45 protein-coding genes and 1 pseudogene are annotated in these 51687 nt (G+C 61.4%); 29 read left to right on the forward strand and 17 right to left on the reverse strand.

The window, feature by feature from the left end; all coding sequences use genetic code 11:
- Positions 1-185: 185 nt before the first annotated feature.
- The 3 genes from proX (at position 186) to QIW53_RS25215 (ending at position 3691) form a co-directional block, all read left to right on the forward strand.
- Positions 186-1223 (forward strand): glycine betaine/L-proline ABC transporter substrate-binding protein ProX, encoded by a 1038-nt coding sequence (proX, locus tag QIW53_RS25205; protein WP_371052274.1) that lies wholly within the window; start codon positions 186-188, stop codon positions 1221-1223.
- Between the two features lie 77 nt (positions 1224-1300).
- Positions 1301-2632, forward strand: coding sequence for a dimethylsulfonioproprionate lyase DddP (gene dddP / locus QIW53_RS25210; RefSeq protein WP_371052275.1), 1332 nt, complete (start codon positions 1301-1303; stop codon positions 2630-2632).
- A 177-nt stretch (positions 2633-2809) separates the two neighbouring features.
- Positions 2810-3691 (forward strand): DMT family transporter, encoded by an 882-nt coding sequence (locus QIW53_RS25215; protein ID WP_371052276.1) that lies wholly within the window; start codon positions 2810-2812, stop codon positions 3689-3691.
- Between the two features lie 100 nt (positions 3692-3791).
- On the opposite strand, the gene QIW53_RS25220 is transcribed toward QIW53_RS25215, so the two are convergent.
- From QIW53_RS25220 to QIW53_RS25250, 7 genes are all read right to left on the reverse strand, one after another.
- Entirely contained in the window at positions 3792-4280 is a 489-nt protein-coding gene (locus QIW53_RS25220; protein WP_371052326.1) for a proline racemase family protein, read from the reverse strand.
- Entirely contained in the window at positions 4277-5896 is a 1620-nt protein-coding gene (locus QIW53_RS25225; protein WP_371052278.1) for a BCCT family transporter, read from the reverse strand. Before QIW53_RS25225 ends, QIW53_RS25220 begins: the two co-directional genes overlap by 4 nt.
- Positions 5897-6098: 202 nt before the next feature.
- The gene (locus tag QIW53_RS25230; protein ID WP_371052280.1) at positions 6099-7226 is read right to left on the reverse strand and encodes an FAD-binding oxidoreductase; all 1128 of its coding nucleotides are present in this window, start codon (positions 7224-7226) and stop codon (positions 6099-6101) included.
- 4 nt (positions 7227-7230) lie between these two features.
- Positions 7231-8487, reverse strand: a complete 1257-nt coding sequence (locus QIW53_RS25235) for an aromatic ring-hydroxylating oxygenase subunit alpha (RefSeq protein WP_371052281.1) — start codon at positions 8485-8487, stop codon at positions 7231-7233.
- Positions 8488-8608: 121 nt separating this feature from the next.
- Complete coding sequence (locus tag QIW53_RS25240) at positions 8609-9565, reverse strand: LysR substrate-binding domain-containing protein (RefSeq protein WP_371052283.1); 957 nt, start codon at positions 9563-9565, stop codon at positions 8609-8611.
- 158 nt (positions 9566-9723) lie between these two features.
- Entirely contained in the window at positions 9724-11367 is a 1644-nt protein-coding gene (locus tag QIW53_RS25245) for an acetolactate synthase large subunit (RefSeq protein ID WP_371052284.1), read from the reverse strand.
- 121 nt (positions 11368-11488) lie between these two features.
- Positions 11489-12937, reverse strand: a complete 1449-nt coding sequence (locus QIW53_RS25250) for an aldehyde dehydrogenase family protein (protein WP_371052285.1) — start codon at positions 12935-12937, stop codon at positions 11489-11491.
- Between the two features lie 218 nt (positions 12938-13155).
- Here QIW53_RS25250 and QIW53_RS25255 point away from each other — a divergent pair, with 218 nt between their 5' ends.
- On the forward strand, positions 13156-14181 hold the full coding sequence (locus QIW53_RS25255) for a GlxA family transcriptional regulator (protein WP_371052287.1): 1026 nt from the start codon (positions 13156-13158) through the stop codon (positions 14179-14181).
- On the opposite strand, the gene QIW53_RS25260 is transcribed toward QIW53_RS25255, so the two are convergent.
- Both QIW53_RS25260 and QIW53_RS25265 read right to left on the reverse strand, forming a co-directional pair.
- A complete protein-coding gene (locus QIW53_RS25260; RefSeq protein ID WP_371052288.1) occupies positions 14178-14951 on the reverse strand; it encodes an NAD(P)-binding domain-containing protein in 774 nt (257 codons plus the stop codon). The genes QIW53_RS25255 and QIW53_RS25260 overlap by 4 nt on opposite strands.
- 9 nt (positions 14952-14960) lie before the next feature.
- Positions 14961-16280, reverse strand: a complete 1320-nt coding sequence (locus QIW53_RS25265) for an NAD(P)/FAD-dependent oxidoreductase (RefSeq protein ID WP_371052289.1) — start codon at positions 16278-16280, stop codon at positions 14961-14963.
- 192 nt (positions 16281-16472) lie between these two features.
- Here QIW53_RS25265 and QIW53_RS25270 point away from each other — a divergent pair, with 192 nt between their 5' ends.
- Both QIW53_RS25270 and QIW53_RS25275 read left to right on the forward strand, forming a co-directional pair.
- Complete coding sequence (locus QIW53_RS25270) at positions 16473-17360, forward strand: dihydrodipicolinate synthase family protein (RefSeq protein ID WP_371052290.1); 888 nt, start codon at positions 16473-16475, stop codon at positions 17358-17360.
- 348 nt (positions 17361-17708) lie between these two features.
- Positions 17709-18821, forward strand: a complete 1113-nt coding sequence (locus tag QIW53_RS25275; RefSeq protein WP_371052292.1) for an alkene reductase — start codon at positions 17709-17711, stop codon at positions 18819-18821.
- 82 nt (positions 18822-18903) lie between these two features.
- Here the strand turns inward: QIW53_RS25275 and QIW53_RS25280 are convergent, their stop codons facing one another.
- The 3 genes from QIW53_RS25280 to QIW53_RS25290 all read right to left on the reverse strand — a co-directional run bounded on the left by QIW53_RS25280 (position 18904) and on the right by QIW53_RS25290 (position 22611).
- Entirely contained in the window at positions 18904-20319 is a 1416-nt protein-coding gene (locus tag QIW53_RS25280) for an amino acid permease (RefSeq protein ID WP_371052327.1), read from the reverse strand.
- A gap of 154 nt (positions 20320-20473) precedes the next feature.
- Positions 20474-21526 carry an ornithine cyclodeaminase gene (locus QIW53_RS25285; RefSeq protein ID WP_371052294.1) on the reverse strand — a complete coding sequence of 351 codons (1053 nt, stop codon included), beginning with the start codon at positions 21524-21526 and terminating at the stop codon, positions 20474-20476.
- A gap of 50 nt (positions 21527-21576) precedes the next feature.
- The gene (locus QIW53_RS25290; RefSeq protein WP_371052296.1) at positions 21577-22611 is read right to left on the reverse strand and encodes a histone deacetylase family protein; all 1035 of its coding nucleotides are present in this window, start codon (positions 22609-22611) and stop codon (positions 21577-21579) included.
- Between the two features lie 119 nt (positions 22612-22730).
- On the opposite strand from QIW53_RS25290, the gene QIW53_RS25295 reads away from it, so the two are divergent.
- The 5 genes from QIW53_RS25295 to QIW53_RS25315 all read left to right on the forward strand — a co-directional run bounded on the left by QIW53_RS25295 (position 22731) and on the right by QIW53_RS25315 (position 27876).
- Positions 22731-23231, forward strand: coding sequence for an Lrp/AsnC family transcriptional regulator (locus QIW53_RS25295; protein ID WP_371052297.1), 501 nt, complete (start codon positions 22731-22733; stop codon positions 23229-23231).
- A 177-nt stretch (positions 23232-23408) separates the two neighbouring features.
- On the forward strand, positions 23409-24140 hold the full coding sequence (locus tag QIW53_RS25300; RefSeq protein ID WP_371052298.1) for a GntR family transcriptional regulator: 732 nt from the start codon (positions 23409-23411) through the stop codon (positions 24138-24140).
- 132 nt (positions 24141-24272) lie between these two features.
- Positions 24273-25562: an MFS transporter gene (locus QIW53_RS25305; protein ID WP_371052299.1), complete on the forward strand. Its 1290-nt coding sequence runs from the start codon at positions 24273-24275 to the stop codon at positions 25560-25562.
- Positions 25563-25590: 28 nt separating this feature from the next.
- Positions 25591-26436, forward strand: a complete 846-nt coding sequence (locus QIW53_RS25310) for an amidohydrolase family protein (RefSeq protein ID WP_371052300.1) — start codon at positions 25591-25593, stop codon at positions 26434-26436.
- A 54-nt stretch (positions 26437-26490) separates the two neighbouring features.
- The gene (locus QIW53_RS25315) at positions 26491-27876 is read left to right on the forward strand and encodes a GntP family permease (RefSeq protein WP_371052301.1); all 1386 of its coding nucleotides are present in this window, start codon (positions 26491-26493) and stop codon (positions 27874-27876) included.
- A 54-nt stretch (positions 27877-27930) separates the two neighbouring features.
- Here the strand turns inward: QIW53_RS25315 and QIW53_RS25320 are convergent, their stop codons facing one another.
- Complete coding sequence (locus QIW53_RS25320; RefSeq protein WP_371052302.1) at positions 27931-28539, reverse strand: LysE family translocator; 609 nt, start codon at positions 28537-28539, stop codon at positions 27931-27933.
- Between the two features lie 112 nt (positions 28540-28651).
- Here QIW53_RS25320 and QIW53_RS25325 point away from each other — a divergent pair, with 112 nt between their 5' ends.
- Positions 28652-29515, forward strand: a complete 864-nt coding sequence (locus QIW53_RS25325; RefSeq protein ID WP_371052303.1) for a LysR family transcriptional regulator — start codon at positions 28652-28654, stop codon at positions 29513-29515.
- A gap of 393 nt (positions 29516-29908) precedes the next feature.
- Here QIW53_RS25325 and QIW53_RS25330 read toward each other — a convergent pair whose 3' ends face one another.
- A complete protein-coding gene (locus tag QIW53_RS25330; protein ID WP_371052304.1) occupies positions 29909-30358 on the reverse strand; it encodes a hypothetical protein in 450 nt (149 codons plus the stop codon).
- A 79-nt stretch (positions 30359-30437) separates the two neighbouring features.
- Positions 30438-31352 (reverse strand): helix-turn-helix domain-containing protein, encoded by a 915-nt coding sequence (locus QIW53_RS25335; RefSeq protein WP_371052305.1) that lies wholly within the window; start codon positions 31350-31352, stop codon positions 30438-30440.
- A gap of 161 nt (positions 31353-31513) precedes the next feature.
- On the opposite strand from QIW53_RS25335, the gene QIW53_RS25340 reads away from it, so the two are divergent.
- The 12 genes from QIW53_RS25340 (at position 31514) to QIW53_RS25395 (ending at position 43580) form a co-directional block, all read left to right on the forward strand.
- Positions 31514-32872, forward strand: a complete 1359-nt coding sequence (locus tag QIW53_RS25340) for a glutamine synthetase family protein (RefSeq protein ID WP_371052306.1) — start codon at positions 31514-31516, stop codon at positions 32870-32872.
- A gap of 150 nt (positions 32873-33022) precedes the next feature.
- The gene (locus tag QIW53_RS25345; RefSeq protein ID WP_371052307.1) at positions 33023-34111 is read left to right on the forward strand and encodes a polyamine ABC transporter substrate-binding protein; all 1089 of its coding nucleotides are present in this window, start codon (positions 33023-33025) and stop codon (positions 34109-34111) included.
- Positions 34108-35409 carry an NAD(P)/FAD-dependent oxidoreductase gene (locus QIW53_RS25350; protein WP_371052308.1) on the forward strand — a complete coding sequence of 434 codons (1302 nt, stop codon included), beginning with the start codon at positions 34108-34110 and terminating at the stop codon, positions 35407-35409. Before QIW53_RS25345 ends, QIW53_RS25350 begins: the two co-directional genes overlap by 4 nt.
- Positions 35410-35666: 257 nt before the next feature.
- Positions 35667-35858: a type II toxin-antitoxin system RelB family antitoxin gene (relB, locus tag QIW53_RS25355; RefSeq protein ID WP_371052309.1), complete on the forward strand. Its 192-nt coding sequence runs from the start codon at positions 35667-35669 to the stop codon at positions 35856-35858.
- Complete coding sequence (locus tag QIW53_RS25360; RefSeq protein ID WP_371052310.1) at positions 35848-36117, forward strand: type II toxin-antitoxin system RelE/ParE family toxin; 270 nt, start codon at positions 35848-35850, stop codon at positions 36115-36117. The genes relB and QIW53_RS25360 overlap by 11 nt, the downstream gene beginning before the upstream one ends.
- A 118-nt stretch (positions 36118-36235) precedes the next feature.
- Entirely contained in the window at positions 36236-36832 is a 597-nt protein-coding gene (locus QIW53_RS25365) for a paraquat-inducible protein A (protein ID WP_371052311.1), read from the forward strand.
- Entirely contained in the window at positions 36829-37479 is a 651-nt protein-coding gene (locus QIW53_RS25370) for a paraquat-inducible protein A (protein WP_371052312.1), read from the forward strand. The genes QIW53_RS25365 and QIW53_RS25370 overlap by 4 nt, the downstream gene beginning before the upstream one ends.
- Positions 37460-39115, forward strand: a complete 1656-nt coding sequence (locus tag QIW53_RS25375) for a PqiB family protein (RefSeq protein ID WP_371052313.1) — start codon at positions 37460-37462, stop codon at positions 39113-39115. Before QIW53_RS25370 ends, QIW53_RS25375 begins: the two co-directional genes overlap by 20 nt.
- Before the next feature lie 17 nt (positions 39116-39132).
- Positions 39133-39690, forward strand: coding sequence for a PqiC family protein (locus QIW53_RS25380; protein WP_371052315.1), 558 nt, complete (start codon positions 39133-39135; stop codon positions 39688-39690).
- Positions 39691-39885: 195 nt separating this feature from the next.
- Complete coding sequence (locus tag QIW53_RS25385; protein WP_371052316.1) at positions 39886-40911, forward strand: iron ABC transporter substrate-binding protein; 1026 nt, start codon at positions 39886-39888, stop codon at positions 40909-40911.
- Positions 40912-40914: 3 nt separating this feature from the next.
- On the forward strand, positions 40915-42513 hold the full coding sequence (locus QIW53_RS25390) for an ABC transporter permease (RefSeq protein WP_371052317.1): 1599 nt from the start codon (positions 40915-40917) through the stop codon (positions 42511-42513).
- The gene (locus QIW53_RS25395) at positions 42510-43580 is read left to right on the forward strand and encodes an ABC transporter ATP-binding protein (RefSeq protein ID WP_371052318.1); all 1071 of its coding nucleotides are present in this window, start codon (positions 42510-42512) and stop codon (positions 43578-43580) included. The genes QIW53_RS25390 and QIW53_RS25395 overlap by 4 nt, the downstream gene beginning before the upstream one ends.
- A gap of 19 nt (positions 43581-43599) precedes the next feature.
- On the opposite strand, the pseudogene QIW53_RS25400 reads toward QIW53_RS25395, so the two are convergent.
- Positions 43600-44457, reverse strand: a pseudogene (locus QIW53_RS25400) (site-specific integrase); the annotation flags it as partial.
- A gap of 291 nt (positions 44458-44748) precedes the next feature.
- Here QIW53_RS25400 and QIW53_RS25405 point away from each other — a divergent pair.
- Positions 44749-46128: a UDP-glucose dehydrogenase family protein gene (locus QIW53_RS25405; RefSeq protein ID WP_371052319.1), complete on the forward strand. Its 1380-nt coding sequence runs from the start codon at positions 44749-44751 to the stop codon at positions 46126-46128.
- Between the two features lie 3 nt (positions 46129-46131).
- Here QIW53_RS25405 and QIW53_RS25410 read toward each other — a convergent pair whose 3' ends face one another.
- Entirely contained in the window at positions 46132-47097 is a 966-nt protein-coding gene (locus tag QIW53_RS25410) for a LysR family transcriptional regulator (RefSeq protein ID WP_371052320.1), read from the reverse strand.
- Between the two features lie 317 nt (positions 47098-47414).
- Here QIW53_RS25410 and argH point away from each other — a divergent pair, with 317 nt between their 5' ends.
- The 4 genes from argH (at position 47415) to QIW53_RS25430 (ending at position 51530) form a co-directional block, all read left to right on the forward strand.
- The gene (gene argH, locus QIW53_RS25415) at positions 47415-48842 is read left to right on the forward strand and encodes an argininosuccinate lyase (protein ID WP_371052321.1); all 1428 of its coding nucleotides are present in this window, start codon (positions 47415-47417) and stop codon (positions 48840-48842) included.
- Positions 48843-48998: 156 nt separating this feature from the next.
- Positions 48999-49877, forward strand: a complete 879-nt coding sequence (locus QIW53_RS25420) for an amino acid ABC transporter permease (RefSeq protein WP_371052322.1) — start codon at positions 48999-49001, stop codon at positions 49875-49877.
- A gap of 10 nt (positions 49878-49887) precedes the next feature.
- Entirely contained in the window at positions 49888-50652 is a 765-nt protein-coding gene (locus QIW53_RS25425; protein WP_371052323.1) for an amino acid ABC transporter ATP-binding protein, read from the forward strand.
- Positions 50653-50705: 53 nt separating this feature from the next.
- Positions 50706-51530: an ABC transporter substrate-binding protein gene (locus QIW53_RS25430; RefSeq protein ID WP_371052324.1), complete on the forward strand. Its 825-nt coding sequence runs from the start codon at positions 50706-50708 to the stop codon at positions 51528-51530.
- Positions 51531-51687 lie beyond the last annotated feature (157 nt).

Raw genomic sequence — 51687 nt, forward strand, 5'->3', positions numbered from 1 at the left:
CCTGACCCAGGCGATGGGCGCACGAACCAACGCCGACCCGAGCCGGCGCTGGTACCACACCGGCCCCGTGGGCGTGGTGCTGCGCCTGTTCGGCTCAACGCAACCCGCAGGGCAACGCGAAACCGCCTGAGATTCACCGCTCTATCTGCCGCAATCCACACAACAATCACAAAAGGTAAGCGAAGATGTACGAGTCCACATTCACCCGCCGTATTCTCCAATGCGCCTCGGCCGTGGCGTTCAGCGTCGCCTGCCTGGGCGCCAGCGCCTCGCTGGACAAACCGGGGGACGGGGTGAAGATCACCCCGGCGTTCCCGACCGTCGATGAGGAGCGTTTCCGTGGCGAAGTGGCCTTGGCCGGCCTGCGCGAACTGGGCTACAAGGTGCAGAAACCCAAGGAAACCGAATACGCCACCATGGTCCTGGCGGTCGGTTTCGGCGACGCGGACTTCACCGTCAACGCCTGGGACAAGCTGCATGCCTCGTTCTACGAAAAGGCCGGCGGTGACGAAAACATGATCAAGGTCGGCAATGTCCTGCCCGGCGTGCTGCAGGGTTACCTGATCGACAAGAAAACCGCTGATCAATACAACATCAAATACATCACCGACATGAAAAAACCGGAGATCGCCAAGCTGTTCGACACCGACGGTGACGGCAAGGCCGACATGACCGGCTGCAACCCGGGCTGGGGCTGCGAACTGGTGATCGCTCACCAGATGAAAGCCTATGATCTGGAGAAGTCCATTCACGTCAACCAGGGGTCGTACTTCGCGCTGATGGCCGACACCATCACCCGCTTCAAGGAAGGCAAGCCGGTGTTCTATTACACCTGGATTCCACAATGGGTGGCCGGCGTGATGGTGGAAGGGCGTGACGTGGTCTGGCTGCAGGTGCCTAAAACCGACCTGCCGGGCGGCGACAACACCCTGGACACCACCTACGAAGGTCAGAACCTGGGCTTCGCCCTGGACAAGGTGCAGGCGCTGGTCAATCGCAAGTTTGCCGAGAAAAACCCGGCGGCGGTGAAGTTCCTGTCGCTGATGCAGATTCCGGCAGCGGACGAGAGCGCCGAGAACCTGAAGATGCAGCAGGGCGAGAAATCCATGGCCGATATCCAGCGCCACGCCAAGGAATGGATCGCCGCGCACCAGGAACAGTTCGATGGCTGGGTGAAAGCCGCGCGCGAAGTGGGCACCCAGGCCGCTCAAGCCAGCAATTGATGTGAGGGCCTGCCCCTGATCGCGGCGCCACGCCGCGATCAGGGTTACAAGAACAATACCGTGAGGACCGCCTGACCATGATGACCTCGCCATTCTCGATTCCTGCCGACGCCCGCCGTATCGACCCCGCCCGACGTCGCGCCGATGGATCACTGGATGACAACGACCGCACCGAAATCGGCCCGACGCCGCTGGCGTTTGCCGAATGGGCGCAACTGGGCCTGCAAGCGCCGCAGTTGGCAACGATGCGCGAATACCGTCTGCAACGACTCACGCAACAACTGGTTGCCCGCGACCTGGCGGGCATTCTGCTGTTCGACCCGTTGAACATTCGCTACGCCACCGACACCACCAACATGCAGCTGTGGACCACCCACAACCCGGCCCGGGCCTGCTTCGTCGCCGCCAGCGGCCACGTGGTGCTCTGGGACTTCCATGGCTGCGATCACCTCTCGGCACACCTGCCTTTGATCAGCGAACTGCGCAGTGGCGCGTCGTTTTTCTACTTCGAAACCGGCGACCGCACCGAGCAGCACGCCAAGCGCTTTGCCGCGCAGGTGGACGATCTGCTGCGCACCCACGGCGGCGGCAATCGGCGGCTGGCGGTGGACCGCATCGAATTTGCCGGGTTACGGGCACTCGAAGCCCTGGGGGTGCAGGTCAGCAGCGGCCAGGAAGTCACCGAACACGCCCGGGTGATCAAGGGCCCGGACGAGATCAAGGCCATGCGCTGCGCCGTGGCCTCCTGCGAAGCCTCAATTGGCGAAATGCGCCAGGCCATGCGCGCCGGTGCCACCGAAAACGACGTGTGGTCGGCGCTGCACGCCGGCAATATCCGCCGGGGTGGCGAATGGATCGAAACCCGCATCCTCAGCTCCGGCCCGCGCACCAATCCCTGGTATCAGGAGTCCGGGCCACGGGTGCTCAGCGACGGTGACCTGCTGTCCTTCGACACCGACCTGATCGGTGTCTACGGCAACTGCGTAGACATGTCGCGCAGCTGGATCTGCGGCGATCTGGAACCCAGCGCCGAGCAGAAACGCCTGTACCGCATCGCCCATGAGCACATCAGCTACAACACCGAACTGGTGCGCCCGGGCGTGGGTTTCACCGAACTGACCCGCCTGGCCCACCGCCTGCCCGAATCCTGCCGCGCCCAGCGCTATGGCGTGATGTTCCATGGCGTCGGGCTGTGCGACGAATACCCGTGCATTCGCTACCCGGAAGATGTCGATTCCTATGGTTACGAAGGTGTGCTGGAGCCGGGCATGGCGCTGTGCGTCGAGGCGTACATCGGCGAAGTCGGCGGGCGTGACGGGATCAAGCTGGAGAATCAGTTGCTGGTAACGGAGGACGGCTGCGAGGTGCTGACCCGTTATCCGTTCGAGCAGAGCTTCCTGCTGGACTGAGTGTTGGTTTGTTGCCAAGGTCGCGGAGGGTTGTGACCGCGTCGCAGTCAATCCCGGGCAAGCCCGCTCTGACAGGTACGCTGTTGAATGCAAATTTTGTGTTCACGACAAACCCTGTGGGAGCGGGCTTGCCCGCGATGACGTCGGCACAAAAATCCGCAGGATGAGTGATCGAGCATGAGCACAGTGGCTGAGTCGATGAGTGAAGCGGGGCGCCTGAAGAGTACGCGGTTGGGCATTGTGTTGTGCCTGATGTCGATGTTCGTGTTTGCCGCCCAGGACGGGATCACCAAAATCCTGGTCAAGGACCTGCCGGTGTCGCAGCTGATCATGGTGCGCTACTGGTTTTTCCTGCTGTTTGCCCTGTGTTTCGTGCACCTGAAGGGCGGGGTGCGTCCGGCGCTGAAAAGCGCCCATCCCTGGCTGCAACTGAGCCGTTCGCTGATTGCCGTGTTCGACATCATGGTGTTCGGCCTGGCGCTGCGCTTTCTTGGCCTGGCCGAGACCCACGCCATCTACGCGATCTTTCCGTTGCTGACCATGGGGTTGGCGGCGCTGATGCTCGGTGAGCGCATCACGCCACGCCAATGCGTGGCAGGCGTGATCGGTTTCGCCGGCACGCTGATCATTCTTCAGCCGGGCATGGGCGTGTTCAGCCTGACGTCGCTGATCCCCCTGGCGGGCGCCGTGATGTTTGCGTTTTTCAGTGTACTGACGCGCAAGATCAGCGCGGTCGACAGTTTTGGCACCAACATGCTGTACATGGCGTTCTGGGGCGCACTGGCCTCGACCCTGATGGCCACACCGCAATGGGTGAACCCTTCATCGACCGAGTGGGGCCTGTTGCTGGTGCTGTCGATCAGCGGCGTGATGGCCCAGCTGTTGCTGTTGCAGGCACTCAAGCATGCGGCGGCCGTCACCCTGCAGCCGTTCAACTATTCGCTGCTGGTGTTCGCGTCGGTGTTCGGCGTGACCTGGTTTGGCGAAACCCTGCAGACCTCCCTGGTGATCGGGGCGGTGCTGGTGGTGTTGGGCGGGATTTACGCGTTTCGGCGGTGAGTGAGATTTTCCTCTGTAGGAGCGAGTTGGCTCCTACAGGGGGTGTGTCGTTTGATTGATCGTTCCCACGCAGAGCGTGGGAACGATCAGCCCAGGGGCCTCAGGCCCAGATATCCCCAATGGTGAAGCCTTCGGTGAACGGGTCATCATGGTCGAGCACGTAGGTGTTCAGGCCATAGATCCAGCTGCGGCCAGTCACCGTCGGCACCACGGCCTGGTGGGGACCGATGGTGGTTTCCTTGATCAACCGGCCGGTGTAGATGTTGCCGATGATGCCCTGATGACGGAAGTCCTGGTTCAGCGGCAGTTCGCCCTTGGCGTGCAGGGTGGCCATCTTGGCGCTGGCGCCCGTGCCGCAGGGGCAGCGGTCGAGGGCACCGGTCCAGGTGGCCGGGTTGTTCCAGGAGAACTCGCCACTGGCCATGGTCACCACGTTCTTCCAGTCGGCATTCGGGTCTTCGCTGGGGCCGGAGAGCTGGGAAATGGTGATGCCCACCCCTGGGTACTCAGGATGCGCGACCGGCAGTTGTTCGATGGCCGCCTCACGAACCATCGACAACACCCGGGCAATCTCGTGCAGGAACGTCAGGTCGGTTCGACGATGCGCGGTTGCGCGGCCAGTGGTTCGGGGGCGGGGATCAGGGCGGCGTTCGAGTTCAGGGCGCGGATCAGCCCGTAGCTGGTCACCAGCATGTACACGGCGATCGGAAGGCCGATCACGATACTGGCCATCTGTATCGCCACCAGTCCCCCCGCGATGATCAGGCTGGCGGCAATTGCGCCTTCCAGCACGCACCACAACACCCTCAGCCAGTTCGGCGGGTTGAGGCTGCCGAGCGAGTTGAGCATGCACAGCACCTGGGTCCCGGCATCGGCGGCGGTGACGAAATGCACCGCCAGCAACAGGCAGACGATGACGCTGAGGATGGCGCCCAGGGTTTTGCCGTCCAGGCGTTCGAGCAAGGTGAACATCGCGGTGGTGGTCTCCGTGCGGGTGGCCTCGAGGATCGGGCCGCCGGTGAACGGGCCGGCTTCAACCTGTTGCGCCACGGGCAGGCTGTTGTAGGCCTGACGGGTTTTCTGCTCGTCCTTGAGCGCCGTGCCGCCGAACACGGCCATCCACAGAATGGTCACCAGCGTCGGCACCAGCAGGGCGCCGACCACCAGTTCGCGGACGGTGCGCCCACGGGAAATTCGGGCAATGAACAGCCCCACGAACGGCCCCCAGGTCATCCACCAGGGCAGGTAGAACGCGGTCCAGCTTTTCTGCCAACTGGTGTCGTTCTGGGTGTCGGTCCACAGGCTCAGGCCGATGATGTTCTGCAGGTAGTCGCCGGTCGATTCGAACAACAGGTTCATGATGTAGTGGGTCGGACCGAGGGCCAATACCACCAGCATCAGCCCCAGGGAGATGAACATGTTGAGGGTGGACAGGCGTTTCATGCCCCGGGAGACCCCGGCCACCAGGGAAATCGAAGCGATCACCGTCACCACCGCGATCAATCCCAGTTTGAACGACAGGCTCACCGGCACGCCGAACACCTGGTTGAGGCCGGTGTTGATCTGCTCCACGCCCATGCCCAGCGACTGCGACACGCCAAACGCGGTCACCGCCGCGCCGATGATGTCGACGGTGTGGCCGATCGGGCCATAGATGCGCTGGCCGATCAGCGGGTAGAGCACCGAACGCAGCGCCAGCGGCAGGCCTTCGCGGTAGGCGAAATAGGCCAGGCCCAGGCCGATGATGGTGAAGATCGCCCAGGGGTGCAGGCCCCAGTGGAACAGGGTAATGCGCATCGCCATCGACGCCGCCTGATCGGTCAGGCCGGGGCTGAAGGGGTTGCTGGCGTAATGCAAAACGGGTTCGGCCACCGACCAGAAGATCAGCCCGACGCCCATGCCGGCACTGAACAACATGGAAATCCACGCGGCGAAGGTGAACTCGGGTTTTTCATCGGGGCGGCCCAATTTGAGCGTGCCGTGGCGGCTGAAGGCGACGAACAGCAGCACGCAGAGCACGCCGCTGACCAGGGCGATGTAGAACCATTTGAGGTTATCGAGAATAGCGTCCGAAGCACGCTTGAACACGCCCGCAGCCTGGTCGCCCTGGGAGGCGCACAGGATCACGAAGGCGATCACGATCAGCAGCGACCCGACGGTCACCACGGGATTCAGGCCCTTGAACAGGCCAGTTTTTGCACGCATCGGCTTTCCTTATTGTTTTTACAAGGCCGTATGGCGGGGGGGGAGTTGGCTGGTTAGCCAGATGTCGAGAACACATACGGCCCCTGTGGGAGCGGGCTTGCTCGCGAAAGCAATGTGTCGGCCAGCACTGTTCTGACTGACACACCGCTTTCGTGAGCAAGCCCGCTCCCACAGGGGGGGGCGAGGTGTTCTCAGATTTTACTCAGAGGTCAATCACCAGATCCGAAGTGGGCCGGCTGCAGCACAGCAGTCGCAGGCCCTTGTCGATTTCGCGCTGACGAATGCCGCCGTTGTGTTTCATGTCCACGCTGCCTTCGAGCAGGGCGGTCTTGCAGGTGCCGCACACGCCTTGGCTGCAGGAGGAGGGGACCACGGCGCCGGCTTTTTTCGCCGCCGACAGTACCGTCTGATCGGCGTTCATGGTGAACACCTTGCCCGAGCGGGCCAGGCGTACGGTGAAAGTGTCCTGGGCCTGGCCGGGTTCGACGCTCGGCGCGGGCTCGACCACCACTTCGGCATTGATGTCGAAACTTTCCTGGTGGTAGCGCGCCAGGTCGAAACCGGCGGTTTCCAGCAGGCCCCTGGCCGCATCCATGTAGCCTTTCGGGCCGCAGGTAAACACGGAGCGCTCAAGGAAATCCGGGATACGCTGTTGCAGTTCGGCAATCGACAGGCGTCCAATCGGCCCGCTCCAGTCCGGCTCGTCCCCCAGTCCTTCGCAAAAGAACAGGGTGCGCAGGCGCGGCATCTGGCGTTCGAGGCGGGCCAGCTCCTCGCGGAAAATGATGTCCTTGGGTGTACGGGCGCTGTGCACGAACACGATGTCGAGGTCGGCATGCAGGTCGGCCGCCGCGCGAGTCATCGCCATCAAGGGCGTGATTCCAGAACCGGCGGACAGGTACAACAGCTTGCGCGAAGGACCTGCCACGGGGGTGAAGATGCCGGCGGGACCGGAGGCGCTCAACGCAGCGCCGGCCTTGAGGTTGTCGTGCAGCCAGTTGGACACGGCGCCGCCAGGCACTCGCTTGACGGTGATCGAGAAGGTGAATGGCCGGGTCGGTGTCGACGACAGGGTGTAGCAGCGCGAAATGCTCTGTTGGTCGATCACCGGGGAGATGGTCAGGAACTGCCCCGGTTCATAGGCCAGGGCAGGGTAGTCCGGGCTGTGAAAGGTGAAGGTCTTGACGTCGTGGGTTTCGGCCACGACGCTCAGGCATTCGATGCGTTTGGTGTCGCCACTGGCCCATTGGGCGCCGTGGGCGGCCCAGTGGTCGGTGTCGGCGAAACGCTGGTCGGCCCGCAGGCTGGCGATATTTTCAAAGACGGTCATCACCTTAAACCCCATGAACGGCGAGGCGATCGCTGTACCAGCGCAGGAACTGGTCAACGTACGGCTCGGTGAATTCGGAGTACGGCCCTGGAATGTAGGCCGGGTCCTGGGTACCGCTGTGGGTGATGGCCACCAGGTCAGCGTCCTGCTGGGTGGTGGCGACCCAGACTTCGGTCAGGCGTTGCAGGTCATAGTCGACGCCTTCCACGGCGTCCTTGTGCACCAGCCACTTGGTACGCACCAGTGTGCGGTCCGGCGACAGCGGAATGATCCAGCTGATCATCGCGTGGTCGCTCATGACGTGGGCCCAGGAGTTGTTGCCCCACAGGTGAGTGTCGCCCAGGTCCTTGCGCGTCAGGTTGCCCAGCAGTTTGGTGCACGCGACCTTGGTGTCCAGGGTCTGGGACTCGCCGCTGCCGGCGATGATCATGCGCTGGGTGCGGAACTGCGTGGCGGCATCACCGTCCAGGTATTCGAAGGTTTCATAGAGGTGCCCTTCGCGGGCCCAGTCGGCTTCGATACCGGCCTTGCGAATCTGATAGGCATCATAAGAAGCACGCGCTTCTTCGCTCATTTCTTCGAAACTGACACCCAGGTCTTCGGAGTGATAGGAAACCAGCAGTTCCGGATGAGTGCCCGCGCAGTGATAACACTCACGGTTATTCTCCATCACCAACTTCCAGTTACCGTTTTCGATATAGTCAAGTTCATAAGCGATGCGGGTATTGGTCAAGTCATAGGGTGCAAAACGTGCGCCCATGACTTCCTCTTGCACGGCAATGTCCTCGGGGGCTTCTTCAGCCAGGCAAACGAAGACGTGGGTACCGATCACTTTGCAATGAACAGGAATCAGGCTGCGGCACTTGGGGTCGAAACCCTTGCCCATATGGGCGGCGTGCTTGAGGCTGCCGTCCAGGTCGTAAGTCCATTGGTGATAAGGACAGACCAGCATGCCGACCGTGGATTTGCCGGGCTCCTTGAGACGGGCGCCGCGGTGGCGGCAGACATTGCGATAGGCGCGAACCTGCTCGTCATCATCGCGCAACACCATGATCGACGACTTGCCGATGTCGGTGGTGAACACGTCGCCAGGCTCGGCGACATCCGCCGTCACGGCCACCAATATCCAGTGTTTGGTGAAAAAGACATCAACGTCTGTTTCGAAGATATCCTGGCGACTGAACACTTCGCCAGGCATGCCAAAACCGGGTTGCCGGGAAGTGATGACTTCGCGGTGAGACTTGGTAGACGCAATGCTCATTGTTATTCCTCAGGCACTATTCTTGTAATGTCGTATTTATTGATACGAGTGCTGTAAGGATTATCTGAGTGGCTAAAAATACCGTCAATGCGCCTATTTTTACCGGTCGCATTACATCAAGTTATAAGTTGTTTTTGGTCAACTCCGACAAAGGTGCACGGTCCTGCAACCAGCGAATGATCGCCCAGGCTTCCGGTGTTGCGGGGCGCCCATAAGGGATGACCGCGTAATACGCGTCAGTGGGGCGCACCGCAAACGGTTCCAGACGCACCAGTTCACCGCTGTCCAGGAGATGTTCCACCACCCGGCCCCAGCCCAGCCCGATGCCGTGACCATGCAGCGCCGCGTGCACGACGTCGGCGTGCAGGTTGCCGCGCAAGGTGAAATGCAGTTTTGGCGAGCTCAAGCCCAGTTGCTTGAACCAGCCTTGCCAGGTCAACCAGCCTTCAGTGGTCGAGTCGGAATCCAGCAGGCCCATGGCGGCCAGCTCCTCCAGCGTGGCGGGCGCGTGATTGCGTGCCAGCCAGGCGGGTGAACACACCGGGAAGATCTCTTCTTCGAACAGCAGGATCGCCTCGCCATCCTCCCAATGGCCATTGCCATAGCGGATGGACAGGTCGGATTGCTGGGTGCGCAGGTCACCGGTGAACATCTGCGTCGCCAGGCGCAGTTGGATGTCGGGCAGGGTTTCGCGCAGCGCCGCCAGCCGGGGCATGATCTGGAACTGCGAGAACGAGGCGGTGACCCCCAGGGTCAATTCCCGGTGGCCGCCCGCCTGGTTGATCTGGTCGAACACCGTGGCGATTTTCTGCAAGGATTCGGAAATGATCGCGAACAGCGCCTGGCCTTCGTGGGTCAGGTCGATGCTGCGGTGCAGGCGATGAAACAGCTGGGCGCCGACGTTCTCTTCGAGCATCTTGACCTGCTTGCTGACCGCCGCCTGGGTGACGCCCAATTCGCTCGCGGCCTGGGTAAAGCTTTTCAGGCGCGCCACGGATTCGAACTGCAGCAGGGCAGTCATCGAGGGGATGATGCGTCGGTAACCCTTGTGGCGGGTGCCGGCTTCCGGGGTTTTCATTGTTGTTGTTCTCGAAGGGTACTGAAAACAAACGCCGCCCCTGTAGGAGCGAGCATGCTCGCGATGATCGTCAACGATTACGCTGGGTGCCTGACACCCCGCGGCGTTCTTGAGACCATCGCGAGCATGCTCGCTCCTACAGAGAATGTGGGCTGGGATTACACCGCCAAACTCCGCTCACGCAACTCGCTATTGAGGATGCGGTCGTTTTCGCTGTAGTCCACCGGGCAGTCGATGACGTGCACACCGGGGGTCTTGATGCAGTGCTCGAGCAGCGGCAGGAAACCCTCGGCGCTTTCCACGCGATGGCCGTTGGCGCCATACGCCTGCGCGTATTTGACGAAATCCGGATTGCCGTAATCCAGGCCAAAATCGGTAAAGCCCATGTTGGCCTGCTTCCAGCGGATCATGCCGTACCCGTCATCGCGCAGGATCACCACGGTCAAATGCATGCCCAGCCTCACCGCCGTTTCCAGCTCCTGGCTGTTCATCATGAAACCACCGTCGCCACACACCGAGACCACCGGGCGATCCGGGTAGACCAGATGCGCCGCCATCGCCGACGGCAGGCCGGCCCCCATGGTCGCCAGGGCGTTGTCGAGCAGCACGGTATTGGGTTTGTGCGCCTTGTAGTTGCGGGCGAACCAGATCTTGTAGATGCCGTTGTCCAGGGCCACGATGCCCTCGGACGGCAGGGCACGACGCACGTCGGCGACCAGGCGCTGTGGATAGACCGGGAAGCGGTCGTCATCGGCCCCTTCGGCGATCTGCGTTTCGTTGGCCTCGCGGATCGCCAGCAAACGGGTGAAGTCCCAGTGCGAGGTGTCGCGCAGGGCTTCGCCGATCTGCCACACCGCATTGGCGATGTCGCCGATCACTTCGATCTGCGGAAAGTACACCGCATCCACTTCGGCGGAACGGAAGTTGATGTGGATGACTTCAGTGCCACCACGCACCATGAAGAAGGGCGGTTTCTCGATGACGTCGTGGCCGATGTTGACGATCAGGTCGGCGGCCTCGACGGCCCGGTGCACGAAATCACCGGCCGACAGTGCGGCGTTGCCGAGGAAGCAGGGGTGACGCTCATCGACCACGCCCTTGCCCATCTGGGTGGTGATGAACGGGATGCCGGTCTGGTCGATCAGTTGCTTGAGCACCTTGGCGGTCATCTTGCGGTTGGCGCCGGCGCCGATCACCAGGATCGGGCTGCGTGCGTTGCGCAATTTATCGACGGCCGCTTCGACAGCCTTGTGCTCCGCCAATGGGCGGCGGCTCAGGCTCGGCGGGATGGGCGTGCTGTCGGTCTGTTCGGCGGCGATGTCTTCCGGCAGCTCCAGGTGCACGGCGCCGGGTTTTTCTTCTTCGGCGAGGCGGAACGCTTCGCGCATGCGCGCCGGGATGTTATCGGCGGAGGCGAACTGGTGCGTGTATTTGGTGATGGGCGCCATCATGCCGCACACGTCGATGATCTGGAATCGACCCTGCTTGGACTTCTTGATCGGTTTTTGCCCGGTGATCATCATCATGGGCATGCCGCCCAGATAGGCATAGGCACTGGCCGTCACCAGGTTGGTGGCACCGGGGCCGAGGGTCGACAGGCTGACGCCGGTCTTGCCGGTCAGGCGCCCATAGGTGGCGGCCATGAAACCGGCGGACTGCTCGTGACGGGTCAGCACCAGCCGGATCTTCGACTTGCGCAGCGATTCCAGCAGGTCGAGGTTTTCCTCGCCGGGAATGCCGAACACGTACTCGACACCTTCGTTTTCCAGGCATTGCACAACGACATCGGCAGCCTTGGCCATTTCGTCACCTTCATCGGGTTATTCGGGGGAGGATCGCTGCCCGGCAGCTTATCGCGACGCGAGCGTTCGCGGGCATCAAAAAACGACACCCGGAATGAGCGCAACGGCGTTGCGACCCGCCTCAGGCCAACTGGTAAGTGGTCTTGACCCGGGTAAAGAACTGCCGCGCATGGGTCCCTTGCTCTCGCGAGCCCAGGCTGGAAGCCCCGTTACCGCCGAACGGAACGTGGTAGTCGACCCCGGCCGTGGGCAGGTTGACCATGACCATGCCCGCCGAACTGTTGCGCTTGAAGTGTTCGGCATGGCGCAGCGAGGTGGTGACGATGCCGGCCGACAAGCCAAACGCGGTGTCTTCGGCGGCGGCAAAGGCCTGCTCGTAATCACGCACCTTGAGCACGCTCAACACCGGGCCGAAGATCTCTTCGCGGTAGATGCGCATGTCGGGCTGTACGTTGCTGAACAAGGCCGGGGTGAACAAGTACGCCCCCGCCGGGTTGTCGATCCGTTCGCCGCCGCAGACCAGGGTCGCGCCTTGCTCGACACCACTGGCGACGTAGGACAGGTTCTGCTCCAACTGTCGGGCATCGACCACCGGCCCGATATCGGTCGAGGCCTGGAGCGCATCGCCAACCTTCAGTGCACGGGTCCGTTCGGCCAGGCGCGCCACGAACGCGTCATGGATGCCCTCGGTGACGATCACCCTGGAACTGGCGGTGCAACGCTGGCCGGTGCTGTAGAACGAACCATTGAGCGCCACCTCGACCGCCTGTTCCAGATTGGCATCATCGAGCACGATCAGGGGATTCTTGCCGCCCATTTCCAGCTGCACCTTTTTCATGCCCTCGGCGGCGAGGCGGGCAATCTGCCGACCGGTCTGCTCGGAGCCGGTGAAGCTGATGCCATCGACCTGTGGCGAGCGAATCAGCGTATCGCCGACGCTGCGGCCGGGACCGATCAGCAGGTTGAACACGCCCGCCGGCAAGCCTGCGCGGGAAATGATCTCCGCCAGCGCCCAGGCCGACGACGGCACCAGCTCGGCCGGTTTGAACACCACGCAGTTGCCGAAGCACAGCGCCGGGGCGATCTTCCAGGCGGGAATGGCGATCGGGAAATTCCACGGCGCAATGATGCCGATCACCCCCAGGGGTTGGGTGAACACGTCGATGCCGACGTCCTGGCGCACCGACTGGTATTTCTCGCCCTCGGCACGCAGGGCTTCCTGGGCGTAGAACTTGAAAGAGCGCCCGGCACGCTCGACTTCGCCCATGGCTTCGCGGACCACTTTGCCTTCTTCACGGGCGAGCAGGGTGGCCAGTTCTTCGCGACGTGCCAGAATCTCGCTGCCAATGAAGTCCAGCGCATCGGCGCGGTGCTGCGGGTTGCTGCGCGCCCAGCCCGGTTGGGCGCGGCGGGCAGCGGCGATCGCCTGTTCGGTCAGCGCCTGGTCGGCACGCACGAAACGTTCGATCACGTCCTGCGGGTTGGAGGGATTGCGGTTGTCCAGCAGGTCGCTGCCGTCCGTGGGGAGGAAGGCGCCATCGACGTAGCTGCTCTTGGTGACGGGGTTCATGCGCTGCAAATCCTTTGTTGTTGGTCTGCCGGCCATGATGCTCAGCGCCGCACGCTGCCCGCTATTACGGGCATGACAATTGATAGAACGCCGGAGTCGGGAAACGCCCGGATTGTCCTTCACATACGAAATAGCGGTCTTTATATGATAGGCCGGACGCCTGACCGGGCATAGAATGAGCCCATGCCGGAGTGACCCGGCGGTTCTGGAGAGCCACCTTGAACGCACTGCCCGCAGAGGTAAAACCGGACCTTCGAGTCGGTTTCGTGCTGTTGAACCAGTTCACCCTGGTGCCGGTCGCCGGGTTGGTCGATTCCCTGCGCTTTGCCGCCGACAAGTCGTTCCGCAGCCAGCAGGTGTATTGCCAATGGGACTGGATGACCTGCAATGACCAACCCATCAGCGCCAGCTGCGGCATGCCGATTTCACCCACGCGACCGTTGAACTTGTGGGCCCAGTACGACTACGTCGTGATTGCCGGCGGTCTGCTGGGCGAGACGCGCAATCCTCCCGAATGGCTGCTCGACGCCCTGCGCGACGTGCACGCGGCGAACATCCCGATCATCGCGCTGTGTTCGGCGTCTTTCGTGCTGGGCAAGGCCGGGCTGCTGGACGGTCGTCGCTGCGCGGTGCATTTCACCATCCGCGAAGAATTCGAGGAGCTGTTCCCCAAGGCAACGGCGGTGATCGACAAGAGCTATGTCGACGATCGCGGCATCATCACCTGCCCGGGCGGTACGGCCATCGACCTCGCTGCCAGCCTGATTCGCCGTCATTGCGGTGAAGTGCGCGCGCAGAAAGGCCTGGAATACCTGCTGGTGGAAGAACGGGCGGATGAAGAGGAGCAGGCGGGCAAGGTCTACCAGAATGATCGGGTGGAACGCGCGATTGCCTTCATGCGTGACAACCTGGACGTGTCGCTGTCGCTCAAGGCGGTGGCTGAAGCGGTCGGTACGCACCCGCGCCAACTGCACCGTGAATTCGTCGCCAATACTCAGGAGCCGCCGGCCAACTATTGGCGCAAGTTGCGTCTGGACCACGCCCGGCGATTGCTGGTGAACACCAGCCAGAACATCACCACCATCGCCCTGGCCAGCGGCTTCTCCGACGCGTCGCACTTCATCCTGTGGTTCCGCAAGCAGTTCGGCGAAACCCCGTACAGCTTCCGCAAGCGCCGCCATGAAGTGGAACGCTTCAATGGCGAACGTCTGGCGGAGCGGGTGGGGCTGGACCCCGAGCTTTAACGCGGGGCGCGGTTGAGCAGGGCGTCGAACACCACTTCACAGGCGGCCGCCCAGGTTGCGCTGCCCGGTTGGTGGTGAAGCACGTCGAGGCCGGTGGCCGTGAACGTGCCGGGCGTGGCGATGGCCTCGCCCATGGCTTTGAGGGTTTGATCGGGCCGGGCGCGGGCACTGGCGACACAATCCTGCAGGTTGCCCAGCACCAGGGTCCGCGCCTGCTCTGCGGGCAGGCCCTTGTCCACCAGCCAGTGCTGCAGATCGTGCAGCAGGAAATAGAACCAGCCGTTCATGCACGCGGCCACGGTCGCCAGTTCGAACGCCGCTTCGTCGTCCATCACCACCAGTGAACCGAGCGGGCCAAGCCGCGACTGGGTGGCCGGGTCAGGCGGATAGACGACCACGGTGGTCTGGTTGAATTGCGCGGCGCAGGACAGCATGACCCGCACGCAACGGGCGCCGGGGAAGGTTTCCTGCAACGTACGCAAATGCAGGCCGGCGACCAGTGACAACAGGCGCTGGTCGTCTTTCAAACGGATTTCGCGGGCCAGCTCCGGCACTTTGTCGGGGCGCACCCCCAGCAGCAGCATGTCGGCGTTGTCGACCACCGCCTGATTGTCCGGCATCACTTCGCAGGCCAGCTCGGCCGCCAGCGCCCGGGCTTTGGCGGCGTTGCGCGGTGACAGCCTGATCGGCCCGTCGAAGCCGCTGCGGCGCAAACCACGGACGATGGTTTCGGTCAGTTCGCCAACGCCCAGAATGCCCAGACTCTGCATGTTGCCTCCTCAGGCCTCAAGGCCGGCGCGGCGCTGGCCCCAGTTCAAATTCAGATTGACGCCTACGCTCAGCAACGGTTCCGGCGGGTTGCGGTTGGGGCCGGGAGAGGAGAGCAGAAAGTCGGTCAGCTCGCTGCGCTCGCCGCTCAGCCAGTTGGCCAGCAAGGTGCCCGTGGCGGTGCCCCGGGTGATGCCCAGGCCATTGCAGCACAACGCCCCGTGAACCCGTGGCGCCAGGCTGCCGAAGTAGGAAAGATGGTTGCGCGACAGGCACATCGCGCCGCCCCAGGTGTAGTCGAACGCCATATCCGGCAACATCGGGAAACGACGCTCGAACGAGGCGCGGTGCTGACGCGCAGCACGGTCCAGATACTTTTGCCGGGCCTGGCCGCTGGCGTTGAAACTGAAACTGTTGCGCACCAGCAGGCGCTGGTCCGGCGTACGGCGCAACGTGGTGCCAAAAGGGTCGGCGGGGATGATCCCCCAGGTGTCCTTGCCGCCCAGGCGTGCCTGTTCAGCTTCGGTCATCGGCCGGGTCATGCTGGCGTAGGTGAAGATCGGCAACAGGCGCCCCGGCAGAAAGCCGAAGTGGGACGCGAAGGCGTTGTTGCACAGCAACAGGTCGTCGGCGACGATTGCGCCGTTGGCGTGGTGCAGGGTGATCTTGTCACCCTGTTCCAGGCGGGTGATGACGGTGTGCTCGTACAGGCTGACGTTGGCCGGCAGGCTGTCGGCCAGGCCGCGGGCCAGGGCGGCCGGTTGCAGCAGCAGGGTGCCCGGGGTGTAAAGTGCCTGACGATAGAACGAGGTGCCCAGATGCCCGGGCAGGTCACGGGCGTCGATCATTTCGTAGGGTTGATCGAGTTTGTCCAGGCCGCTGCGGTAGGCGGCCAGCACGGCCAGGCCCTTGTCTTCGACCGCCGCCTGGTATTTGCCGTCCGGGCGAATCTGGCAGTCGATGCCATGCTCGGCCACCAGGGCGCGGATCTGCGCCTGGGCGAAGTGGTTCATCTTCAGGTTCATGCGCGCCGTCGCCAGATCGCCGATGTAGTCCGGCGCGCCGATGTCGTGGGGCAGGTCGATGGCAAAGCCCGAGTTGCGCCCTGAAGCGCCGAAGCCGACTTCCTGGCCCTCGATCAGCACGACTTCATCGTCGGGGAATCTCAATGCCAGCTGGCGCGCGGCGGCCAGGCCGGTAAACCCGGCGCCGAGCACTGCCCAGCGCGCCTGAGTGCGGCCGCTGTGAGCAGGGCGCGGTGTGCGCGCCGGGCTCAAGTGGAACCAGGCACAACCGTTGTCGTCTGCTGGGGTGGAAGTGTTTCTGTACATGCGGCCGGTTCCCTGTTTTTTCAGCACTATCGCATCGGCGCAGGGCCGGCAATATAACGATCGGGACAACTCATGGAAGGTTTGGACGCCAGCGCAAGATAGCGCGGGACAGCGGCCATTTTCGCGTCTAGGCTGCGCTTGCCTACCCACTCGGTTGCTCTGCTGAACCGACCCCGCATGAGGTTTGAAGCGATGTCCGATTTCCCGTTTGCCGGCCTGAACCTTGCCATCACTACGCCGTTCGACCACCAGGGCAAAATTGATCTCGTGCGTTTTGGTCAATTGATCGAGCGCTATCTGGAGGCCGGTGTCGACGGCTTCGTGCTGAGCTCGGGGACGGGCATGCATGTGTATCTGTCGAAGGAGGAATCAAGCGAGCTGATTGCCTGCGGTGCGAACATTATTGGCGGTCGGGCGCGGATCATTGCACAGACTTCGGCGCTGCTGGTCGACGACGTGATCGAGCGCACCCAACGCGCTGCGGATGCAGGCGCCGATGGGGTGATGGTCTTGCCGCCGTTTTTCGAGGGGCCGACCGATGATCAGGGCATCCTCGATTTCTATACCGCCGTGGCGAGCGCAGGCCTGCCGGTGATCGGCTACAACGTGCCGCAGGCGGTGGGCGTTGAGGTCACGCCGGGGTTGCTGCGACAGCTTTGCGAGATCGGCAATATGGTGGCGGTGAAGGACAGCAGCGGCGACCTCGCCGCGCAGGCGTCGTTGATTCGTACCGGGTTACCGGTGATCAATGGGGCTGATCCACTGGTGCCGTATGCGTTGTTTGCCGGTTGTGCGGGCTTGATCTGGGGCGGTGCCAACCTGGCACCGAAAACCTGCGTGGCGCTGGTCCGCGCCGCCCGTGAGAAGCGCTGGGACCAAACGCGGGAAATCTGGAAGCAGCTGGAACCGTTGATGTCATTGATCTGGCAGGGCAATTACGTGCAATCGGTTTACGCCGGCGCCCAATTGACCGGTTACGACGCCGGCCAGCCCCGGCGCCCGCTGGCGCGTTTGTCCGAGGAGAAAACCCGGGTGTTGCGCGAGGCCCTGGGTTCGCTGGTTGAAATCGAAGGCCGATAAATCCAGTGGTGCGGGGTGTCTGAAGGCGAGCGGTGGCTGGGTTTCCATCGCGAGCATGCTCGCTCCTACAGAATTATGGGGCGTTCGAACCATTCGGTAACACCTCGATACCTGTGGGAGCTGGCTTGCCAGCGAAGAGGCCAGCAGCTTCAACATCATTGTCGACTGACCCACCGCCATCGCTGGCAAGCCAGCTCCCACAGGGATCTCGGCCAGACGTGCACATTGAGGGATCGAAGATCCGTAAGCGTTGCGTTTCGCGAAAAGCACCGTTGCGCAGCCGGTGGATTCTCTGACAAGAGATGAATGCCTACCTTTGTGAGCAGACACTCAACCACGGAATTCATCATGCCCCAGCACTTGTTCAGCCCAATCAAGCTCGGCCCGTTCAGCCTCGCGCATCGCGTTGCCATGGCTCCTCTGACTCGCTCACGTGCGGGTCAGCCGGGCAACGTTCCGACCTCGATGAACGTCGAGTACTACCGCCAGCGTGCCAGTGCTGCATTGATCATCACCGAAGCGACGCAGATTTCGCAGCAGGGCCAGGGTTACGCCTGGACCCCCGGCATCCATAGCGACGAGCAGATTCAGGGCTGGAAAGCTGTCAGCAAAGCCGTGCACGAGGAGGGCGGACGCATTTTCCTTCAACTGTGGCATGTGGGGAGGGTGTCGCACCCGGTGTTCCAACCCAACGGCGGCTTGCCGGTCGCCCCCACCGCGCAGGCGGTCCCTGGCAAGACCTTCATCCTCAACGAGAAAGGAGAGGGCGTCTGGGGCGATGTGCCCGTATCTCAAGAACTGGACATTGCCGGGATCGAAGCGATCGTCGCCGACTTCCGCAAGGCTGCGCGCAATGCGCTGCTGGCCGGCATGGACGGTGTAGAAATTCACGCCGGCAATGGTTATCTGCTCGACCAGTTCATCAACAGCGCGAGCAATCAGCGCAGTGATCGCTACGGTGGCAGTATCGAAAACCGCGCGCGGTTATTGCTGGAGGTGGTAGAGGCGATCACGGCAGAAGTGGGAGCCGAGCGCGTTGCGGTGCGTCTGACACCCATGGGACGTTTCATGGGCATGGGCGATGAAACTCCGGAACAAACCTTTGGCTATATTGCCTCCCGGCTCAATGACTGGAATCTCGCGTACCTGCACCTGGTCGAACCGATGATGGTCGGCACCGTACTCGACGAGTCCAATGACCCACGCTGGGACGCCATCATCCAGCAGCTGCGCGCAGACTTCCACGGTGTGCTGATGCTGGCAGGCGGTTACACCGGCGAAACCGCCGAACAGGCCATCGCCCAGGGCCGCGCCGACCTGATCGCTTTTGGTCGCCCGTTCATTGCCAACCCGGATTTGCCGGCGCGCCTGCGGGGTCGCCACGCGCTCAACGGAGCCGACGGCAACAGCTTTTTTGGCGGTGACGCCAAGGGGTACATCGACTATCCGCTGTTGGCTTGACGCCACATCGTATGGTTGTCAGCACCCCGGGCAATGACTCAACCCTTCGACCATTTTTCAATGTCTAAAGAAGCCAGGCGATTCAACTGAACTGACCCGCTGACTCCGTCGCCGATTTAGGCTTCCAGACGCGGGTCAGCTGGTAGGCAATCGCCAACCAGACGAACCACCCCGGCATGACCATCAAGGCGATACGGGTGTCGGGGCGCAATCCCAGCAGACACAGAACAAAGCCCAGGAAGGCCAGGGAAAACCAGGCCATCGGCACACCGCCCGGCATCTTGTAAACCGATGTCGCGTGCAGCTCAGGGCGCTTTTTACGATAGGCGATATAGGATGCCAGGATGGTCGACCAGGTGAAAATCACCAGGATCGCCGACACGGTCGAGACGATGGTGAACGCCGTCATGACTTCCGGAACGATAAACAGCACCAGTACACCGACCAGCATCAACAGCGTGGTGAACGCCAGGCTCAGCAGCGGCACGCTATTGCCCGAAAGTCGGCGGAATACGCCCGGAGCGTTGTCCTGGTTGGCCAGCCCGAACAGCATGCGGCTGGATGAGAACACGCCACTATTGGCCGACGAGGCGGCGGAGGTCAGTACCACGAAATTGACGATGCCGGCGGCTGCGGGAAAACCTGCCACCAGAAACAGTTCGACAAAAGGGCTTTTGACCGGAGAAACCTGCTGCCAGGACGTTACGGCAATAATGCAGGTCAAGGCCAGCACATAGAACAGGATGATTCGCAGGGGAATGGAGTTGATGGCCTTGGGCAGGGTCTTCTCCGGGGAGCGGGTCTCAGCGGCCGCAGTGCCGATCAGCTCGGTGCCGGCGAACGAGAAAATGGCCATCTGGAAACCGGCGAAGAAACCGAACAGGCCGTTAGGGAAGGCCGCCTGTTTATCCACCAGGTGACTCAAGGATGCCGTGACACCACTGGGGGAGACGAAGGAGCTGGCGATCAGTACCAGGCTGACACCAATCAGTGTGACGACGGCAATGATCTTGATGATCGCGAACCAGAATTCCACTTCACCGAAAAGCCTGACCGTCAGCACGTTCAGGGCGAACAGTGTCGCCAGCATACCGATTGCCGGTATCCAGGCAGGCACATCGGGAAACCAGTACTGGAAAAACCCGCCGACCACGACGGCATCGCCGATGACCGCGACGCTCCAGCTCAGCCAGTACGACCAGCCTAGAAAGAAGGCCGCGCGCGGGCCCAGGTAGGCGCCGGCAAAATCCGCGAAGGTTTTGAAGTTCAAGTTGGACAGCAGCATTTCGCCCATGGCACGCATGACGAAAAAAACGAACAGGCCAATGATCATGTAGATGAGGATGATCGACGTGCCGGAGAGGGCGATGATCTTGCCTGAGCCCATGAACAGGCCTGTACCGATCGCGCCTCCCATGGCCATCAACTGGATATGACGATTATTGAGCGTGCGCTGCAGCGCGGGCTGTTCAACCAGCCCCGTTGGGTTCGATTTCATTACAAAACCTCTTGATTTTATGTTTTTGAGTTTTGGCAGAAAGTGGGTGTCGAGCGTTCTTGTCAGGGATGCAACGGCTATTGACGGCGGTGGACCGACCTTGTTGACCGGGGAGCGGCCCGCCGGCGGGTGGCCGGCGGGCAGACTGCGTGGATCAGTTGGCTGCGCGCCGGTGCGCGGCTTGAGCCGGTTGCGGATCAAGCATCTGGTAGAGGTTTTTGATGTTCTGAGGGGTTGGCACGAGATGGATGTGCTCGCCGATTTGATACGCCTGTGCCAAGGCGTGCAGGTAGCGCAAGGAAGAAAAGTCCTCCAGCGCAAAGCCCACCGAATCGAACACCGTGACCTGTGCATCGTTCTCGCGCCCCGCATCCTCGCCCAGCACAATCCGGAAAAATTCGACCACGGGCGAATCGGCTTCCAGCTGCTGAATGTCGCCTTCAATCCGCGTTTGCGGCTCGAATTCGACGATGACCCGGGCGTTGCGCAGGATGTCGGCGTGCAGTTCGGTTTTGCCGGGGCAATCACCGCCGACGGCGTTGATGTGCATGCCGGGTTCGATCATCTCGGGTGTCAGGATCGTCGCGTAGGCCTTGTCGGCAGTGACGGTGGTGACGATGTGAGCGCCCTTGACCGCTTCCTGAATGGAGCTGGCCAGGATCACTTTGATCGCCGGGAAGGCGGCGAGGTTGTGCTTCAACTTGAGCGATGCGTCGTGATCGATATCGAAGATACGGATTTCACTGATGCCCAGCATTTCGTGAAAAGCGAGCGCCTGGAACTCACTCTGGGCGCCATTGCCAATGATTGCCATCGAGGTTGCACCCGGGCGCGCCAGGGACTTCGCCACCAGGGCGGAGGTGGCAGCCGTGCGCACGGCGGTGGTCAGCGTCAGTTCGCTGAGCAAGGTTGGATAGCCACTGTGGACATCGGCCAAAAGGCCGAACGCCATGACCGTCAGCAAACTCCTCTGGCCATTGTCCGGGTGGCCATTCACGTATTTGAACGAATACTGCTGGCCATCATCGGTGGGCATCAATTCGATCACACCGGCTGCGGAGTGATTGGCAGTGCGCGGCGACTTGTCGAACTGCGCCCAGCGGGCATAGTCCGCTTCGATGTAGGCCGCCATCTCGCGGATGGCCCGACGGATTCCGACCTGGTTGAACAGGCGCGCGGCATCATCGACATCGATAAAAAGAGTCATGTTGTTGTTCTCCGATTCAGTCATTGAAACCTTGTAGAGCGCTGGAAGGCTCAGGCGCGTTTGCTCTCGAAACCGTGCAGTACATTCACCGCATTGATCCCGATTTCATCGACCATGTAGCCGCCTTCCATCACGAACAGGGTGGGGCAGCCAACGCTCGCGATGAGCTCGCCGATCCCGATGAAGTCGTCACTTTCCAGCAGGAAGTGGCTGATGGGGTCGTCCTTGAACGTGTCGACACCCAGTGAAATCACCAGGACCTCAGGCGCAAACTGCTGGAGTTTCCGGCAGGCATCGAGCAGGGCGTTGCGGTAGGTTTCCCAGGTGGTGTTTTTCGGCAATGGGTAATTGAGGTTGTAGCCTTCGCCAACCCCGGCGCCGACTTCATGGCTGAACCCCGAGTAGTAGGGGTAAGACACCGTTGGCTCGCCGTGCAACGAGACGAACATCACGTCGTTGCGCGCATAAAAAATGTTCTGGGTGCCGTTGCCGTGATGAAAGTCGACGTCCAGTACCGCCACTCGTTTCGCGCCTCGAGTAATGGCCTGCTGGGCAGCAATGGCGGCGTTGTTGAGATAGCAATAACCGCCCATGTATTCACGCGCCGCGTGATGGCCGGGTGGGCGACAAAGGGCGAAGGCACTGTCGTGGCCCTCGTCGATCAGGGCCAGGCCTGTCAGGGCGATATCGGCACTGGTTTTCACCGCTTGCCAGGTGGTGGCGGTGATCGGTGAACCGGCGTCCATGGCATAGAAACCGAGCTTGCCGTCAATGAACGTCGGCACGTGCTCGTTGGCCAGATCACGCACTGGCCATACCAATGGCAAGGCATCGTGGGTGCGTCCGGTTGCGCACCATTCGGTCCAGGCGCTCTCCAGAAAGCTCACGTAGCGCTCGCTGTGCGCATTGACGTAGCACGACCGATCGAACACCCGCGGTTCGACTATCTGGCCAAGGCCGACCTGCTTGACGCGGTGATGCACGGTATCGGCCCGACTGGGTTGCTCGAACGACGGCTTGAGCACGCCGTCCTTCAATTCGGTGCCGTGGTGCAAACGGTGGGAATCACTGAAAACTGTAAACATTCTGCGCATCCGTTGATGTGAGCCGGTGGAAATATTCTGTTCCGGCTTGGTCGCGCTTTCTTTGCTTTGTTTTCGTGCTTTGTTAGATTAATCGGGCGTTTTTACCAAGGAATTGCTCCATGAAGAAAAAAACATCCAAACGCATCAGCCTGGACGAGACCGACCTGGCGATTCTTGAGTTGTTGCAGGAGGACGCGAGTATTTCCAACGCCGAACTCAGTGAGCGACTTTCGTTGAGCCTTACGCCTTGCTGGCGACGGCGCAAGAGAATGGAGGAGGCGGGGGTCATCAAGGGCTACCAAGCCAACCTGGACCGACGCATGCTCGGGCTGGATATCATGGCGTTCGTGCACATCCGCTTTTCCACCCACGCCGATCACGCCCCGGATGCGTTCGAGGCAGTGATCGCGCAATTGCCCGAGGTGCTGTCCTGCCACAAGATCACCGGAGACTCTGATTATGTGCTTCAGGTGTTGGCGGAGGATCTGGACAGCTACAGCGACTTCATCGAGCAGGTGCTCAGGCGTCAGGTCGGTATTGCGTCCATCCAGTCCAGCCTGGCGTTGCGCGAGGTCAAGACCAGCAGCCGTATCGCGATACCCAAACCGAGCAGGGACTGATCGGGCAGGGGCCCCGTAGGAAAACCTTTTCATGAACCTGTCGTGAGCCATACCTGCACTCGCCACGCAGCCCACCGCTGGTCAACCTGTCGTGACCTTGCTTGACAGATCCGTTGCCTGAGGAAATACTCGCCCCATATTCATATAGATGACTAGACAACAAGGTGAATAAAGTCGATGAATACACTGTCCAGTGATGTTCGCCTGCCGCTGTATCAGCGCCTGCGAGACCACCTGGTCGAGCAGATCGCCAATAACCGTTGGCGCCCGGGCGAGGCGATACCGACTGAAGCCGCATTGTCAGCGGAATACCAGCTCTCCACGGGTACGGTGCGCAAGGCTGTCGATTCGTTGGTGACCGAAGGTATTCTCGAGCGGCAGCAAGGCCGAGGCACCTTCATTCGCCGGCCACAGTTCCAATCCTCGCTGTTTCGATTTTTCCGTTTCCAGACCGCTGCCGGTGAACGCCAGGTGCCGGAAAGTCGCATCCTGTCCATTGAACCGGTGACTGCACCTTCGGCTGTGGCTCAAGCGTTAGGGTTGCCGGTCAACGCGCCAGTTATTCGAATAGTCCGTGTTCGACTGCTGGATGTTAAACCCGTGCTCGCCGAAGAGATCTGGTTGCCGCGGGACCGGTTTCAACCGCTGCTGGACATCGATCTGCGCGAGCAGGGGCCGCTGCTGTATCCGATCTACGAGCAAGTGTGTGGCCAGGTGGTCGCCAGTGCCGAAGAAACCCTGACCGCTGAATCGGTGAATGACGTGCATGCACGATTGCTGCACGTACCGGTTAACAGTCCGGTGGTGGTGATCGAGCGTCTGGCACGCGATTACGCCGGTGCGCCCCTGGAATGGAGGCGCTCTCGCGGGCACGCGCAGCACTTCCGGTACAGCGTGGACATTCGTTAAGCCATGCGCCTGTAACGATTGCCCGGCGGCGAGCCGGTCGCCGCCCGTTTCCTGTTTGACTGCCAAAATCGGCCCCGTAGCGGCGCGGTTCGCTCTCGGCTGCCTCATGTTCCACCGACAAGGATAAAAATCATGTTCAGCTGGTACCGCCAAGTCACTCCTCGGGAGCGCAAAACGTTTTGGGCCTGCTTCGGCGGCTGGTCGCTCGACGCACTGGAAGTGCAGATGTTTGGCTTGGCCATTCCGGCCTTGATCGCCGCGTTTGCCTTGACCAAGGGCGATGCCGGGTTGATCAGCGGCGTGACGCTGGTCACCTCGGCCATCGGCGGTTGGGTAGGGGGGACGTTATCCGACCGCTATGGCCGGGTGCGCACGTTGCAGTGGATGATTGTCTGGTTCTCGTTCTTCACCTTTCTGTCCGCGTTTGTCACCGGTTTCCATCAGTTGCTGATCGTCAAGGCGCTGCAAGGTTTCGGCATCGGTGGTGAATGGGCCGCCGGTGCGGTACTGATGGCCGAAACCATCAACCCCAAATTTCGTGGCAAGGTCATGGGCACGGTGCAAAGTGCCTGGGCCGTGGGTTGGGGCCTGGCAGTCGGCGTGTTTGCGCTGATCTATTCCCTGGTGCCACAGGACATGGCGTGGCGCGTGATGTTCGTCGTCGGGTTGCTGCCATCGTTCCTGATCATCTGGGTGCGCCGTAACGTCGAAGAGCCGGACAGCTTTCAGCGTCTGCAAAAAGAAAACGTGATCCCCCAGAGCTTCTTCAAATCCCTGGCAGGGATCTTTCGTCCTGAACTGATTCGCGTGACGCTGTTCGGCAGTTTGCTCGGTTTGGGCGCGCACGGTGGTTATCACGCGGTGATGACCTGGCTGCCTACATTCCTCAAGACCGAGCGCAACCTCTCGGTGCTGAACTCCGGTGGTTATCTGGCGGTGATCATCTTCGCCTTTTGGTGCGGATGTGTGGTCAGCGGCTTGTTGATCGACCGCATTGGCCGTCGCAAAAACATCGTCCTGTTCGCGCTGTGCTGTGTGATCACGGTGCAGTGTTATGTGTTCCTGCCACTGACCAACACCCAGATGCTGTTCCTGGGATTCCCGCTCGGTTTCTTCGCTGCCGGCATTCCGGCGAGCCTCGGCGCACTGTTCAACGAACTGTACCCCGCAGATGTGCGCGGTGCCGGCGTCGGTTTCTGCTACAACTTCGGCCGGGTGCTCTCCGCTGTATTTCCCTTCCTGGTTGGCCACATGAGCGATTCCATGTCCTTGGGGTCCGCAATCGGCATCGACGCCGGGATCGCTTATGGCGTGGCGGTGATCGCTGCACTTTGCCTGCCCGAGACCCGTGGTCGTGCCCTTGAAGCCTCGAATGCTTCAGTGCAATCCACAGTCAACGGCAATGAGCGTGCACGGGCCTGATGATCCTTACCTTTTATAGATGAACGCGATGACTGACACCTGTTCTACGCCGATCACCGGCATCGACTCCCATGCCCATGTGTTTAGCCGTGATCTGAATCTGGTCGGTACACGGCGCTATACCCCGGATTACGACGCCACGCTTGAGCAGTACCTTGCGCACCTGCACGCCCATGGTCTGAGTCATGGCGTGTTGGTGCAACCGAGTTTTCTCGGCACCGACAACAGCTACTTGCTGGGGGCGTTGAGGCAAGCGCCGGATCGGTTGCGCGGGGTGGTTGTGCTCGAACCCGGCGTGAGTCGCGCCCTGTTGAACGATATGGATCAGCTGGGCGTGGTCGGCGTTCGCTTGAACCTGATGGGCAAGGCGTTACCTGATTTTCGTGGCAGCGCCTGGAGAGAATTTTTCAGCCACCTTGCTGATCTCGACTGGCATGTCGAGTTGCATCGCGAGGTCAAGGACTTGCCGGGACTGATCGATCAATTGACACCGTTCGGTGTGAAGTTGGTGATTGATCACTTTGGTCGCCCGGATGCCAATGCGGGCATCGACCAGCCCGGGTTTTGCGAGTTACTGGAGTTGGGATCGAAAGGTTCGATCTGGATGAAGGTATCGGGAATCTACCGTTTGGGAGGTACGCCGCAACAGAACATCCATTTCGCTCGGATGGCATTGCCGCTGCTGGAACAGAGTTTCGGCCTGCACCACTTGGTGTGGGGCAGCGATTGGCCGCATACGCAGCATGAGCACAGCATCGGTTTCAGCACCGTCGTCGATCAGTTGCAAGCCCTTGAGTGTTCGACGCAGGTGACCTGTTCGTTGTTGGAGCAAGCCCCTCGAAGACTCTTCGGTTTTGTACAAGGCGAAAGCTGACCGTTACGCCTGCATTTGCAGATGACCCTTCATCTCACCCATTGAGATCCCTGCATGACTTCTTTAGATATAAACCTCTTGCTGACCGCATTGGTGAGCGTCCTGGTGCTGGTGGCGCTGATCGTGTCGCGTCTCAAGATGCACCCGCTCCTGGCCTTGCTGGTCGTTTCGGTTGGCGTTGGCTTTGCAACCAGGATGGAGCCAGAAAACATCGTATCCCACTTGATCACCGGCGCCGGAAAGACGCTGGGGGCGGTGGGGGTTGTCATCGCGCTGGGCGCGATGCTTGGCAAAATTCTGGCCGACGCGGGCGTCACCGAGCAGGTCGCCAACGTGATCCTCAAGCGAACATCGGATCGGATGATACCCTGGGCGATGATGATGGTGGCCTTTGTCATTGGCATTCCCATGTTTTTCGAAGTGGGTCTGGTGATCATGCTGCCGCTGATATTCAGCGTGGCACGCAAACTGGAAAGTCAGGCGCGCTTCAAAGGTTCAGCCTATGTCTATGTGGGTGTTCCGGTGATTGCGGCACTGGCCGCCATGCACGGAATGGTACCGCCGCACCCTGGTCCCTTGACGGCCATCGCCGCGCTCAAAACCTCGGTTGGGCCGACGATGCTCTATGGCTTCCTGGCAGCTATTCCTGCAATGATCCTGGGCGGCCCGCTGTATGGCGCATTCATTTCGCCGCGCATGAGCACTCGGCCCGATCAGGTTCTGCTGGATCAATTCACCCTCGCTGAAAAAGCCGACGGTCAACCAAACACCAGCGCATGGCTTGGCGTGCTGGCAGCCTTGCTACCGGCCATCCTGATGCTGATTCACGCCGTCGCCGAGATGCTGTTACCCAAGGGTGATGCGATCCTGAGAATGGCCAGTTTCCTGGGCAATCCTCTGATAGCCATGCTCCTGGGCGTGCTGTTCGCAGGGGCAAGCCTGGTACTGGCGCGAGGTGGCGATGCGGGCCGATTGCGCGAATCCCTGGGCACGAGCTTGAAGCCCATTGCCTCCATCATCATGATCATCGCCGGTGGCGGCGCCTTCCAGGAACTGCTGACCAGCGCGAAAGTGGGCGATGCCATCGTGCATCTGACTCAACAGTCAGCGTTCCCTCCACTGATCCTGGGTTGGTTGATCGCGATGTTGCTCTCGGTGTCCACGGGTTCTGCCACGGTCGGTATCGTGGGGGCTGCTGGCTTGCTGGCGCCGCTTGCAGGTGCTGATCCCAGCCTCAACCTGCCTCTGCTTGCCTTGTCCATCGGCTGCGGCTCGCTGTTCTTCAACTATGCGAACCATGCGGGCTTCTGGATGGTGAAGGAATCCTTCGGCATGACCATGGGAGAGGCCACGAAGACCATTTCGGTGGTTCAATCGATCGTGGCCGTGGTCGGTTTGATTGTGGTGCTGTTACTGAATGCCGCTATTACCGTGAGTTGAGTCAGGTTCTGCTCGCGCAAGCGATGAAAAGATCGCGGATGTCACGCTGATAATTCACGCATGAACGGGCAGGGCGACACCGAAGAGTACGAAGAAACCACCACAGACCTTGTTGAATCGGCGGCCAGTTCGCGCTAACCAGGGCCTTACCCGGTGCGCGGCGCTGGCCACCAGATACTCGACAAAGAACTCCACAACCGCATAAGTCAGTGCAATGGCAGCCGTCTGCACGACGATGTTTCGATGGGGATCGAGGAAGGGTGGGATAAAGGCAGTGAACAGCAGGATGGCCTTGGGGTTTGAAACGGCCGACACCAGTCCTTGTCGGAACAGCGACCAGGATCGCTGGCTTGTCGTATCGACCGTATCCAGGCTGACAGGCGCGGCGCGCCACAACCCGAAGCCCAGCCAGATCAGATAAAGCCCTCCTACCACCTTCAAGGCCGTGAACCAGGTCGCCGAAGCCTGGATGAGCGCGCCCAGGCCCAATGCACAAAGCGAAAGCACCAGCGCAAAGCCGAGCACGCCGCCCGTGATGGTGAACAGCGTTTTCCGACGCCCGTGAAGAGCACCGTGGGTCAGCACCAACAACGCATTGGGGCCCGGGACTACGGAGATGCCACAACAGGTAACCAGATAGAGCAACCAGATCTCGAAGGGCATGATCCCATCCACTGTGTGTTGATTCAGACCTGCATCCTGGGCAAGATCTGTGGCCATGAAAAGCGCATAATTTACGCTTTAGCCATTCGAATAACGAATAGAGGTCGCCGCGATGCCTGCCAGTGATTTGCAGATCGATTGGCTCAAATGTTTCGTGGCCGTGGTCGACGCAGGTTCGTTGTCCGGCGCGGCCCACGAGGTCAACCGGTCACAGTCTGCCGTCAGCATGCAGATGAAAAAGCTGGAAACTGCGCTTGGACGGCAGTTGCTCAGCCGTGGTCCGAGGCACCTGCAACTGACCGATGACGGCCAGACATTGCTGGGCTACGCACGGCGCATGCTCGCACTGCACGCTGAAACCCAAGCGGCTTTTCACGGTGAAGCGCTGACCGGGCGAATCCGCCTGGGCGTCGCGGAAGACTACGCGGCGCAGTACCTGACGCCAGTCCTCAAGCGGTTCGCACCGCGCTACGCCGGCGTGGAAATAGAACTGACCTGCGAACAATCAACCACATTGATCCCGCGAGTACGAAGCGGCGACCTTGATCTCGCCCTGGTGTCGAGGGATACACCTCAATGCGGCACATTCCTGTTCAAGGAACCGATGGTGTGGGTCGGCTCACCCCAATTCGAGCTGTGGAGACGCGACCCGGTGCCCATTGCCGTCTACGAAAGTGAAAGCCTGGCCCGGCGGTATGCCGTGAACTCACTGACCCAGCAGGGCCGAACCTTAAAGGTGGTCTACAACAGCTCAAGCCTCGCTGGCCAGGTGGCCGCCGTCGAAGGTGGGCTCGCCATCGCGGCGATCACGCAGTGCACCGTGCAAGCGTCGCTTCAGGTGCTGAGCAGCGAGCACGGTTTGGGGAGCATTGAGCCGATGGATGTTTCGATTCTGCGCAGCCGAGCTTCTCGCGGTTCGAAGGCGGTGAATGGTTTACATGCTTTTATTATTAATGCGTTGAGGCGGCAGGTGTAGTTGGGTGGGGGTTTGGGATTGGTGATTTGATGGGGATGAGGTGGGGACGCCAGGAACTGGATGAGAGCGTGAATACCTAAACACTCCGTTTAACATAATATACATTACACGTAACAACGCATTTCAATATTCCCCCGGTTACCCATGGCTTTTCACACAGCAAGTTATCCCTCAGCCTTGGTCCTCGTTCATTTGTTCAATCAACGCCGAATGCTCGGGAAACGCCTTTCCAAGCTTTTCCCTGTTGCCCAATTGCATGTCCGCAAAATCGAACCCTGGCTACACCGCGTCGTTGACCAACCGGTAATCACGTTGCTGCCCATCACGATGGTCTTCAAGATGCTGCACGGGTCGTTCCTGGTAGCGTCATTGCCGGTGACCATACAGCCTCGCTCAAGGATTGACCTGATACCCCTTGCCTTGCAAACAACCGCTGTACGCGGTCGCACTGGCGGCCTCGTTGCTGTTGCGTTGTGCCCGGCGTTCCTGGCGTTGACGTGAGCCACCGACCACGGCGCCCGCAGCGGCGGTCTGCCTGGCGCGGTCCTGGCGATAATCCTGTTTGGTGTCGTCATCCACACGATCATAAAACTCGTCGTGCTGGCGTCCGCGTATCTGTGCGGCGGTCGCGCCGGCGGCAGCGCCTGCCGCAGCGCCCTTGACCCGGCCTCCGGACGGTGTCGATGAGGTGGTTTGGCCGGCCGCGATGTTCTGGCACTCGGTGATATCGGTCTGGGTCTGTTGCGTGCTTTGACCCTTCAGGGGCACGACCGACTGGGCCCATCCTTGAGGGGCGACAACCGCCAGCGCGACACACAGGCCAAGGGAAGACAACCTGTTCATGATGACCTCCGGGCAATGGGCAGCCATCAAGAGTGTAGATCAGGGTGACTTGCCCTCCCTCGCCAAGGGACTGACGGCCTTATTTTCGCTGCCGGCCCGTGCGCTTCAGCGTTTCACTCGGCAGCTCCTTGAACAGCGAGTAATAGCTGCTGGAAAACCGCCCCAGGTGCCAGAACGACCACTGCATCGCCACTTCGGCCACGGTGGTTTGCAGCGGCGAGCTGTTGAGCAATGCCCGGTGGGCGCTGTTGAGGCGGCGCAGGCGCAGCCAGTGGGTCGGGGTCATGCCGGTGTAGGCCTTGAACGCATGCTGCAACTGGCGCAGCGACACTCCGGCAACCTGGGAAAGCTCCAGCAGGTTGAGGGTCTCCTCAGGGGAATCGGCCGCCCATTCACCGATGCGTTTCATCACCGCGCGCTCTTCGGTGCGACGCTGCAAGCCGCCACGATCCAGGCAGATGCACGCGTTATCGAGGATGTACAGGCAGTCTTCGAGCAACTGTTGCGTCAGCGCTTCCTTGCTCGGTGGATCCAGGGTTTGTGCCAATCGGGTCAGGGTTCCGCTCAGCCAGCGGCTGAACAGCGCGTTCTGCCCCGAGTTCAGCGGCGCCATGAACAAGCCTTCCAGCCGGGCGACATTCAGGCCGTGGCGCTGGACAAACGCCGGCCCGAAGACCACGGCAATTTCCTGGTAGTTCTCCGGGGTGATCCAGATGTTGCGGCTTTCTTCATTGAGCACGTACAGAGCGTTGTCGCTGCGATCGAAACAGAACGCCAGCGCCCCTTCGGGCGCGCTGAAATTCTGCTCGACCCGGGTGTTCATGTGTTCTTCGTAGACTTCCACGCCCTGCAGGTCGAGGTAGCGCACCCGCCCGGCGAAATGCCCCGGTGACATCTGCTGGTAATGCTGGACCCAGCCCGGCGTGGCGCGGATCTGCTCGGCCACGTCGGCGGTATCGAAGGCTTGGACCTGTATGGGATTGCACGCTGTCATGGGTGACCTTACGCACTCGTTTGGTGCGTTTTGGTGCTGCTGAAAGTGGATAGATGGAACCTTGAGGCTCGCCCAAGATAGTCGTCAACGCGTCTCAGGGGAAGTGTGCGGCAGATGAAACCGCCCTCCCCGGCGTTAATAAAACCAACAACGAGGTCTTTATGAATGTCCCTTTCGATCAGCTGCTGACGTGGCTGAAAGATCACAAGATTACCGAAGTCGAGTGCGTCGTCAGCGACCTGACCGGCATTGCACGCGGCAAAATCGCGCCCACCAACAAGTTCCTGCATGAGCGAGGCATGCGCCTGCCGGAAAGTGTGCTGTTGCAAACGGTAACCGGGGACTTCGTCGACGACGACATCTACTACGACCTGCTCGACCCGGCCGACATCGACATGGTCTGCAAGCCGGTTTCCGATGCCGTGTATGTAGTGCCATGGGCCATCGAGCCGACCGCCATCGTGATTCACGACACCTTCGACAAGTTCGGCAACCCCATCGAACTGTCGCCGCGCAACGTGCTGAAGAAAGTCCTGCAGCTGTACACCGATAAGGGCTGGAGGCCGATTGTCGCGCCGGAAATGGAGTTCTACCTGACCCAACGCTGCGAAGACCCGGACCTGCCCCTCAAGGCACCGCTGGGCCGTTCGGGCCGTGCGGAAAGCGGGCGTCAATCGTTTTCCATCGACGCCGCCAACGAGTTCGATCCTCTGTTCGAGGACGTCTACGACTGGTGCGAGCTGCAAGGCCTGGACCTGGATACGCTGATCCACGAAGACGGCCCGGCCCAGATGGAAATCAACTTCCGCCATGGCGATGCGCTGGACCTGGCTGACCAGATCACCGTGTTCAAGCGCACCCTGCGCGAAGCCGCGCTCAAGCACAACGTCGCGGCGACCTTCATGGCCAAGCCGATTGGCGACGAGCCGGGCAGCGCCATGCACATTCACCAGAGCGTCGTGGACATCGCCACCGGCAAGCCGATCTTCGCCGATGGCGACGGGCAAATGAGCGAACTGTTCCTGCATTACATCGGTGGTTTGCAGAAATACATCCCCAAAGTGCTGCCGATGTTTGCGCCGAACGTGAATTCGTTCCGCCGCTTCCTGCCGGACACCTCGGCACCGGTCAACGTCGAATGGGGCGAGGAAAACCGCACCGTGGGCCTGCGTGTCCCCACTTCCAGTCCCGAGGCGATGCGCGTGGAAAACCGCTTGCCGGGTGCCGACGCCAACCCGTACCTGGCGATTGCCGCCAGTCTGTTGTGCGGCTACATCGGCATGGTCGAGGGCATCGCCCCGAGCGCGGCGGTCCAGGGTCGTGCCTATGAGCGTCGCAATCTGCGGCTGCCGATCACCATCGAAGAAGCACTGACCCAGATGGAAGAATGCGTGACCATCGAACGTTATCTGGGGAGCAAGTTTGTCCGCGGTTATGTCGCGGTCAAACGGGCCGAACACGAGAACTTCAAGCGGGTGATCAGCTCCTGGGAACGTGAGTTCCTGTTGCTCAGCGTCTAACCCCGCGTAGCCCTCGACGGCTGCTCCGCGAACACGCCCGCTCCCACATTGACAATGCAATTCCCTGTGGGAGCGAGCCTGCTCGCGATGGCGCTCGCCATTACACCAAAGCATCACCTGAAAAAACCAACAACTCGAAGAGGTGTCGACATGCGTCTATTGAAATCCGTTGTTCCGGCCACGCTGGCCGTGCTGTTCAGTGCCATTGCGCACGCCCAGCCACAGGTCAGCGTTTATAACTGGACCGATTACATCGGCGAAACCACCCTCGCCGACTTCCAGGCCAAATCCGGGATCAAGGTGATCTACGACGTCTTCGATTCCAACGAAACCCTCGAGGGCAAGCTGCTCGCCGGCCGTACCGGGTATGACGTGGTGGTGCCGTCCAATCACTTCCTCGGCCGTCAGGTCAAGGCCGGCGCGTTCCTCAAGCTGGATCGCGAACAGCTGCCGAACTTCAAGAACCTTGACCCGAAACTGCTGGCATTGCTGGAGCAGAACGACCCGGGCAACCAGCATTCGGTCCCCTACCTGTGGGGCACCAACGGCATCGGATACAACGTGGACAAGGTCAAGCAAGTGCTGGGCATCGACCACATCGATTCCTGGGCCGTGCTGTTCGAGCCGGAAAACATCAAGAAACTCGGCCAATGCGGTGTGTCGATGATGGACTCGCCGGATGAAGTGTTCCCGGCCATCCTTAACTACATGGGCATGGACCCACGCAGTGAAAAAACCGAGGACTATAAGAAAGCCGAAGCCAAGCTGCTGAGCATCCGGCCCTACGTCACCTATTTTCACTCGTCCAAGTACGTGTCGGACCTGGCCAACGGCGACATCTGCGTGGCCTTCGGTTACTCCGGCGACGTGTTCCAGGCCGCCAACCGCGCCAAGGAAGCCAATAACGGCGTAAACATCGCCTACGCCATTCCCAAGGAAGGCAGTAACCTGTGGTTCGACCTGCTGGCCATCCCTGCCGACGCCAGCAACCCGAAAGAGGCCCACGCCTTCATCAATTACCTGCTCGACCCGCAAGTGATCGCCAAAGTCAGTGCTTCTGTCGGCTACGCCAACCCGAACCCGGCGGCCAAGCAGTACATGGACGCTGAGCTGGTCAACAATCCCGAGGTTTACCCGCCTCAGGACGTGCTCGACAAACTCTACATTTCCACCACCCCGCCCCAGGCGATCATGCGTCTGATGACCCGCTCCTGGAGCAAAGTGAAGTCGAACAAATGAATCAGTACACCCAGGAACATGCCCACTCCTATTACGCGGCCTCGGCCAATGGGCTGGCCTCCTTCCCTGCGCTGACCGACGACCTGGTGGCTGACGTTTGCGTGATCGGCGGTGGCTTCACCGGTGTCAACACCGCCATCGAGTTGGCACAACGCGGCCTCTCGGTGATCCTGCTGGAGGCCCGGTGCATTGGCTGGGGCGCCAGCGGGCGCAACGGCGGGCAACTGATTCGTGGTATCGGGCATGACGTCAGCGGATTTGCCAAACACATCGGCGCCGAAGGCGTGCGCTACTTGGAGCGCGCCGGGGTCGAGTCGGTGGAATTGGTCGGCCAGCGCATTGGCGAGCACGGCATCGACTGCGATCTGCGCTGGGGCTTTTGTGAGTTGGCCAACACCCCGGCCCAGTTCGCAGCGTTCAAGGGCGAGCAGCAGCATCTGGCCGAGACCGGTTACGCCCATGAAACCCGCCTGGTCGACCCGGGCCAGCTTCGCGAGCAGGTGGTGGATTCCGGTGTTTACGCCGGAGGCCTGATCGACATGGGTTCCGGGCATCTGCACCCGTTGAACCTGGTGCTGGGCGAAGCGCGCGTGGCCCAGGCCCTCGGCGTGCAGATCTTTGAACAAAGCCCGGTGCTGGAGCTGATCCACGGCAGTACCGTGCAGGTGCGCTGTGCTTCAGGGACCGTCCGCGCCGGCAGCCTGGTGCTGGGGTGCAATGCGCACCTGGATGAACTGGAGCCCAAACTCAGTGGCAAGGTGCTGCCGGCGGGCAGCTACATCATCGCCACCGAGCCCTTGGCGCCAGACGTCGCGGCCCGACTGATCCCGCAGAACCTGGCATTGTGCGACCAGAAAGTCGGCCTGGATTACTACCGGCTCTCGGCAGACCGGCGCTTGCTGTTCGGCGGTGCCTGCCACTACTCCGGGCGTGATCCGGCGGACATCGCCGCCTACATGCGTCCGCAGATGCTCAAGGTGTTCCCGCAACTGGCCGATGTGCGGATCCAATACCAATGGGGCGGCAAGATCGGCATCACCGCCAACCGCTTTCCCCAGGTCGGTCGCCTGCGCCAGCACCCCAACGTGTATTACGCCCAGGGTTACTCCGGTCACGGGCTGAACGTGACCCACTGGTGCGCGAAACTGCTGGGTGAAGCGATTCACGCCGGTCACAGCCAGGGCTTCGATGTGTTCAGTGCCGTGCCGCACATGACCTTCCCCGGCGGCCCGATGCTGCGCTCTCCCCTGCTGGCGCTGGGGATGCTGTGGTATCGGGTACGTGAAGTGCTGGGCTGATTGCAGGTGCTGATCGTTCTTACGCAGCGAAGAGCGAGCAGTCCTACGGAAAATGAACATCTGCAGCGCATTCAGGGAATGCTTCCGACGCCTTTTGCAGGTTGTCCGTCGGAAGCGTGGGGCTTAGCGTGGTGACTTTCTCCAGAGGCGAAATCACCATGAACGAAAGATGCGATATACCTGCCCAACAGTCCGGACAATCACGACAAGTAACGCGATACCGCATAGACTGGCCGGCAACTCACCCGGAGGTCCCTATGTGCCCCCAGCGTCCGCCGTTTGACTCCGACTTCGAAACCGAAGAGCAGGCAGCCAGCTATGACCGTTGGTTCCGCGCCAAAGTCCAGGCATCACTAGACGATCCCCGGCCCAGCATTCCACACGATCAAGTGATGGCTGAAATGCACGCTCTCATCGAGTCCAAGCGCCACGGGCGCGATGCGGATTGAATGGCGGCCCGAAGCACGGGCTGATTTGAAGCAACTCATCAACTACATCGCCGACCGCAACTTGCCAGCCGCCATCGAATTGAATCAGGCCATCCATGCAGCCGCGTCCACAGTTTCGAAACATCCTCACCTCTACAGGACAGGTCGAGTCAGGGGCACGCGAGAAATCGTCGCGCATGCCAACTATCTGTTGGTTTACCGGGTGACGGACCAGATAGAGATCCTCAACGTGTTGCATGCCAGGCAGGAATATCCCTGAGCCAACAGACATATCGCCCGCATCCAGGCCGCCTTCAGCCTTTCGATTTGCTCAATCCCAAGTCACTTCTATATTGAGTAGGTGCTCTGACCTCCCTGTCTCCCGGCGAGTGCGCCCTATGGTTTCGACCGACCAACTGATCATCTGCGAGCACTGCGACTGCGTGTACCGGAAAACCACGCTCGCCAAACATCAGAAAACCCTGTGTACCCGCTGCGGCGGCGTGCTCCAGCGTTACAACGGCCTGGCGGTGGAGCAGCGCCTGGCGCTGACCGTTACGGCATTGATGTTATGGATCTTTGCCAACTGCTACCCGGTCATGAGCATCAGTCTCAAGGGTCTGAAAAACAGTGCGACGCTCTGGGACTCGGTGCTGGCCCTGAGCCTGGGGCCGATCACCTTTATCGCCCTGGTGGCCGCCATCGCCATGATCATTGCACCCGTGATCCAGTTGTTGCTGCTGATCTGGGTCCTGGGCTATGCCCTCACCGGCCGCCGCTCGCCGGGTTTCAGCTTTTGCATGCGCTGGCTGGAGACCCTCAGGCCCTGGAGCATGCTGGAAGTCTGCCTGCTGGGCGCGATGGTCGCGGTGATCAAGCTGGCCGGGTTACTCGATGTGCTGCCGGGTATCGGCCTGTTCGCCCTGGCGATTCTCAGCCTGATGATGATCCGTATCGCCGGGCGCGATGTCCGCGATCTGTGGGACCTGCCATGAGCACGCCGCCGTTGGCCGCCGAGCTCAACCTGTGCCTGTGCCACAGTTGCGGCCTGGCCTGTGACATGACCGACGAACCCCATGAATGCGTGCGTTGTGGCGCGCCGCTGCATCGACGCAAGACCAATGCCTTGACCCGCACCTGGGCCTACCTGCTGACGTCCCTGGTGTTTTACATCCCGGCCAACCTGTTGCCGGTGATGAACACCAAAATGGTCGGCAACGGCGCCGACAGCACCATCATGAGTGGCGTGCTGGAATTCTGGGAGGCCGGCGCCTGGGACATCGCCCTGATCATCTTCATCGCCAGCATCGCCGTGCCCGGCCTGAAGTTCGTGGTCCTGACCCTGTTGCTGGTGACGGTGCAACGCAACAGCGAGTGGGCACGCAAGGAGCGTTCGAAGCTGTACCGCTTCGTCGAGGTCATCGGTTACTGGTCGATGCTCGACGTGATCGTGGTCGCGCTGGTGGCCTCGCTGGTGAAGTTCGACGCCCTGGCGGACATAGAACCACGCACGGGCATCCTGTTTTTTGGTCTGGTGGTGGTGTTCACCATGCTCGCGGCAATGAGTTTCGACCCTCGGATGATCTGGGATACCCCACATCCGGACAATCAGGAGGTCATGGATGAATTCGCCAGTCTCTGACGGGCCGCAAGCCCCCGGGCAGGCCCCGATCAAGACCCGACGTTTTGGCGTGTCGCTGGTGTGGATCGTGCCCATCGTCGCCGTGCTGGTGGGTATTTCCCTGGTGGTGCACAGCATCCTGCAGGAAGGCCCGACCATCACCGTAACCTTCAAGACCGGCAGCGGCCTGACCGCCAACAAGACCGAGGTCAAGTACCGCAACGTGGTGATCGGCCATGTCTCGGACGTCGCGCTGAGCGACGACCAGAAGAGCGTCAACGCCACTATCAAATTGGTCAAGCAGGCTGAAAGCTTCACCCGCAAGGATTCGCAGTTCTGGGTGGTGCGACCCCGCATCGGCGCCGGCGGCGTGTCGGGCATCGATACCCTGCTGTCCGGCGACTACATCGGCGCCGACATCGGCCAGGACAACGCTCGCGCCAAGCACTTCACCGGCCTGGAGAACCCACCGCCCATCACCTATGGCGAGCCGGGCAAGCGGTTCACTCTTCACACCCAGGACCTGGGATCGCTGGATATCGGCTCACCGGTCTATTACCGCAAGATTCCGGTCGGCCAGGTGGTCGCCTACGCCCTGGACGCCGATGGCAAAGGGGTGAACATCGAGGTGTTCATTCATTCGCCCAACGACGCCTACGTCACCGACAACACCCGGTTCTGGAACGCCAGCGGCATCGATGTGAATGTCGGCGCCAACGGTTTTGCGGTGAAAACCGAGTCGCTCTCCGCCCTGCTGGTCGGTGGCATTGCCTTTCGCGCGCCGGAATACAGCCCCAATGATGCGCCGGCAGCCGAGGAAAAGACTTTCGATCTGTTCGAAGACCAGCAGACCGCCCTCGCCCCGCCTGCCGGCAAGGCGCAATACCTGGTGCTGCGTTTCGACCAGGCCTTGCGCGGGCTCAAGGTGGGTGCACCGGTGGAATTCCTCGGCGTCGAGTTTGGCCGGGTGGTGTCGGTCAACCTGGATTTCGATGCCGAAAAACGCAGCTTTCCGGTCAATGTCGGCATCCTGATCTACCCGCAGCGCCTCGGTCAGGCCCACGTCAAAATGCTCAAGGTGCTCAATCACGATCCGGAGGACGAAGCCGCCGGCATTCGGCTGATCGGCACCTTCATCGACAATGGGCTGCGCGCCCAGGCCCGCAGCGGCAATCTGCTCACTGGCCAGCTGTACATCGCGCTCGATTTCTACCCCAAGGCCGAGAAGGTCGCGTTCGACCCGACGGCTCGCCCCCCTTCCATTCCCACCCTTCCCGGCAGCCTCGAACAGTTGCAGGAAAAGCTCGAAGGCATGGTCAACAAGATCAACCAGTTGCCCATCGAACGCATCGCCAGCAACCTGGACAGCAACCTGGTGGAGTTGCGCAAGGGGCTGGTGCAGTTCAACGGCAAAACCCTGCCCGGCGTGCAGGCCACATTGGGCGACGTCAGCAAGACCCTGCAATCGGCCACTTCAACCCTGGCCGAAGACTCACCGCAACGGGAACAGTTGACCCAGACGCTGGAGGAACTCGGACGGATGTCACGCTCGTTGCGTGAGCTCTCGGATTATCTGGGCCGACACCCCGAGTCGCTGATTCGCGGGCGTCCGGACAATGCTGCGCCACTGGACCTCAAGGGGCCGCCGCGCAACTGACCACAGGAGCATGATCGATGGTTTTTTCCCGGAAATTCACCCTGCTCGCGGCCTTGCTGCTGCTCGCGGCCTGCCGCAGCGACCCGATTCAGTTCCACACCCTGACGCCCGCACAATTGAGCGGCGCTTCGAGGTCCGCTGGCACCGACATCGAGATCGAAAGCATCAGCGTGCCGCCCCAGGTCGACCGAGCACAAATCGTCATTCGCCAGGGCAACAGCGGCCTGGCCATTCTGGAGACGCAATGGTGGGGCGCCAGCCTGACGGACGAACTGCGCAGTGCACTGGTCGATCAACTGGCGCCTCACCCTTCGCGCAGCAGAATGTCGGTACGCCTGGATGTCCAGCGCTTCGATTCCATCCCGGGCCAGTACGCGCTGATCGATGTGCAATGGCGCCTGCGCAGCCTCAGCAGCGGCGATCAGGCGCTGCTGACCTGTCACAACACCCTGAAAACCCCTTCCGGGCCAGGCATCGATGAATTGGTGACCGCGCAACAGAACAACGTCAGGCAGCTCGCAGCGCTGATCAACAAGGCGGCCGATGGTCCTCGCGGAGTCTGTCCTGAGAACTGACACCACTGGCTCCATGTTCGAGGAGGGCATGAGCCATCACGAAATTTGACCCTTTATTTGACGATATTTTCGCATTCCCGGCTCTACATTCGCCCGCCGTATACATGCTAATGATTCCTGTTGAACTACACTCATCGACGACCTCGTTTCGTCGGTTCACTGTGCTCGATTCCAAGAAAACGGAGCTGCCATCGCATGATTCCCCGGACCCCTTCGTTCCTGAAAAAAGCCCTGCTGGCCACGGCGTTGAGCAGCACACTGCTGGCTGCCAGCCAGGTACTGGCGGCCGATAGCGTCGGCATCGTCGTGTACAACGCGCAGCATGAAAGCCTGACCAAGGCCTGGGTCGAGGGCTTCACCGAGGAAACCGGCATTCCGGTGACATTGCGAAATGGTGACGACACCGAAATGGGCAACCAGATCGTGCAGGAAGGCGCCGCCACCCCGGCCGACGTGTTCCTCACCGAAAACTCCCCGGCCATGGTGCTAGTGGATAACGCGGGCCTGTTTGCTCCGGTCGACAAAACCACCCTGGAGCAAGTCGACGCCGCCTACCGTCCCGCCCACGGCAAATGGCTGGGCATTGCCGCCCGATCCACGGTGTTCGTCTACAACCCGAGCAAACTGACCGAGGCGCAATTGCCCAGGTCGATCATGGACCTCGCGGCGCCTGAGTGGAAAGGCCGCTGGGCGGCATCGCCAGGGGGCGCCGACTTCCAGGCCATCGTCGCCGCCATGCTGGAACAGAAAGGTGAAGCGGCGACGCTCGCGTGGCTCAAGGCGATGAAAACCAACTTCACCGCCTACCGTGGCAACAGCTCGGTGCTCAAGGCGGTCAATGCCGGGCAAATCGACGGCGGCGTGATCTACCACTACTACAGCTTCGTCGATCAGTCCAAGACCGGGGAAAACAGCAAGAACACCAAGCTGTACTACTTCAAGCACAAGGACCCGGGTGCCTTTGTCAGCATCTCCGGTGGTGGCGTTCTCGCTGCCAGCCAACACAAGGAACAAGCCCAGGCATTCTTGAAGTGGATCACTGGCAGGAATGGCCAGGAAATCCTCAAGGACGGTAACTCGTTCGAATATGCCGTCGGCAAGAACGCCCAATCCAATCCCAAACTGGTGCCTTTGCAGCAGCTCGATGCGCCCACTGTCGACGCGTCCAGACTCGACAGCAAAAAAGCCGTGGAGCTGATGACTCAGGCCGGACTGCTTTGATTGATGCCTGAATCCCTGCCGGCGGGTGTCACCCAGACTGCACCCGCCCATTTGCGTCGCCGGTCACGCGGACTCTTCGCGAGCCGCAGCGGTGCGTGGGTGGTCGGCCTGTCGCTGCTAATTTCACTATTGGCCTTGCTGCCCATCGCGTTCGTCATTGGCGTGTACCTGCAAACCGGCTGGTCGGCGCTGGTACCGCTGGTGTTTCGGCCAAGGGTCGGGGAGCTGCTGGTCAACACCGTGCTGCTGGTGGTCATCACCCTACCCTTGTGCATCGTGTTGGGGGTGACCCTGGCCTGGCTCACCGAACGCACTGACCTGCCGGGGCGGCGCTGGTGGTCGGCACTGGCCACCGCGCCGCTGGCGGTGCCGGCGTTCGTGCACAGTTATGCGTGGGTCAGCCTGGTGCCACCGATCCACGGGTTGTTCGCCGGAGTGCTGGTCTCGGTGATTGCCTATTTCCCGTTTCTGTACCTGCCGGTGGCCGCGACGTTGCGACGTCTGGACCCGGCGATCGAGGATGTCGCCGAGTCCATGGGGCTCAGACCCTGGGCGGTGTTTTTCCGTGTAGTCCTGCCGCAGTTGCGCCTGGCCATTTGCGGCGGCGCCCTGCTGGTCGGCCTGCACCTGCTGGCCGAATATGGCCTGTACGCGATGATTCGGTTCGACACCTTTACCACGGCGATCTTCGATCAGTTCAAGTCCACCTTCAACGGGCCGGCGGCCAATCTATTGGCGGGCGTGCTGGCCCTGTGTTGCCTGGCGATGCTCACGGTCGAATCGGCCGCCCGTGGCAACGCGCGCTATGCCCGAGTCGGCTCCGGCAGTGCGCGCACACAGCGCACGGTGTGCCTGAGCCGGCCGCTCACCACCCTCGCACTTACCCTGCAGACCGTCACCTGTGCACTGGCGCTTGGTGTGCCGCTGATCACACTGGGTAAATGGTTGTTCGCCGGTGGCTGGGGTGCCTGGAACCTGCCCGAGTTACTGCCGGCGCTGGAGCAGACCCTGTTGCTCGGCGTGGCGGGAGCGGCCCTGACCACCTGCGCCGCCATTCCCATCGCCTGGTTGTCGATCCGCTCGCCGGGTCGGCTGCAAAGGGTGCTGGAAAGTTGCAACTACATCACCAGCGCCTTGCCGGGAATCGTCATCGCACTGGCGCTGGTGACCGTGACCATCCATTTCGCCCGACCGATCTACCAGACGACGATCACCGTGCTCTTGGCGTACCTGCTGATGTTCCTGCCCCGGGCGCTGGTGAGCCTGCGCGCCGGTATCGCCCAGGCGCCAGTGGAGCTGGAAAACATCGCGCGCAGCCTCGGCCGCTCACCCGTCGGGGCCCTGTGGTTGATCACCTTGCGCCTCGCCGCACCGGGGGCGGCTGCAGGTGCCGCTCTGGTGTTCCTGGCGATCACCAACGAGCTGACGGCGACCCTGCTGCTCGCGCCCAACGGCACCCGTACGCTGGCCACCGGTTTCTGGGCCTTGACCAGCGAAATCGACTACGTCGCCGCCGCGCCCTATGCGCTGCTGATGATCCTGTTGTCGCTGCCGTTGACCGCCATCCTTTACCACCAATCGAAAAAAACGGCGGGCCGATGAACGCTCTGGAACTGCATTCGCTTACAAAATCCTACGGAGCCCACCGCGCCCTGGACGACGTCAGCCTGTCGGTGCCCACCGGCAGCCGCACGGTGATCGTCGGTCCATCCGGGTCGGGCAAGACCACGTTGCTGCGCATGATCGCCGGCTTCGAATTTCCCGACAGCGGCCGGCTTTCTCTCAACGGCCAGACCCTGGTGGACAGCACCCACGAGGTGCCCGCCCATCAACGCCTGATCGGCTATGTGCCACAGGACGGTGCCCTGTTCCCGCACATGACCGTGGCCGCCAACATCGGTTTCGGCCTGGCGACCCGGGGCAGCGAAAAACAGCAGCGCGTGGCCCAACTGATGGACAGCGTCGCCCTGGATGCCAACATGGCCGAGCGCTGGCCCCACGAGTTGTCCGGCGGCCAGCAACAACGGGTGGCCCTGGCGCGGGCACTGGCCCAGCAGCCACGCCTCATGTTGCTCGACGAACCCTTCTCCGCGCTGGACACCGGTTTACGCGCCAGCATGCGCAAACTGGTCGCACGCTTGCTCGCCGACGCCGGGGTCACCACCATCCTGGTGACCCATGATCAGAGCGAAGCCTTGTCTTTCGCCGATCAATTGGCGGTGATGCGTCACGGCAGGCTGGTGCAATCGGGGCCTCCACTCGAACTGTACCGCTATCCTGACGATGTCCAGACCGCCCTGTTTCTGGGGGATGCAGTGGTAATGCCCGCCCGCATAGAGGCCGGATGGGCGCATTGCGACCTGGGCCGAATCCCGGTCAACAATCACCGCAATAACAGCGCCGCCCAGATCATGCTGCGCCCCGAACAGTTGCAGGTGGCCACCGTCGTACCCAGCGGGATGGACGCCGCGGGGTGTCACGCGGTGGTGACCGAGCGGGATTTCAGCGGCAATACCTGCACCCTGACCGTGGAGTTGCAACCCAGCGCCCCGGGGCTCGAAACCGGCCGCTCGCTGCTGGTACGCAGCTCTGGCCTTTACGCGCCGCCGGCCGGCAGCTCGGTGCATGTCTCCACGATCGGGCATGCCCACGTGCTGAGTGAACTTTGAGGTCGACAGGGATTCAGCCGTTACTCGGATCAGCCAGTCGTTGCGCAACCGACTGCCCCTGCCCTTGCGCCACCCGCGTGACGAATGCCCGGCGGAAATCCTCTGGCACGATCTTCACCCCCACCTGCTCACCCCGTTGCCGGGCGATGTAGTAAATCGCCAGCCGGGTGATGCGCTCACGGGAAATCCGGTTGCCACGCACGATACGGTTGAACAGGAAGCCATCGTCTTCCTCACCCTCTTCAAGCTGTGAGCGACGCAGTTGCAGCCAGTCATCCAGACGAGCGAAGGTCCAGGCCGGAACGTACCGGGTCAGTGGCTGGCCATCGTGGGTCGTGCACTCCAGGCGGCGGGCAGCGGCGTCCACCTGATCCAGCATCAGGTTCACCGATTCCGACGCTCGCATCGCCGAACCGTAGAGCAGGCCAATGACCGCGGCATCACGCACCCCTTGCGGCCGCGAGTCGGCGATGCACACCTGCATCAGCTCTGCGATCAATCGAGGGCGCGCACCCGATCCTGCCGGCGCGGACGTGGCTGGCTTGAGTGCGCGTATTTTCAGCAGTTGCTCGTGCGTGACCAGCTCCTGGTACCACGCCTCGTTCACCAAGCCGCGAATCGCGTGAACGTACAGCGATGAGGTTTTCGCCGTGTAGCCGTCGGCATGCAAGGCCTCCACCAGCGCGCTCACGTCCCCCGGTTGCAGTTGATGCCAGGGGATGTTCTCGATGTTCACGTCTTCGAATCCCAGGCGGTCGGCAGCGTCCTGCAAGACATAACGCAGGGTCAACTGGCTGGCGGGCGCCAGGCGTGCGAGATAGAGCAGCACAGGGTTGGGGTGGTCGAGGTTCGGATCAGTAACGGGGAGGTCAATCAAAACAAAACGGCCTTGGCGGATAGCAGATCGATGCAGCAGCCGGGAATTGAAACATTCTTCATAGGGTGCGGGATACTTCTATAGCGGTTCTCTATAACTCAGCGATGAATGGCAGCGGTTTGAACACTCGCCCGAACCATGCCGTGCCTGCTTTCAAAAGCGCAGCCAGGTCCTGCTCCCCGATAGACGAACTGAAACATGGCCCTGCTTATCCTGACGGCGCGCAGCAGCGGGTCGATCCCGACCGCGTGCGACAGTGGATGCGCGACGCTCGAGCTCAGGAGTGCCCCCATGAAAATCAGTGTATTTGGTAGCGGTTACGTCGGCCTTGTACAAGCCGCCGTACTGGCTGAAGTCGGCCATGATGTGGTCTGCATGGACATCGACGAGAAAAAGGTCGAACGGCTGCAACAGGGCCATGTGAGCATTTACGAACCCGGGCTGGCCGGCCTGGTGCGCGAAAGCCTGGACGCCAGGCGCCTGCAATTCACCAGCGACGAACGAATGGCCGTGCAACACGGCCAGGTGTTGTTCATTGCCGTCGGTACGCCCTCCCGGGACGATGGCTCGGCCGACCTGCGTTACGTGCTGTCGGTGGGTGAGGCAGTGGCCCGTCATCGCGAGCAACCGGTGGTCCTGGTGGAAAAGTCCACCGTGCCCGTAGGCACCGGCGACCGCTTGCGCGCACACATCGACAAATGCCTGATTAAGGTGGGGCGATTGCTGCAGTTCGAGATCGTCTCCAACCCCGAATTTCTCAAGGAAGGCTCGGCCGTGGCCGATTGCCGGCGCCCGGACCGCATCGTCATCGGCTGCGAAAGCGATGAGGTGCGTGACGTGATGCGTGACCTCTACGCGCCGTTCAATCGCAACCACGACCGGATCATGTTCATGGATGTGCGCAGTGCCGAGCTGACCAAATACGCGGCCAACTGCATGCTCGCGACCAAGATCAGCTTCATCAACCAGATTGCCGAACTGGCCGAACACCTGGGCGCCGATATCGAATCGGTGCGCCTGGGCATCGGCGCCGACTCGCGCATTGGCTACCACTTCATCTATCCCGGTTGCGGATACGGCGGCTCGTGCTTTCCCAAGGACATGCGCGCCCTGATCCACAGCGCCGAGCAGGCCCATTGCTCCAGCGACCTGCTGCAGGCGGTGGAGGCAATCAACCAGCGGCAGAAACACAAGCTGTTCGAGCGTATCAACGCCTTTTTCAAGGGTGACCTGCGCGGCAAGACCTTTGCCGTGTGGGGCCTGGCGTTCAAGCCCAACACCGATGACATGCGCGACGCACCCAGCCGCGTGCTGCTGGAGTCGCTGTGGGCCGCGGGCGCCAGCGTGCGGGCATTCGACCCGGAAGCGATGCAGGAAACCCAGCAGCTGTATCCCGAGGAAAGCAAATTGATGCTGATGGGCACGCCGGAATCGGTGCTGGCCGGCGCCGACGCACTGATCATCTGCACCGAGTGGCAACAGTTCAAGGCACCGGATTTCAACCTGATACGCCAACGGCTCAAGGCTCCGGTGATCTTCGACGGACGAAACCTGTACGACGCCGACCGCCTGGCGCGCAACGGTTTCACCTATTTCCCGATGGGACGCGGCGAATCGCGCAAGCTGCCGATCCCGCTTCAGCAATGGCCGGCGGCGCAGGGGGTGGCCTGAGGGTCAGACGGGCACTTTCAAATCCACGCCCAGGGCCCGGGCGAAGGCTTTGACCAACGGACTGCGCACGGTGTTGTGGCGCAGGATCAGGTTGAACGGCGTGTCGATATGCACGAGGTCCGGGCGCACCGCGCGAAGCTGACCCTGGGTTTCCATGGTCGCGGCGTAGTGCTGCGGTAGGAACCCGATGAAACGTCCGGTCTTGATCAGCAGTGCCACGGCCTCCACTTGCGTGGCCGAGGCGGAAAAACTGTCATAGCGGGCAAAGTTGAGTTTGTCGCGGTGGATCGCGTAACGATGGTTCACGCATTCGTATTCCTTGAGCATCTGAGTGCCAATGTCGCCGTCGGGAACGGCAAACAAGGGATGATCGACCGCGCAATAAACCAGCGAGCGTTCTTCATAGAGTTTGTAATAATCGAACTCCTCGCGTTTTTGATAGACCGGCACGATCCCTGCGACCAACCTCCCCTCTACCACGCCCCGTTCCACCTCATCGAGCTGTGACGCCTGAATCTGAAATCTTACTTTCGGTGATGCCTCATTAAGTTGCTTGAGTGCAGCAACTAAGGGTGAATTAACGTCGGTGATCGTATTATCAATGACACCTACGCCGAGATCGCCAATAAGTTCATTTTGAGCAGAACTAAGACGATCACGAAAGTTATCAACCGAGGCAAACAGATCAATCGATGCCTGATACACCAGGCGACCTTCTTCGGTCAGGTGAAAGCCTTCCCGACCCCGGGTGCACAGACGCATGCCGATGCGGATTTCAAGGTCGGAAATCTGCTTGCTGATGGCGGCCAGACCCACATTCAGCTCGTTTTGAGCCGCGCTGAAGCCTCCGGCCTCGACCACCGCCTTGAACACTTTCAACAGTTTGAAATCCAGCCCGCTGAGGGCCAGCGGCGCTCGTTGCGGCGGTTTCGGCGTCGGGTTTCCGGAATTGGAAAGTGGGGTTTCCATAATGCTTATTTACCTCTGGCGCCGTATTCAACAACCTGTGCCCAACAACAAAAACATAGCTGGCCTAATAATAATGATCACAGAAAACCAGGCTTGGCAACCGCCAAAAAATCCAGAACATGCGTGCCAGATCACGGTGTTCGAACTATTAAAAGCTGACGTTTCGATCAGCCCTCGCTCCTTTGCTCACTGCGCTTTTCCCCTGCCCTGAACTTTATTTTGGCCTGACCACGCCCGCTCGATTCCTATCGATTCCGGTAACGGTTCGAGGCCCGGCACACCGATTTCAGTTCGCTTTACCGACGAGGAAAACAACAATGTCCCAAACCACCGAACGTCTCTGGGGTGCGCGCTTCCAAAGCGGCCCGTCCGAAGCCCTGGCGGCCTTGTCCCGGTGCCCCGAGCGCTACTTCCGCCTGACCCCGTACGACCTCGCCGGCTCCAAGGCCCATGCCCGTGAGCTGCAACGTGCCGGGCTGCTGAGCGAACAGGAAACCCTGACCATGCTCGACGCACTCGAGCGCATCGGTGCCGATTTCCGCGATGGCCGTATCGCCCCGACCCTGGACGACGAAGACGTCCACACCTTCATCGAACGCCTGCTGACCGAACGCCTCGGCCCCCTCGGAGGCAAACTGCGCGCCGGGCGTTCGCGCAACGACCAGACCGCCAACGACCTGCGTCTGTTCCTGCGTGACCACGTGCGCACCCTGGCCACTGAAGTGCTGGCCCTGCAGCAGGCGCTGGTGGATCAGGCCGAACAACACGTCGAGAGCATTTGCCCGGGTTTCACCCACCTGCAACAGGCCCAGCCAATCGTGTTTGCCCACCATCTGCTGGCCCACGCCCAGTCGATGTTGCGCGACGTGCAGCGTCTGGTGGACTGGGACGCCCGCACCTCGCTGTCGCCTCTGGGCGCAGCGGCCATGGCCGGTTCGGCGATTGCCCGCCTGCCGCAGCAATCGGCCAAGGAAATGGGTTACAGCGGGGTGTGCGAAAACTCCATCGACGCCGTGGCCAGCCGCGATCATGTGGCCGAGTTCCTGTTTATCGCCAGCATGCTGGGCATCAACATTTCCCGACTTGCCGAAGAGTTTTGCCTGTGGTCGTCAAGGCAATTTCGCTGGGTCGCCCTGGACGATGCCTACGCCACGGGCAGCTCGATCATGCCGCAGAAGAAAAACCCGGACATCGCCGAACTGGCCCGGGGCAAGGCAGGTCGCCTGATTGGCAACCTCACCGGCCTGCTTTCCACCCTCAAATCCTTGCCGCTGTCGTACAACCGTGACCTGAGCGAAGACAAGCACGGCGTGCTCGACAGCGTCGATACCCTGCTGCTGGTGCTGCCGGCCATGGCCGGAATGGTCGCGACCATGACGGTCAACGTCGAAGAACTGCGGCGCCAGGCACCGCTCGGCTTCACCCTGGCCACCGAAGTCGCCGACTGGCTGGCGGTGCGCGGCGTGCCATTCAAGGAAGCCCATGAAATCACCGGCGCGCTGGTCAAGGCCTGTGAGAAACACGACATCGAGCTGTGGGAAGCCTCTCCGGCGCTATTGGCCGAAATCGATCCTCGCCTGACCCCGGAAGTGCGCGACAGCCTGACGCTGGAAGCTGCCATCGCCGCCCGCAGCGGCTGGGGCGGCACCGCGCCGCAACAGGTGCGCGAACAGATCGGTCGCCTGAAAACCGCCCTCGCCGCCCAGCAGGCGTGGACCGAGGACTACCAGGGCTTCCGCCTCTGAAACACACTTTTTACCTGTAGGAGCGAGCATGCTCGCGATGGACTGCCAGACGCCTCGGGGTGTCTGGTTTCCAGCGTTATCGTTGACGACCATCGCGACGGTTCGACGCCTCGACATGCTCGCTCCTGCAAAGGGCGTATTACACGGAGAACCAACATGAGCCAGACCCAGGCAGAGCGACTCCAGGCGGAGCGCAAACTGGCGGAAAACCAGTTCGACATTACCCAGTACGATCACGTGCCACGGCGTTACTACGGGCGGATTTTCTTCGCCACGGTGATCGTCATCGCAATCATCGGCCTGGTGCGCGCCTTCGCCGAAGGCAAGATCGAATGGTCGTACATCGGCCAGTTCCTCACCTCCCAGGCGATCATGTGGGGCTTGCTCAACACCATCGTCATGGCCGTTCTGGCGATGGCGCTGGGGATTGTGTTCGGGGTGATCACGGCGATCATGCGCATGTCGGCCAACCCGATCCTGCGCTACGTGGCGCTGACCTACACCTGGCTGTTCCGTGGCACGCCGCTGATCCTGCAACTGCTGTTGTGGTTCAACCTGGCGCTGATCTTCCCCACCATCGGCATCCCCGGCCTGGTCGAAATCGACACCGTGAGCCTGATGACCCCCTTTGTCGCCGCCCTGCTCGGCCTGAGCATCAACCAGGGTGCCTACACCGCCGAAGTGGTGCGCGCCGGCCTGCTGTCGGTGGACACCGGCCAGTACGAAGCCGCCAAGTCGATTGGCATGCCGCGCCTGCAAGCGCTGCGCCGGATCATCCTGCCCCAGGCCATGCGGATCATCATCCCGCCGGTGGGCAACGAGTTCATCGGCATGGTGAAGATGACCTCGCTGGCCAGCGTCATCCAGTACTCGGAGCTGCTCTACAACGCCCAGAACATCTACTACGCCAACGCCCGGGTGATGGAGTTGCTGATCGTCGCCGGCATCTGGTACCTGGCGACCGTCACCGTGCTGTCCTTCGGTCAAAGCCGCCTGGAGCGTCGTTTCGCCCGCGGCGCCGGCAAGCGTTCCTGAGGAATCGAACATGAGAAACATCGTCAAGGCCGTGAGCCTGAACAAGTACTACGACCAGTTCCACGCGCTCAAGGACGTCAACATCGAAGTCGAGCAAGGCGAAGTGCTGTGCATCATCGGCCCGTCCGGTTCCGGCAAGAGCACGTTGCTGCGCTGCGTGAACCAGCTGGAAAAGATCGACAAGGGCGGCCTCTGGGTCGACGGCGAACTGGTGGGATACCGGATCGTCGGCAATAAACTGCATGAACTGACCGAAACGCAGATCGCCCGGCAGCGCCTGTCCACCGGCATGGTGTTCCAGCGTTTCAACCTGTTTCCGCACATGACCGTGCTGCAAAACATCATCGAAGGGCCGTGCCAGGTGCTCAAGCGTTCGCCGAAAGAGGCGCACGAAGAAGCCCTGGAACTGCTGGCCCGCGTCGGCCTCGCCGACAAACGCAACAGCTACCCGATCGAACTCTCGGGTGGTCAGCAACAACGTGTCGCCATTGCCCGCGCGCTGGCCATGCGACCCAAGCTGATGCTGTTCGATGAACCCACTTCGGCACTCGACCCGGAACTGGTCGGAGAGGTGCTGTCGGTGATGCGCGACCTCGCGCAGACCGGCATGACCATGATCGTCGTCACCCATGAACTGGGCTTCGCCCGTGAGGTTTCCAACCGCATGGTGTTCATGGACGGCGGGCAGATCGTGGAGGCTGGAAGCCCCGAAGAGATACTAATAAGTCCACAAAACCCGCGCACCCAAAGCTTCATTTCTGCCGTTCGAACCTAAGCGCTGCCTCGCCAACCAAGCGCTGCGCTCACAACACTCATAAGAGAACGACCATGAAGAATTTCGTAATCCCAGCAGTACTCGCCACCCTGATGGCCTCCAGCGTCAGCTTCGCCGCCGAATTGCCGGCCAGCATCAAGGCCAAGGGCGAGATCGTCGTCGCGATCATGCCGAACTATCCGCCGATGGACTTCAAGGACCCGGCCACCAACCAGCTGACCGGGCTCGACTACGACCTGGGCAATGCGTTGGCCGAGCGCCTGGGCATCAAGATCAAATGGCAGGAAACCGGCTTCGAGCAAATGATCAACGCGCTCACCACCGATCGCGTCGACATGGTGCTGTCGGGCATGACCGACACTGCCGAACGTCAGGCCAGCGTGACCTTCGTCGATTACTTCACCAGCGGCCCGCAGTTCTACACCTTGCAGAAAAACAAGGACACCCACGAAATCATCGACCTGTGTGGCAAAAAAGTCGGCACCAGCCGGCGCACCACCTTTCCGGCCGAGATCGCCGAGTGGAGCAAGGCCAACTGCGAAGCGGCGGGTAAACCGGCGATCAACGTGGTCGGCACCGAAGGTTCCGCCGACGCCCGTGCGCAACTGCGCCAGAGCCGCATCGACGCGGCGATGCAAGGCAGCGAGACCCTGCCGTACCTCAAGACCCAGGAAAAGGACATGTACGAGACCGTGGGCCTGCCGATCTCTTCGCAGTTCACCGGCCTGGGCGTCAGCAAGAAAAAGCCTGAGTTGAGCGAAGCAGTGAAAGTCGCGTTGCAGAGCATGATCGACGACGGCAGCTACCAGACGATCCTGAAAAAGTGGGACCTGGAACTGGGCGCCATCAAGACGGTGACGATCAACGCCGGGAAGTAAGCCGCAAGCCGTAATCCGGTCCGCTTGTGGTGGGGGCGGGCCTGCGCGCGCCCACAGCGCTCGGGTTTGTCCGAAGAAACAGCTGGTGCACCCAGCTGTGCTCCTCACCCCCACCCCCCAGGCCTGCGCCCAAAAAACCCAGCCGGGCCCGGGCCGT

The organism is Pseudomonas fluorescens (assembly GCF_041354075.1).
GTDB lineage: Bacteria > Pseudomonadota > Gammaproteobacteria > Pseudomonadales > Pseudomonadaceae > Aquipseudomonas > Aquipseudomonas fluorescens_CE.

Bases quoted from the DNA above. Each gene is read 5' to 3' on its own strand.
- QIW53_RS25385 (WP_371052316.1), top strand. From the start codon at position 39,886: ATGATTCCCCGGACCCCTTCGTTCCTGAAAAAAGCCCTGCTGGCCACG.
- QIW53_RS25380 (WP_371052315.1), top strand. From the start codon at position 39,133: ATGGTTTTTTCCCGGAAATTCACCCTGCTCGCGGCCTTGCTGCTGCTC.
- QIW53_RS25335 (WP_371052305.1), bottom strand. From the start codon at position 31,352: ATGACAGCGTGCAATCCCATACAGGTCCAAGCCTTCGATACCGCCGAC.
- dddP (WP_371052275.1), top strand. From the start codon at position 1,301: ATGATGACCTCGCCATTCTCGATTCCTGCCGACGCCCGCCGTATCGAC.
- QIW53_RS25395 (WP_371052318.1), top strand. From the start codon at position 42,510: ATGAACGCTCTGGAACTGCATTCGCTTACAAAATCCTACGGAGCCCAC.
- QIW53_RS25340 (WP_371052306.1), top strand. From the start codon at position 31,514: ATGAATGTCCCTTTCGATCAGCTGCTGACGTGGCTGAAAGATCACAAG.
- QIW53_RS25425 (WP_371052323.1), top strand. From the start codon at position 49,888: ATGAGAAACATCGTCAAGGCCGTGAGCCTGAACAAGTACTACGACCAG.
- QIW53_RS25305 (WP_371052299.1), top strand. From the start codon at position 24,273: ATGTTCAGCTGGTACCGCCAAGTCACTCCTCGGGAGCGCAAAACGTTT.
- QIW53_RS25350 (WP_371052308.1), top strand. From the start codon at position 34,108: ATGAATCAGTACACCCAGGAACATGCCCACTCCTATTACGCGGCCTCG.
- QIW53_RS25330 (WP_371052304.1), bottom strand. From the start codon at position 30,358: ATGAACAGGTTGTCTTCCCTTGGCCTGTGTGTCGCGCTGGCGGTTGTC.
- QIW53_RS25265 (WP_371052289.1), bottom strand. From the start codon at position 16,280: ATGTACAGAAACACTTCCACCCCAGCAGACGACAACGGTTGTGCCTGG.
- QIW53_RS25370 (WP_371052312.1), top strand. From the start codon at position 36,829: ATGAGCACGCCGCCGTTGGCCGCCGAGCTCAACCTGTGCCTGTGCCAC.
- QIW53_RS25280 (WP_371052327.1), bottom strand. From the start codon at position 20,319: ATGAAATCGAACCCAACGGGGCTGGTTGAACAGCCCGCGCTGCAGCGC.
- QIW53_RS25285 (WP_371052294.1), bottom strand. From the start codon at position 21,526: ATGACTCTTTTTATCGATGTCGATGATGCCGCGCGCCTGTTCAACCAG.
- QIW53_RS25230 (WP_371052280.1), bottom strand. From the start codon at position 7,226: ATGACCGTCTTTGAAAATATCGCCAGCCTGCGGGCCGACCAGCGTTTC.
- QIW53_RS25310 (WP_371052300.1), top strand. From the start codon at position 25,591: ATGACTGACACCTGTTCTACGCCGATCACCGGCATCGACTCCCATGCC.
- relB (WP_371052309.1), top strand. From the start codon at position 35,667: ATGTGCCCCCAGCGTCCGCCGTTTGACTCCGACTTCGAAACCGAAGAG.
- QIW53_RS25405 (WP_371052319.1), top strand. From the start codon at position 44,749: ATGAAAATCAGTGTATTTGGTAGCGGTTACGTCGGCCTTGTACAAGCC.
- QIW53_RS25420 (WP_371052322.1), top strand. From the start codon at position 48,999: ATGAGCCAGACCCAGGCAGAGCGACTCCAGGCGGAGCGCAAACTGGCG.
- QIW53_RS25250 (WP_371052285.1), bottom strand. From the start codon at position 12,937: ATGAACCCCGTCACCAAGAGCAGCTACGTCGATGGCGCCTTCCTCCCC.
- QIW53_RS25240 (WP_371052283.1), bottom strand. From the start codon at position 9,565: ATGAAAACCCCGGAAGCCGGCACCCGCCACAAGGGTTACCGACGCATC.
- QIW53_RS25390 (WP_371052317.1), top strand. From the start codon at position 40,915: ATGCCTGAATCCCTGCCGGCGGGTGTCACCCAGACTGCACCCGCCCAT.
- QIW53_RS25430 (WP_371052324.1), top strand. From the start codon at position 50,706: ATGAAGAATTTCGTAATCCCAGCAGTACTCGCCACCCTGATGGCCTCC.
- QIW53_RS25375 (WP_371052313.1), top strand. From the start codon at position 37,460: ATGAATTCGCCAGTCTCTGACGGGCCGCAAGCCCCCGGGCAGGCCCCG.
- QIW53_RS25290 (WP_371052296.1), bottom strand. From the start codon at position 22,611: ATGTTTACAGTTTTCAGTGATTCCCACCGTTTGCACCACGGCACCGAA.
- argH (WP_371052321.1), top strand. From the start codon at position 47,415: ATGTCCCAAACCACCGAACGTCTCTGGGGTGCGCGCTTCCAAAGCGGC.
- QIW53_RS25270 (WP_371052290.1), top strand. From the start codon at position 16,473: ATGTCCGATTTCCCGTTTGCCGGCCTGAACCTTGCCATCACTACGCCG.
- QIW53_RS25315 (WP_371052301.1), top strand. From the start codon at position 26,491: ATGACTTCTTTAGATATAAACCTCTTGCTGACCGCATTGGTGAGCGTC.
- QIW53_RS25360 (WP_371052310.1), top strand. From the start codon at position 35,848: ATGCGGATTGAATGGCGGCCCGAAGCACGGGCTGATTTGAAGCAACTC.
- QIW53_RS25295 (WP_371052297.1), top strand. From the start codon at position 22,731: ATGAAGAAAAAAACATCCAAACGCATCAGCCTGGACGAGACCGACCTG.
- proX (WP_371052274.1), top strand. From the start codon at position 186: ATGTACGAGTCCACATTCACCCGCCGTATTCTCCAATGCGCCTCGGCC.
- QIW53_RS25235 (WP_371052281.1), bottom strand. From the start codon at position 8,487: ATGAGCATTGCGTCTACCAAGTCTCACCGCGAAGTCATCACTTCCCGG.
- QIW53_RS25275 (WP_371052292.1), top strand. From the start codon at position 17,709: ATGCCCCAGCACTTGTTCAGCCCAATCAAGCTCGGCCCGTTCAGCCTC.
- QIW53_RS25345 (WP_371052307.1), top strand. From the start codon at position 33,023: ATGCGTCTATTGAAATCCGTTGTTCCGGCCACGCTGGCCGTGCTGTTC.
- QIW53_RS25245 (WP_371052284.1), bottom strand. From the start codon at position 11,367: ATGGCCAAGGCTGCCGATGTCGTTGTGCAATGCCTGGAAAACGAAGGT.
- QIW53_RS25260 (WP_371052288.1), bottom strand. From the start codon at position 14,951: ATGCAGAGTCTGGGCATTCTGGGCGTTGGCGAACTGACCGAAACCATC.
- QIW53_RS25215 (WP_371052276.1), top strand. From the start codon at position 2,810: ATGAGCACAGTGGCTGAGTCGATGAGTGAAGCGGGGCGCCTGAAGAGT.
- QIW53_RS25365 (WP_371052311.1), top strand. From the start codon at position 36,236: ATGGTTTCGACCGACCAACTGATCATCTGCGAGCACTGCGACTGCGTG.
- QIW53_RS25300 (WP_371052298.1), top strand. From the start codon at position 23,409: ATGAATACACTGTCCAGTGATGTTCGCCTGCCGCTGTATCAGCGCCTG.
- QIW53_RS25320 (WP_371052302.1), bottom strand. From the start codon at position 28,539: ATGCCCTTCGAGATCTGGTTGCTCTATCTGGTTACCTGTTGTGGCATC.
- QIW53_RS25410 (WP_371052320.1), bottom strand. From the start codon at position 47,097: ATGGAAACCCCACTTTCCAATTCCGGAAACCCGACGCCGAAACCGCCG.
- QIW53_RS25225 (WP_371052278.1), bottom strand. From the start codon at position 5,896: ATGCGTGCAAAAACTGGCCTGTTCAAGGGCCTGAATCCCGTGGTGACC.
- QIW53_RS25325 (WP_371052303.1), top strand. From the start codon at position 28,652: ATGCCTGCCAGTGATTTGCAGATCGATTGGCTCAAATGTTTCGTGGCC.